This is a genomic window from Mycobacterium sp. FW102-FHT13B02 (assembly GCF_058790275.1).
Genome location: NZ_JBYTCM010000022.1, coordinates 1 through 54,749 on the forward strand (window position 1 = coordinate 1; position 54,749 = coordinate 54,749).

58 protein-coding genes (1 of these 58 running past the window's edge) are annotated in these 54,749 nt (G+C 67.2%); 31 read left to right on the forward strand and 27 right to left on the reverse strand.

Translation table 11 applies throughout. From position 1 onward, the window contains the following. Positions 1-99 precede the first annotated feature (99 nt). Positions 100-1,068 carry an NAD-dependent epimerase/dehydratase family protein gene (locus AC3WTE_RS26640; RefSeq protein WP_492442412.1) on the reverse strand — a complete coding sequence of 323 codons (969 nt, stop codon included), beginning with the start codon at positions 1,066-1,068 and terminating at the stop codon, positions 100-102. Next, on the reverse strand, positions 1,068-1,868 hold the full coding sequence (locus AC3WTE_RS26645; protein WP_492442414.1) for a crotonase/enoyl-CoA hydratase family protein: 801 nt from the start codon (positions 1,866-1,868) through the stop codon (positions 1,068-1,070). Before AC3WTE_RS26645 ends, AC3WTE_RS26640 begins: the two co-directional genes overlap by 1 nt. A 69-nt stretch (positions 1,869-1,937) precedes the next feature. Between AC3WTE_RS26645 and AC3WTE_RS26650 the strand changes: the two genes are divergently transcribed. Together AC3WTE_RS26650 and AC3WTE_RS26655 are read left to right on the forward strand one after the other, a co-directional pair. Next, on the forward strand, positions 1,938-3,599 hold the full coding sequence (locus tag AC3WTE_RS26650; RefSeq protein ID WP_492442415.1) for an acyl-CoA synthetase: 1,662 nt from the start codon (positions 1,938-1,940) through the stop codon (positions 3,597-3,599). 14 nt (positions 3,600-3,613) lie between these two features. Beyond that, positions 3,614-4,735: an NAD(P)H-dependent flavin oxidoreductase gene (locus AC3WTE_RS26655; RefSeq protein ID WP_492442416.1), complete on the forward strand. Its 1,122-nt coding sequence runs from the start codon at positions 3,614-3,616 to the stop codon at positions 4,733-4,735. Positions 4,736-4,796: 61 nt separating this feature from the next. Here AC3WTE_RS26655 and AC3WTE_RS26660 read toward each other — a convergent pair whose 3' ends face one another. Beyond that, entirely contained in the window at positions 4,797-5,495 is a 699-nt protein-coding gene (locus AC3WTE_RS26660; protein WP_492442418.1) for an LpqN/LpqT family lipoprotein, read from the reverse strand. Between the two features lie 106 nt (positions 5,496-5,601). On the opposite strand from AC3WTE_RS26660, the gene AC3WTE_RS26665 reads away from it, so the two are divergent. Continuing rightward, positions 5,602-6,702: a methyltransferase gene (locus tag AC3WTE_RS26665; protein WP_492442420.1), complete on the forward strand. Its 1,101-nt coding sequence runs from the start codon at positions 5,602-5,604 to the stop codon at positions 6,700-6,702. Here the strand turns inward: AC3WTE_RS26665 and fadD17 are convergent. Genes fadD17 through AC3WTE_RS26680 form a run of 3 tightly spaced genes read right to left on the reverse strand, consistent with a single transcriptional unit; the run spans position 6,699 to position 10,563 of the window. Next, entirely contained in the window at positions 6,699-8,261 is a 1,563-nt protein-coding gene (gene fadD17, locus AC3WTE_RS26670) for a long-chain-fatty-acid--CoA ligase FadD17 (RefSeq protein WP_492442421.1), read from the reverse strand. The genes AC3WTE_RS26665 and fadD17 overlap by 4 nt on opposite strands. A gap of 3 nt (positions 8,262-8,264) precedes the next feature. Next, positions 8,265-9,365 (reverse strand): acyl-CoA dehydrogenase family protein, encoded by a 1,101-nt coding sequence (locus AC3WTE_RS26675; protein WP_492442423.1) that lies wholly within the window; start codon positions 9,363-9,365, stop codon positions 8,265-8,267. A 16-nt stretch (positions 9,366-9,381) separates the two neighbouring features. Beyond that, positions 9,382-10,563, reverse strand: a complete 1,182-nt coding sequence (locus tag AC3WTE_RS26680; protein ID WP_459367026.1) for an acyl-CoA dehydrogenase family protein — start codon at positions 10,561-10,563, stop codon at positions 9,382-9,384. A 189-nt stretch (positions 10,564-10,752) separates the two neighbouring features. Here AC3WTE_RS26680 and AC3WTE_RS26685 point away from each other — a divergent pair, with 189 nt between their 5' ends. From AC3WTE_RS26685 to AC3WTE_RS26740, 12 genes are all read left to right on the forward strand, one after another. Beyond that, positions 10,753-10,944, forward strand: a complete 192-nt coding sequence (locus AC3WTE_RS26685; protein ID WP_459367025.1) for a ferredoxin — start codon at positions 10,753-10,755, stop codon at positions 10,942-10,944. A 13-nt stretch (positions 10,945-10,957) separates the two neighbouring features. Next, the gene (locus AC3WTE_RS26690; RefSeq protein WP_492442425.1) at positions 10,958-11,875 is read left to right on the forward strand and encodes a 3-oxoacyl-ACP reductase; all 918 of its coding nucleotides are present in this window, start codon (positions 10,958-10,960) and stop codon (positions 11,873-11,875) included. 275 nt (positions 11,876-12,150) lie between these two features. After that, the gene (locus AC3WTE_RS26695; protein WP_029105067.1) at positions 12,151-12,915 is read left to right on the forward strand and encodes an MlaE family ABC transporter permease; all 765 of its coding nucleotides are present in this window, start codon (positions 12,151-12,153) and stop codon (positions 12,913-12,915) included. A 7-nt stretch (positions 12,916-12,922) separates the two neighbouring features. Further along, a complete protein-coding gene (locus AC3WTE_RS26700; RefSeq protein WP_459367023.1) occupies positions 12,923-13,765 on the forward strand; it encodes an MlaE family ABC transporter permease in 843 nt (280 codons plus the stop codon). Between the two features lie 13 nt (positions 13,766-13,778). Then, positions 13,779-14,981: an MCE family protein gene (locus AC3WTE_RS26705; protein ID WP_492442428.1), complete on the forward strand. Its 1,203-nt coding sequence runs from the start codon at positions 13,779-13,781 to the stop codon at positions 14,979-14,981. A gap of 25 nt (positions 14,982-15,006) precedes the next feature. After that, positions 15,007-16,041, forward strand: a complete 1,035-nt coding sequence (locus AC3WTE_RS26710) for an MCE family protein (RefSeq protein ID WP_492442430.1) — start codon at positions 15,007-15,009, stop codon at positions 16,039-16,041. Next, entirely contained in the window at positions 16,034-17,089 is a 1,056-nt protein-coding gene (locus AC3WTE_RS26715) for an MCE family protein (protein ID WP_492442432.1), read from the forward strand. The genes AC3WTE_RS26710 and AC3WTE_RS26715 overlap by 8 nt, the downstream gene beginning before the upstream one ends. Further along, a complete protein-coding gene (locus tag AC3WTE_RS26720; RefSeq protein ID WP_492442579.1) occupies positions 17,089-18,510 on the forward strand; it encodes an MCE family protein in 1,422 nt (473 codons plus the stop codon). The genes AC3WTE_RS26715 and AC3WTE_RS26720 overlap by 1 nt, the downstream gene beginning before the upstream one ends. Further along, on the forward strand, positions 18,510-19,679 hold the full coding sequence (locus AC3WTE_RS26725; protein ID WP_492442434.1) for an MCE family protein: 1,170 nt from the start codon (positions 18,510-18,512) through the stop codon (positions 19,677-19,679). Before AC3WTE_RS26720 ends, AC3WTE_RS26725 begins: the two co-directional genes overlap by 1 nt. A 2-nt stretch (positions 19,680-19,681) precedes the next feature. Continuing rightward, positions 19,682-21,337 (forward strand): MCE family protein, encoded by a 1,656-nt coding sequence (locus tag AC3WTE_RS26730; RefSeq protein WP_492442581.1) that lies wholly within the window; start codon positions 19,682-19,684, stop codon positions 21,335-21,337. Then, the gene (locus AC3WTE_RS26735) at positions 21,337-22,065 is read left to right on the forward strand and encodes an Rv1363c family protein (protein WP_492442436.1); all 729 of its coding nucleotides are present in this window, start codon (positions 21,337-21,339) and stop codon (positions 22,063-22,065) included. Before AC3WTE_RS26730 ends, AC3WTE_RS26735 begins: the two co-directional genes overlap by 1 nt. Then, the gene (locus tag AC3WTE_RS26740; RefSeq protein ID WP_138250770.1) at positions 22,065-22,553 is read left to right on the forward strand and encodes a mammalian cell entry protein; all 489 of its coding nucleotides are present in this window, start codon (positions 22,065-22,067) and stop codon (positions 22,551-22,553) included. Before AC3WTE_RS26735 ends, AC3WTE_RS26740 begins: the two co-directional genes overlap by 1 nt. Positions 22,554-22,636: 83 nt before the next feature. Here the strand turns inward: AC3WTE_RS26740 and AC3WTE_RS26745 are convergent, their stop codons facing one another. From AC3WTE_RS26745 to AC3WTE_RS26755, 3 genes are read right to left on the reverse strand one after another with little or no spacing between them, the layout of a single operon-like run. Beyond that, positions 22,637-24,142 (reverse strand): alpha,alpha-trehalose-phosphate synthase (UDP-forming), encoded by a 1,506-nt coding sequence (locus AC3WTE_RS26745; protein ID WP_492442438.1) that lies wholly within the window; start codon positions 24,140-24,142, stop codon positions 22,637-22,639. Beyond that, complete coding sequence (locus tag AC3WTE_RS26750) at positions 24,139-24,303, reverse strand: hypothetical protein (protein WP_492442440.1); 165 nt, start codon at positions 24,301-24,303, stop codon at positions 24,139-24,141. Before AC3WTE_RS26750 ends, AC3WTE_RS26745 begins: the two co-directional genes overlap by 4 nt. 23 nt (positions 24,304-24,326) lie before the next feature. After that, positions 24,327-24,665, reverse strand: coding sequence for an intersectin-EH binding protein Ibp1 (locus tag AC3WTE_RS26755; protein ID WP_492442442.1), 339 nt, complete (start codon positions 24,663-24,665; stop codon positions 24,327-24,329). Positions 24,666-24,826: 161 nt separating this feature from the next. On the opposite strand from AC3WTE_RS26755, the gene AC3WTE_RS26760 reads away from it, so the two are divergent. Then, positions 24,827-25,678, forward strand: coding sequence for an SDR family oxidoreductase (locus tag AC3WTE_RS26760; protein WP_492442444.1), 852 nt, complete (start codon positions 24,827-24,829; stop codon positions 25,676-25,678). 2 nt (positions 25,679-25,680) lie between these two features. Here the strand turns inward: AC3WTE_RS26760 and AC3WTE_RS26765 are convergent, their stop codons facing one another. Then, complete coding sequence (locus AC3WTE_RS26765) at positions 25,681-26,358, reverse strand: response regulator (RefSeq protein ID WP_492442446.1); 678 nt, start codon at positions 26,356-26,358, stop codon at positions 25,681-25,683. Further along, a complete protein-coding gene (locus tag AC3WTE_RS26770) occupies positions 26,351-27,568 on the reverse strand; it encodes a sensor histidine kinase (protein WP_492442448.1) in 1,218 nt (405 codons plus the stop codon). The genes AC3WTE_RS26765 and AC3WTE_RS26770 overlap by 8 nt, the downstream gene beginning before the upstream one ends. Before the next feature lie 134 nt (positions 27,569-27,702). Here AC3WTE_RS26770 and AC3WTE_RS26775 point away from each other — a divergent pair, with 134 nt between their 5' ends. After that, complete coding sequence (locus AC3WTE_RS26775) at positions 27,703-30,618, forward strand: MMPL/RND family transporter (RefSeq protein WP_492442450.1); 2,916 nt, start codon at positions 27,703-27,705, stop codon at positions 30,616-30,618. Positions 30,619-30,631: 13 nt separating this feature from the next. Here AC3WTE_RS26775 and AC3WTE_RS26780 read toward each other — a convergent pair whose 3' ends face one another. From AC3WTE_RS26780 to AC3WTE_RS26790, 3 genes are all read right to left on the reverse strand, one after another. Then, positions 30,632-31,180 carry an NADPH-dependent FMN reductase gene (locus tag AC3WTE_RS26780; RefSeq protein WP_492442452.1) on the reverse strand — a complete coding sequence of 183 codons (549 nt, stop codon included), beginning with the start codon at positions 31,178-31,180 and terminating at the stop codon, positions 30,632-30,634. A 135-nt stretch (positions 31,181-31,315) separates the two neighbouring features. Further along, positions 31,316-31,960, reverse strand: coding sequence for a 3-oxoacid CoA-transferase subunit B (locus AC3WTE_RS26785; protein WP_492442454.1), 645 nt, complete (start codon positions 31,958-31,960; stop codon positions 31,316-31,318). Beyond that, complete coding sequence (locus AC3WTE_RS26790; RefSeq protein WP_492442456.1) at positions 31,961-32,752, reverse strand: CoA transferase subunit A; 792 nt, start codon at positions 32,750-32,752, stop codon at positions 31,961-31,963. Positions 32,753-32,900: 148 nt separating this feature from the next. Here AC3WTE_RS26790 and AC3WTE_RS26795 point away from each other — a divergent pair, with 148 nt between their 5' ends. Both AC3WTE_RS26795 and AC3WTE_RS26800 read left to right on the forward strand, forming a co-directional pair. After that, complete coding sequence (locus AC3WTE_RS26795) at positions 32,901-33,656, forward strand: IclR family transcriptional regulator (protein WP_492442458.1); 756 nt, start codon at positions 32,901-32,903, stop codon at positions 33,654-33,656. A gap of 42 nt (positions 33,657-33,698) precedes the next feature. Continuing rightward, entirely contained in the window at positions 33,699-34,598 is a 900-nt protein-coding gene (locus tag AC3WTE_RS26800; RefSeq protein ID WP_492442460.1) for an LLM class F420-dependent oxidoreductase, read from the forward strand. Positions 34,599-34,620: 22 nt separating this feature from the next. On the opposite strand, the gene AC3WTE_RS26805 is transcribed toward AC3WTE_RS26800, so the two are convergent. Then, entirely contained in the window at positions 34,621-35,280 is a 660-nt protein-coding gene (locus AC3WTE_RS26805) for a VTT domain-containing protein (RefSeq protein WP_492442462.1), read from the reverse strand. Between the two features lie 64 nt (positions 35,281-35,344). Between AC3WTE_RS26805 and AC3WTE_RS26810 the strand changes: the two genes are divergently transcribed. Further along, positions 35,345-36,358: an alcohol dehydrogenase catalytic domain-containing protein gene (locus AC3WTE_RS26810; RefSeq protein WP_492442464.1), complete on the forward strand. Its 1,014-nt coding sequence runs from the start codon at positions 35,345-35,347 to the stop codon at positions 36,356-36,358. Between the two features lie 81 nt (positions 36,359-36,439). Next, a complete protein-coding gene (gene fbaA / locus AC3WTE_RS26815; RefSeq protein ID WP_492442465.1) occupies positions 36,440-37,486 on the forward strand; it encodes a class II fructose-bisphosphate aldolase in 1,047 nt (348 codons plus the stop codon). A gap of 21 nt (positions 37,487-37,507) precedes the next feature. Here the strand turns inward: fbaA and AC3WTE_RS26820 are convergent, their stop codons facing one another. Next, positions 37,508-37,969, reverse strand: coding sequence for a hypothetical protein (locus AC3WTE_RS26820; RefSeq protein WP_492442467.1), 462 nt, complete (start codon positions 37,967-37,969; stop codon positions 37,508-37,510). Positions 37,970-38,102: 133 nt separating this feature from the next. Here AC3WTE_RS26820 and AC3WTE_RS26825 point away from each other — a divergent pair, with 133 nt between their 5' ends. After that, entirely contained in the window at positions 38,103-38,516 is a 414-nt protein-coding gene (locus tag AC3WTE_RS26825) for a DUF3151 domain-containing protein (protein ID WP_492442469.1), read from the forward strand. 3 nt (positions 38,517-38,519) lie between these two features. Here the strand turns inward: AC3WTE_RS26825 and AC3WTE_RS26830 are convergent, their stop codons facing one another. From AC3WTE_RS26830 to AC3WTE_RS26840, 3 genes are read right to left on the reverse strand one after another with little or no spacing between them, the layout of a single operon-like run. Further along, complete coding sequence (locus AC3WTE_RS26830) at positions 38,520-39,410, reverse strand: cation diffusion facilitator family transporter (protein WP_492442471.1); 891 nt, start codon at positions 39,408-39,410, stop codon at positions 38,520-38,522. 56 nt (positions 39,411-39,466) lie between these two features. Further along, positions 39,467-40,240 carry a site-2 protease family protein gene (locus AC3WTE_RS26835; protein ID WP_492442473.1) on the reverse strand — a complete coding sequence of 258 codons (774 nt, stop codon included), beginning with the start codon at positions 40,238-40,240 and terminating at the stop codon, positions 39,467-39,469. 9 nt (positions 40,241-40,249) lie between these two features. Beyond that, positions 40,250-40,894: a peptidase M50 gene (locus AC3WTE_RS26840; protein ID WP_492442475.1), complete on the reverse strand. Its 645-nt coding sequence runs from the start codon at positions 40,892-40,894 to the stop codon at positions 40,250-40,252. Positions 40,895-40,975: 81 nt separating this feature from the next. Here AC3WTE_RS26840 and AC3WTE_RS26845 point away from each other — a divergent pair, with 81 nt between their 5' ends. Both AC3WTE_RS26845 and AC3WTE_RS26850 read left to right on the forward strand, forming a co-directional pair. Continuing rightward, positions 40,976-42,265: an adenylosuccinate synthase gene (locus tag AC3WTE_RS26845; protein WP_492442477.1), complete on the forward strand. Its 1,290-nt coding sequence runs from the start codon at positions 40,976-40,978 to the stop codon at positions 42,263-42,265. Continuing rightward, positions 42,262-42,939 (forward strand): PaaI family thioesterase, encoded by a 678-nt coding sequence (locus AC3WTE_RS26850; RefSeq protein WP_492442479.1) that lies wholly within the window; start codon positions 42,262-42,264, stop codon positions 42,937-42,939. The genes AC3WTE_RS26845 and AC3WTE_RS26850 overlap by 4 nt, the downstream gene beginning before the upstream one ends. Here the strand turns inward: AC3WTE_RS26850 and AC3WTE_RS26855 are convergent. Then, positions 42,936-44,849, reverse strand: a complete 1,914-nt coding sequence (locus AC3WTE_RS26855) for an MMPL family transporter (protein WP_492442583.1) — start codon at positions 44,847-44,849, stop codon at positions 42,936-42,938. The genes AC3WTE_RS26850 and AC3WTE_RS26855 overlap by 4 nt on opposite strands. A gap of 124 nt (positions 44,850-44,973) precedes the next feature. Between AC3WTE_RS26855 and AC3WTE_RS26860 the strand changes: the two genes are divergently transcribed. Next, positions 44,974-45,459, forward strand: coding sequence for a MarR family winged helix-turn-helix transcriptional regulator (locus tag AC3WTE_RS26860; protein WP_492442481.1), 486 nt, complete (start codon positions 44,974-44,976; stop codon positions 45,457-45,459). Here AC3WTE_RS26860 and AC3WTE_RS26865 read toward each other — a convergent pair whose 3' ends face one another. The 5 genes from AC3WTE_RS26865 to AC3WTE_RS26885 form a co-directional block, all read right to left on the reverse strand. Next, positions 45,460-46,296, reverse strand: coding sequence for a GH25 family lysozyme (locus AC3WTE_RS26865; RefSeq protein WP_492442483.1), 837 nt, complete (start codon positions 46,294-46,296; stop codon positions 45,460-45,462). 313 nt (positions 46,297-46,609) lie between these two features. Then, positions 46,610-47,071 (reverse strand): VOC family protein, encoded by a 462-nt coding sequence (locus tag AC3WTE_RS26870; RefSeq protein WP_492442484.1) that lies wholly within the window; start codon positions 47,069-47,071, stop codon positions 46,610-46,612. A gap of 34 nt (positions 47,072-47,105) precedes the next feature. Then, on the reverse strand, positions 47,106-47,588 hold the full coding sequence (locus tag AC3WTE_RS26875) for an SRPBCC family protein (protein WP_492442486.1): 483 nt from the start codon (positions 47,586-47,588) through the stop codon (positions 47,106-47,108). Continuing rightward, complete coding sequence (locus tag AC3WTE_RS26880) at positions 47,585-47,980, reverse strand: ArsR/SmtB family transcription factor (protein WP_492442487.1); 396 nt, start codon at positions 47,978-47,980, stop codon at positions 47,585-47,587. The genes AC3WTE_RS26875 and AC3WTE_RS26880 overlap by 4 nt, the downstream gene beginning before the upstream one ends. A gap of 309 nt (positions 47,981-48,289) precedes the next feature. Further along, positions 48,290-49,882 carry a Na+/H+ antiporter gene (locus AC3WTE_RS26885; protein WP_492442489.1) on the reverse strand — a complete coding sequence of 531 codons (1,593 nt, stop codon included), beginning with the start codon at positions 49,880-49,882 and terminating at the stop codon, positions 48,290-48,292. 58 nt (positions 49,883-49,940) lie between these two features. Here AC3WTE_RS26885 and AC3WTE_RS26890 point away from each other — a divergent pair, with 58 nt between their 5' ends. The 6 genes from AC3WTE_RS26890 to AC3WTE_RS26915 all read left to right on the forward strand — a co-directional run bounded on the left by AC3WTE_RS26890 (position 49,941) and on the right by AC3WTE_RS26915 (position 53,957). Beyond that, positions 49,941-50,249: a UBP-type zinc finger domain-containing protein gene (locus AC3WTE_RS26890; RefSeq protein ID WP_459370500.1), complete on the forward strand. Its 309-nt coding sequence runs from the start codon at positions 49,941-49,943 to the stop codon at positions 50,247-50,249. A 75-nt stretch (positions 50,250-50,324) separates the two neighbouring features. After that, positions 50,325-51,449 (forward strand): ATP-grasp domain-containing protein, encoded by a 1,125-nt coding sequence (locus AC3WTE_RS26895; protein ID WP_492442491.1) that lies wholly within the window; start codon positions 50,325-50,327, stop codon positions 51,447-51,449. 2 nt (positions 51,450-51,451) lie between these two features. Next, entirely contained in the window at positions 51,452-51,901 is a 450-nt protein-coding gene (locus AC3WTE_RS26900; protein WP_492442493.1) for an Rv0361 family membrane protein, read from the forward strand. 20 nt (positions 51,902-51,921) lie between these two features. Beyond that, positions 51,922-52,335, forward strand: coding sequence for a rhodanese-like domain-containing protein (locus AC3WTE_RS26905; protein ID WP_492442495.1), 414 nt, complete (start codon positions 51,922-51,924; stop codon positions 52,333-52,335). After that, positions 52,332-53,555 (forward strand): O-succinylhomoserine sulfhydrylase, encoded by a 1,224-nt coding sequence (locus tag AC3WTE_RS26910; RefSeq protein ID WP_492442497.1) that lies wholly within the window; start codon positions 52,332-52,334, stop codon positions 53,553-53,555. Before AC3WTE_RS26905 ends, AC3WTE_RS26910 begins: the two co-directional genes overlap by 4 nt. A 9-nt stretch (positions 53,556-53,564) precedes the next feature. Further along, positions 53,565-53,957: a hypothetical protein gene (locus AC3WTE_RS26915; protein ID WP_492442498.1), complete on the forward strand. Its 393-nt coding sequence runs from the start codon at positions 53,565-53,567 to the stop codon at positions 53,955-53,957. A gap of 9 nt (positions 53,958-53,966) precedes the next feature. Here the strand turns inward: AC3WTE_RS26915 and AC3WTE_RS26920 are convergent, their stop codons facing one another. Continuing rightward, positions 53,967-54,335 carry a YybH family protein gene (locus tag AC3WTE_RS26920; RefSeq protein WP_492442500.1) on the reverse strand — a complete coding sequence of 123 codons (369 nt, stop codon included), beginning with the start codon at positions 54,333-54,335 and terminating at the stop codon, positions 53,967-53,969. After that, positions 54,322-54,749, reverse strand: the 3' portion of a protein-coding gene (locus AC3WTE_RS26925; protein WP_492442502.1) for an SDR family NAD(P)-dependent oxidoreductase. It continues 286 nt past the right edge of the window; only the last 428 of its 714 coding nucleotides appear in the window; the start codon falls outside the window, past its right edge — the gene reads right to left on this strand; it ends in the stop codon at positions 54,322-54,324. The genes AC3WTE_RS26920 and AC3WTE_RS26925 overlap by 14 nt, the downstream gene beginning before the upstream one ends.

Genomic DNA, 54,749 nt, shown 5'->3' on the forward strand with positions numbered 1-54,749 from the left:
CTTGGCCACCAACACATTCTGCCGAAACGCCAGGTCAAAACACCCAGACACGCTCAATCAAAACGCAACAACCACTGGCCGTGGAAAATCGTGCACAAATCACGCAAAAGATTCGACGATCGACTCTCTGGGGTCGCGCCAGCTCAGGTTCAGGTCGGACAAGGTCGCGCAGTCATCGGTGGGTACCGCGGCCGTCAGGAGCAGGGCCGCTTCATAGCTCAGGCCCTCTGCCAGCGGCAGCCAGCGTCCGGCGAAATCCGAAACCCGGCCGATACCGCGAAACAGGCCGGGTGACAGTGGAATCCGGCGGATCGGCCGCCCCAGCGCGGACTGTAGTGCGTCGACCATCTGGTCGAACGTCAGCATCACACCGCCGCAGACATAGCGCTTCGGTCCGCGACCGGGCTGCATGAGTGCCGTGTGCACCCGCGCCACATCGCCGACATCGACCATCTGCATGCCGCCACGCAGGCGCGGGGCGACGCGGTACCGCACGATGGGGTCCCAACCCCGTTGCGTCACACCGACTGCCGTGTGGAAGGCCGGCCCGACCACCGATGACGGATACGTGACGACGACGGGCGCGCCCCGGGACTGCAGCCGCCGCGCCGCGTGGTCGGCGTAGGCCTTGGTGCGGGCGTAGTCGCTGCGGCCGGGCGCCGGGGGAGTGTCGGGTCCGATGACGCCGTCGGTCGGCGGGAACAGAGAACTGTAGGACGACACCGACACGATCGGGTCGAGGCCCAACTCGGCGGCCTCGGTCAGCAGGGCCTCCGTGGCATACGCGTTGATGTCCCACATCAGCTGGGTCCGGCGGCTGTCGGTGCCGACGACGCCGGCCGCGTGCAGCGTGGCGTCACAGCCGGCCAGCAGTTCGGAAAGAGTTGCGGCATCACGGATGTCGCCGGTCAGGACCTCGAGCGGCCCCAGCCGGCCCAGCGCCTCGAGCGCGGCGTCGTCGCTGCCACCGGGGACCACCAGCAGCCGGACGGTGTGCCCGGCCGCCAGTAAGGCGCGGACGGTGTGGGCGCCGACGTAGCCGGTGCCACCCGTCACTGCGATGTGCATCAGCGCATCTTGAACTGCGGCGCGCGCTTCTCCTTGAACGCCAGCGGGCCCTCCTTGGCGTCCTCGGACAGGAACACCGGGATGCCGTTGGCCGTGTCGGGCTTGAAGGCGTCGAGCTCGTGCATGCCTTCGGTCTCGCGGATGGTCTTGAGGATGGCCTGCACCGCCAGCGGACCGTTGTTGTTGATCACCTCGGCGATCTCCAGGGCCTTGTCCAGCGCCGTGCCGTCGGGCACCACATAGCCGATCAGCCCATAGTCCAGCGCCTGCTGGGCGGTGATGTGCCGCCCGGTCAGCAGCATGTCGCACGCGATGGTGTACGGAATCTGGCGCACCAGGCGCACCGCCGAGCCGCCCATCGGGTAGAGGCTCCACTTGGCCTCGGAGATGCCGAACTTGGCGCTCTCCCCGGCGACGCGGATGTCGGTGCCCTGCAGGATCTCGGTGCCGCCGGCGATGGCCGGGCCCTCGACCGCCGCGATCAGCGGCTTGGTCAGGCGGCGGCCCTTGAGTAGACCGTCGATGCGCGACGGGTCGTAGCTGCCGTCCTTGAACGAGTCGCCCGGCGGCTTCTTGGTGGCGCCCTTGAGGTCCATACCGGCGCAGAAGTAGCCGCCGGCGCCGGTGAGGATGCAGGTGCGGATCTCGGGATCGCTGTCGACGCGGTCCCACGCTTCGACCATTATCGAGAGCATCTCGCCCGAAAGGGCATTGCGGGCCTCGGGCCGGTTCAAAGTGACGATCAGCGTGTGTCCGCGCTGCTCAATGAGGGCGTCGGGGCCTTTTTCGGGTTCGCTCACGGGTACCAACTTCCGGTCTCGAGATCGTTAGACTTGTCACAAAATGTAACACGTTCTAGTTTATGTAACGTGGCTCTGAACATCGCAGATCTTGCCGAGCACGCCATCGATGCTGTGCCGGACCGTGTCGCACTCATCTGTGGCGACGAAAAGCTGACCTACGCCGAGTTGGAGGAGAAGGCCAACCGCCTGGCCCATTACCTCCAGTCCCAGGGCGTCAAGAAGGACGACAAGGTTGGGCTGTATTGCCGCAACCGTATCGAGATCGTGATCGGCATGCTCGGCATCATCAAAGCCGGCGCCATCCTGGTCAACGTCAACTTCAGGTACGTCGAGGGTGAGCTGAAGTACCTGTTCGACAACTCGGACATGGTCGCCCTGATCCATGAGCGCCAGTACTCGGACCGCGTTGCCAACGTGCTGCCAGAGCTGCCGCTGCTGAAGACCATCCTGGTCGTGGAGGACGGCACGGAAGGTCCAGCCGACGACTACCTCAGGTACGGCGGCGTCGAGTTCTACTCCGCCATCGCCGACAGCTCGCCCGAGCGCGACTTCGGCCCACGCAGCGAGGACGACATCTACCTGCTGTACACCGGCGGCACCACCGGATTCCCCAAGGGCGTCATGTGGCGGCACGAGGACATCTACCGAGTCCTGTTCGGCGGCACCGACTTCGCCACCGGCGAGCCGGTCGCCGATGAGTACGACCTGTCCAAGCAGGCCGCCGCCAACCCTCCGATGATCCGGCTTCCCATCCCGCCGATGATCCACGGCGCGACGCAGTCGGCCACCTGGATGGCTCTGTTCACCGGCCACACCGTGGTGCTGATGCCGGAGTTCGACGCCGACGCGGCATGGCGAATGATCCACGAGCACAAGGTGAATCTGCTGTTCTTCACCGGCGACGCGATGGCCCGGCCGCTGCTGGACGCGCTGCTGGCGCACCAGGAAGCCGGCAACGAGTACGACCTGTCGTCGCTGTTCCTGCTCGCCAGCACCGCCGCACTGTTCTCGACCAGCCTCAAGGAAAAGTTCCTCGAGCTGCTGCCGAACCGCGTGATCACCGACTCCATCGGTTCTTCGGAGACCGGCTTCGGTGGTACCAGCATCGTGGCGAAGGGCCAGTCGCACACCGGTGGCCCGCGCGTGACCATCGACAAGAACACCAAGGTCCTCGACGAGGACGGCAACGAGGTGGTTCCGGGTTCGGGCGTGCGCGGCATCATCGCCAAGTGCGGCCACATCCCGGTCGGCTACTTCAAGGACGAGAAGAAGACCGCCGAGACCTTCCGCACCTACAACGGGGTCCGGTACGCGATCCCCGGTGACTACGCCGAGGTCGAGGCCGACGGCAGCGTGACCATGCTGGGCCGCGGCTCGGTGTCGATCAACTCCGGTGGCGAGAAGATCTACCCCGAAGAGGTCGAGGCCGCGCTGAAGGGGCACCCGGACGTGTTTGACGCGTTGGTCGTCGGCGTCCCGGACCCGCGCTTCGGTCAGCATGTCGCCGCCGTCGTGCACCCGCGTGAGGGCAGCAAACCGTCGCTGGCCGACCTGGATGCGTTCGTGCGCAGCGAGATCGCCGGCTACAAGGTGCCGCGCAGCCTCTGGTTGGTCGACGAGGTCAAGCGCTCCCCGGCCGGCAAGCCCGACTACCGCTGGGCCAAGGAGCAGACCGAGGCGCGTCCTGCCGATGAGGTGCACGCGAAACACGCAGGCGCACAAGCCTAGTTAGGGATATGAGAATGAAAACCGAACTCTGCGAACGCTTCGGGATCGAATACCCGATCTTCGTGTTCACGCCGTCGGAGAAGGTGGCTGCGGCGGTGACCCGCGCCGGCGGCATGGGGGTGCTGGGTTGCGTCCGGTTCAACGACGCCGACGACCTCGAGAACGTCCTGCAGTGGATGGATGCCAACACTCTCGGCAAGCCCTACGGCGTCGATATCGTGATGCCGGCCAAGGTCCCCACCGAGGGCACCAGCGTCGACATCAACAAGCTGATCCCGCAGGGGCACAAGGACTTCGTCGAGAAGACCCTCGCCGATCTCGGGGTGGCGCCGCTGCCGGCGGACGAAGAGAAGAACGAGGGCGTGCTGGGCTGGCTGCACTCGGTGGCCCGCAGCCACGTCGAGGTGGCACTCAAGCACCCGATCAAGCTGATCGCCAACGCGCTCGGTTCACCGCCGAAGGACGTCATCGATCAGGCGCACGCCGCCGGTGTCCCGGTCGCGGCCCTGGCCGGCTCGGCCAAGCACGCGGTGCGGCACGTGGAGAACGGCGTCGACATCGTCGTCGCGCAGGGGCACGAGGCCGGTGGCCACACCGGGGAGATCGGTTCCATCGTGCTGTGGCCGGAAATCGTTGACGCGCTTGGTGGTTCGGCCCCGGTACTGGCCGCCGGGGGTATCGGCACCGGGCGGCAGCTCGCCGCCGCGCTGGCGCTCGGCGCGCAGGGTGTCTGGATGGGGTCGGCGTTCCTGACCTCGGCCGAATACGACCTGGGTGTACGCCTGGAGTCGGGCGTTTCCGTTGTGCAGCAGGCGATGCTGAACGCGACCTCGGCCGACACCGTCCGCCGCAAGATCTACACCGGCAAGCCGGCCCGGCTGCTCAAGAGCCGCTGGACCGACGCCTGGGACGCCGAAGGCGCGCCCGATCCGCTGCCGATGCCGTTGCAGAACATCCTGGTCAGCGAGGCCCACCAGCGGATGAACGAGTCCGGTGACCCGACCGCCGTCGCGATGCCGGTCGGTCAGATCGTCGGCCGGATGAACGAAATCCGCCCGGTCGAGGTGATCATCGCCGAGCTGGTCGCCGAGTTCGAGGCCGCCACCAAGCGTCTGGACGCCATCCGCGACAACTGACGTCCTGTCGATGATCCCGTGTTCCCCGCGCCCGAAAGCGCAGGGGACACGGGATCATTCGTCACGGGGTGATGGTGACCTGCTTGGCGACCGCGTCGGTGGCCGCCTGGATGATCGGCGTCTGGTCCGCCGAGCCATCCGAATTCAGTTGCAGCACATAGGTGGCGCCGTTCGACGGGAAGATCACCGTCTGCTGGGCCACGAACTTGGTCTTGCCGTCGGACACCCAGGTACCGGCGATCCGGTAGGCGGGGTAGTCGCGGATCGTGGTTTCCGTACCGGGACCGGACGGCGTGAAGCCCGGCAGGTTCTGAATCTCTCCGGGCGCGGTGGCCATCAGCGCTTTGGCGTCGACGTCACCGGTCAGCTTCGACAGCAGCGCGACCACGCTGGGCGCGTAGTCCTTCGGATCGACAGTGCCGTTGTAGATGATCGAGTCGTACGCCCATGCCGGGTTGTCGTCACCGGTGGACTTCCAGCCGTCCGGCTTCGGCAGTTCGACCTTCGGTTCGCCGGTGTCGGTGCGGTGCACCTGCAGCTCGGTGATCTTGTGGTCCTTGATGTAGCTGGCGATGGTCGGGTTGGGGCCGTCAGTTGCCTTGTCGCCGGCCGCATCCGGACCGGTGGCCGCCGCTGTCGCCGCGGCGCTGGTCGCGTTGACGGTCGACGCGCTCGCGTCTTTGCCGGAGTCGCACCCGGCCAGCACCACAGACAGTGCGGTCGCTGCCGCGACGAGGCCGGTGATCGCGGACGTTCTCATACGGCCGAGACTAATCGACAGGGCTCGCGGTGTTCCTGTGAGCCGGACTCGGGCGGCGCCGATCAGGTCTGGCGTAGGGATTAGCTGTGGCGTTACTGTGTGCACCGTGGCAATCGCGCAAAAACCACCGCCCGGCTGGCTTGTCGACGGCATCAGCCGGGTTCGCGGCGGCTTGAGCCAGCTGCGCCAAGCCGTGGTGCCGGCCAATCTGACCGTGCTCGAGATGGTGCAGGGCAGCTGGCTCACCCAGGCCATGTACGTGGCGTCCAAACTCGGCATCTTCGATGCCCTCGCCGGCGGTCCGGCAACGGCCGACGACGTCGCTCGCCGCGTGGGCTCCGATCCTGGAGCCACTTTCCGGTTGATGCGGGCGTTGGCCAGTAACGCGCTGCTCAAGCAGGACCGCGACGGCCGGTTCGCGCTGACCCGGCTCGGGGAGGCGCTGCGGTCCGATGCGCCCGGTTCCATGGCGCCCATGCTGCAGTTCGTCGGCCACCCGAAGCACTGGGAGCACTGGGGCCAGCTGCTCTACTCGGTGCAGACCGGCAAGACCTCCGCGGAGATGCTCCGCGGCATGCCCATCTTCGAATACCTGGAGACCGATCGCGACCTGGCGGAGGTGTTCAACAACGCCATGACTGCGGTATCCGCCATGGCGATCGAAACCCTGGTGCCCGCCTACGATTTCGGTCGTTTCCGCACGATCGTCGACGTCGGTGGCGGCCACGGGGCGCTGCTGGCCGCGGTGCTGCAGCAGGCCACTGAAGCCCGTGGCGTGCTGTTCGACCTGCCGTCCGTCGTCGCCGGAGCCGGTCCGGTGCTGGATGCGGCCGGGGTGGCCGACCGGATCACCGTCACCGGTGGCTCGTTCTTCGACGCGGTCCCCGAGGGTGGGGATGCCTACCTGCTCAAGACGATCATCCACGACTGGGATGAGGACAGCGCGCTCGTGATCCTGCGGAACATCCGCAAAGCGATCGACCCGGCCGGGACCGTGGCCCTCATCGAAATGGTGCTGCCGGACGGCGCGCCGCACCACCCCGGCATGCTCCTCGATCTGGAGATGCTGGTGGCTGCCGGCGGCCGGGAACGTACCGGTTCGGAGTACGCGGACCTGCTGGCGCACGCCGGTTTTCGGCAGACCCGGGTGGTCTCGACGGCCGGGCCGGTGTCGCTCGTCGAGGCCATCCCGGTCCACGACGGCTAGCGGGCGATCGCGAAAACCGGGTCGGCACAGTCGGTACCCTCGGCCGACAGCTGCCGCTTGATGACCTTGAAGGTCTCGGTGCGCGGCAGCGTCGTGGCGACGCGGACGAACCGGGGCCACTGTTTGGGGCCCAGATCCTCCTGGGCGGCCAGGAAGGCGCTGAAGTCGTCCGCGGAGAACTCGGCGTGGTCGAGCAGGACAAGCGCCGACATCACCTGGTCGCCGACCGCGGGATCGGGTATCGGGTACACCGCCGCCTCGACCACGTCGGGATGCCGCAGCAGCACCTGCTCGATGGGTGCGGTGCCGAGGTTCTCGCCGTCGACTCGCATCCAATCACCAAGGCGCCCAGCGAAATAGATGAACCCCGCGTCGTCCCGGTAGGCCAGGTCGCCGGTGTGATAGATGCCGCCGGCCATGCGCTCGGCCTCGGCGGCCTCGTTGTTGTAGTAGCCGCGGAACCAGCCGCGGCCGGTCGGGTTCACCAGTTCGCCGACAACACCGGGCGGGCACGGCAGTCCCGTCTCCACGTCGACGATGGCCACCTCGTCCGTCAGCGGGCCCAGTGCGCCGGGCGGGGTGTCCGGGGTGCGGGCGACAGCGACACCGCCTTCGGTGGAACCGAAACCGTCGACGACGATGACGCCGAAACGCTGTGCGAACCGGTCCAGGTCCCGCGGGGCGCCCTCGTTGCCGTACATGAATTTCAGTGGATTGTCGGTGTCGTCAGGTTTCGCCGGAGTGGCCAGGATGTACGACAGCGGTTTGCCGACGTAGTTGGCATAGGTAGCGCCGTAGCGACGGACGTCCCGGAGGAACCCCGAGGCGGAGAACTTGCGGCGTAACGCGATCGATCCCTGGGCCGCCAGCGCCACCGCCCAGCCAGCCATCACCGCGTTGGAGTGGAACAGCGGCATGGACAGATAGAACGTGTCGTCGCGGCCGAGGCCGAACCGGCCGGCCAGCATCCGGCCCGGGAATGCCACCTTGTCGTGGGTGACCCGGACGGCCTTCGGGTCACCGCTGGTGCCCGAGGTGAAGATCAGCATGAACAGGTCGTCGGGGCCGACGTCGGCGAACTGCACCGGCGCGCCGGCGAATCCTGCGAGTTCGGTTGCCCATGAAGCAGATTCGACATCGATGACATCGATACCCGCGGCGTCGAGACCGGCCGGGACCAGCTCTGGGTTGTCGGCCAGTACCAGCTGGCAGTCGGACCGCTCGGCATCGCCGACCAGCGCGGCACCGCGGCGCGTGGGGTTCAGGCCCACGGGTACCAGGCCCGCCAACGCGGCGGCCACCAGCAGCGACGAGAAGAACGTCGTATTACTCAGCAGCACACCGATATGCGGCGGTTTGGCCGGATCCAGTCGAGCCTTCAACGCCGCGGCCAGCTGGGCCCCGGCGGCGATGTGGTCGGCCCAGCTGATCAGATCAGCCGGGCCGCCATCATCCTCTTGCGAGGCACCGTCTGGCGCCGTAGCGCAGTCGTACAACCCGCGGTCGGTGACGTCGACGAGTGGGCGCAGCAGGTCGCTGACGGTGGGACGAGCGGACATCAATCAGACAGGCGTTTCGGCCAGTTCGCGCCCGATGCGCAGCAGCTGCCCGGTGGCACTGCCGATCGCGAACTCGGTCTGCTTGGCCGCCAGGAAGTACCGGTGCACCGGGTGATCCATGTCGATGCCGACACCACCGTGCACGTGCACCGCGGTGTGCGCCACCCGGTGTCCGGCCTCGGCGGCCCAGAATGCCGCGGTGTTGACGTCCACCTCGGCGGGCAGCCCCTCGGACACCCGCCAGGAGGCCTGGGTCAGCGTCAGGCGCAGCGCCTTGACGTCGATGTAGCCGTCGGCCAAGCGGGACGACACGGCCTGGAAGCTGCCGATCGGGCGGTCGAACTGCTCGCGCTCACGGGCGTACAGCGCGGTGAGCTCCAGCGCGCGTTCCACCACACCGAGCTGGAATGCGCTGCGGCCCAAGACGTTGTGCAGCTGGAGCCACTCGCGCACCGTCGCGTCACCCACGACACGAGAACCGGGAATGGCCGTGCCCTGCAGGTCCAGGTGCGCGACGCTGCCGTGGCCGGTGGTGTCCAGCGACGTGACGGTGACGCCCGGATCGGCCGCGGTGACCAGGAAAACCTTGACACCGGAATCGGTTTCGGCCGGGACCAGGAAGGCGTCGGCGACGGGACCGTAGGCGACCTGGGTGCGGGTTCCGGTCAATGTGTACCCGGATTCGCCGGACCCGGTGGCCTGCACCGGGCCCTGGCCCATCTCGCCGTCCAGCGCGGGCACGACGATCTTGCTGCCGGCCACCGCCGGGGCGGCCCACTCGGATTGCAGTTCGGCGGAACCGAATTCGGCGATGGCGCCAGCGCCCAGGATGGTCGACTCGAGGTACGGCACCGCCGAGAGCTGACGGCCCAGGGCGACCAGCACGGCCGACTGCTCCAGGGCGCCGAAACCGCCGCCGCCCACCGACTCGGGTGCGGTGGTGGACAGGATGTCGGAGTCGATCAGCTTGGCCCACAGCTCACGGTCGAACCGCTCATCGAGCTTGTCCAGCTCCTTCTGGCGCTCCGGGGTCACCACCGCTTCGGTGATGGACCGGACCAGGCCGCCGAGGTCGTCAGATGCTTCGGTTGTCTTGAAGTCCATTTCTCGCCGCTCTCTCTTAGCGATTCACTCGGGGCAGGCCGAGCGCGACCATGCCGATGATGTCGCGCTGAATCTCGTTGGTGCCGCCGCCGAAGGTCAGGATCAGGCACGACCGGTGCCAGCGTTCGATGCGGCCGCGCAGCAGTGCACCCGGGGTGTCCCGGCGCAGGGTGGCCGAGGTGCCGAGCACCTCCATGAGCAGCCGGTAGGCCTCGGTGGCCAGTTCGGTTCCGTACACCTTGGCCGCCGACGCGTCGGCGGGGGAGGGGGCGGAATCGGTGGCCGAGGCCAGCTCCCAGTTGATCAGCTTCAGCACTTCGGCCTTCGCATGCACCCGGGCCAGGTTCAGCTGCACCCACTCGGAGTCGATCAGCCGCTTGCCGTGGTGGTCCTTGGTGTTCTGGGCCCATTCCCGGACCCCGTCCAGCGCAACGTAGATCGGCTGCGCCGAGACCAGTGCGACACGCTCGTGGTTGAGCTGGTTGGTGACCAGCTTCCAGCCGCCGTGCTCCTCGCCGACCAGGCTGGAGGTCGGGACGCGGACGTCCTGGTAGTAGGTGGCGCTGGTGTCGACGCCGGACATGGTGTGCACCGGGGTCCAGGAGAAGCCCTCCGCGGTGGTGGGCACGATCAGCATCGAGATGCCGCGGTGCTTCTTGGCCTCGGGGTTGGTGCGGGCCGCCAGCCAGACGTAGTCGGCGTAGGCGATCAGCGACGTCCACATCTTCTGGCCGTTGATGACGTAGTCGTCGCCGTCGCGGACCGCGGTGGTGCGCAGCGAGGCCAGGTCGGTGCCGGCGCCGGGCTCGGAGTAGCCGATGGAGAAGTGCAGCTGGCCCGCGGCGATCTTGGGCAGGAAGAACTTCTTCTGCTCCTCGGTGCCGAAGTGCATGATCGTCGGCGCCACCGAGTTGATGGTCAGGAACGGCACGGGGACGTTGGCGATGGCGGCTTCGTCGTTGAAGATCAGGCCGTCCATGGGGGGCCGGGCCTGGCCGCCGTACTCCTTCGGCCAGCTCAGCGTCAGCCAGCCGTCCTTGCCCATCTGTTCGACGGTCTCGCGGTAGACGTTGCCGCGACCCATCTCGCCGTCATTGGATGCCAATGCCTCCGCGCGCTCGGGGGTCATGAGTTTGGTGAAGTACGAGCGCAGTTCGCGCCGCAACTCCTCCTGCTCGGGGGTGTAGCCGATCCGCATCGAAGTCATCCTTACCAGTGGCTATTGGGATATTTCGGTCATGTGCACGGGCGGCTTTCGGCAACCCATGCCTACTCAAACTTGTAACACGTTCTAGTCTTGGGGTCCAGAGCGTGCCACACTGGCATCGCCATGGCGGGGTCGTTATGTTGGCCTCACCGTCGAAATCCGGGCTGTCAGGAGGGTGTCATGCGGGTTGAAGTCGATCACGACCGCTGTGAAGGAAACGCGGTTTGCGTGGGAATTGCGCCGGACCTTTTCGATCTGGACGACAACGACTATGCGGTAGTCAAGGCCGATCCGGTGCCCGCCGACCAGGAAGCGCTCGCTGAGCAGGCCATCGCCGAATGCCCCCGCGCCGCCCTGATCCGTAAAGACTAGAGGTATTCGTAAATTGACTAGCCAAATCGACTCCACCGACCTCTCGGGCAAGGTGGCCGTGGTCACCGGCGCCGCCGCGGGCCTCGGCCGTGCCGAGGCCATCGGCCTGGCGCAGGCAGGCGCCACCGTCGTGGTCAACGACATGGCCGGCGCGCTCGACAAGTCGGACGTGCTCGCCGAGATCGAGGCCGCCGGCTCGAAGGGCATCGCGGTGGCGGGGGATATCAGCGCCCGCAGCACCGCCGACGAACTCGTCGAGACCGCCGACAAGCTCGGCGGGCTGAGCATCGTGGTCAACAACGCGGGTATCACCCGCGACAAGATGCTGTTCAATATGACCGACGAGGACTGGGACGCGGTCATCGCGGTCCACCTGCGCGGCCACTTCCTGCTGACCCGCAACGCCGCGACCTACTGGCGCGCCAAGGCGAAGGAGTCGGCCGACGGCACGGTGTACGGCCGGATCGTCAACACCTCGTCCGAGGCCGGACTGGCCGGTCCGGTGGGACAGGCGAACTACGGTGCCGCCAAGGCCGGCATCACCGCGTTGACCCTGACCGCGGCCCGCGGTCTGGAGCGCTACGGCGTGCGCGCGAACGCCATCGCCCCGCGGGCCCGCACCGCGATGACGGCCGATGTGTTCGGTGCGGCTCCCGGTGAGGGTGAGGTCGACCCGCTCTCTCCCGAACACGTGGTGAAATTGGTGCGCTTCCTTTCCTCACCGGCGTCGGAAAACGTCAATGGGCAGCTTTTCATCGTTTATGGTCCGACTGTGACCCTGGTAGCAGCGCCCACCGTGGAGAGTCACTTCACAGCGCCGTCCGCTGAGTGGGATATGACCCAACTGAGTTCCACGCTGCGCGGATATTTTGCTGACCGCGATCCGGAGCGGAATTTCTCTGCGACTGCCTTGATGGAGTCGAGGGACTGAACGTCCCGGATCTCGTGCCGACGCGGCGTAGAAAGCGCCGTGTCGGAACTAGAACCTGTTGCAATGACGGTAACGTCAAAATTTACTCTGAGCTGCGATTATATGTCGTTTCCCAGTGATTTTGCTGTTCTTTTGCCACTGCGAACATGTTCTAGCTACTATGAGCCGGCTCACAAGAGCCATGCGTTACTACGTGGTGAGCAGGCCGCTGCGGAAGAGGGAAACCCCACTCTTCGCCGTGACTGCTCGACCCGGACCGAGAATGGAGTCGAAGGTTGATCGAACAGCTTGCGGCTCCGGCCCGGGCCGTCGGCGGGTTCTTCGAGATGGCCCTCGACACCTTCACAAAGATGTGGCGTCGGCCTTTTCAGTTCCGGGAGTTCTTCGAACAAACCTGGATGATCGCCCGCGTATCGCTCGTGCCGACCCTGCTCGTCGCCATTCCGTTCACCGTCCTGGTGGCCTTCACGCTGAACATCCTGCTGCGTGAGATCGGTGCCGCCGACCTCTCCGGCGCAGGCACCGCGTTCGGAACGGTCACCCAGCTGGGCCCCGTCGTCACCGTGCTGGTGGTCGCCGGCGCCGGTGCCACCGCAATCTGCGCCGACCTCGGCGCCCGCACCATCCGCGAAGAGATCGACGCCATGCGCGTGCTCGGCATCGATCCGATCCAGCGGCTGGTGGTGCCCCGCGTCCTCGCGTCGACCTTCGTCGCGGTGCTGCTGAACAACCTGGTGTGTGCCATCGGCATCTCGGGCGGCTACGTCTTCTCGGTCTTCCTGCAGGGCGTCAACCCGGGTTCGTTCATCAACGGCCTGACGGTGCTGACCGGCCTGGGTGAGCTGATGCTCGCCGAGATCAAGGCCGTGCTGTTCGGTCTGCTCGCCGGCATGGTGGGCTGCTACCGCGGACTCACCGTCAAGGGCGGCCCCAAGGGCGTCGGCATCGCGGTGAACGAGACCGTGGTCTACGCCTTCATCTGCTTGTTCGTCATCAACGTGATCATGACCGCCATCGGCGTCCGAGTACTGGTGAGGTGATTCGGCCATGAGTTACGACGCAACGCTCCGCTTCAAACGAATGTTCAGGGCAGTGCCAGCCGTCTTCGACGGCATCGGTGAGCAGGCGCTGTTCTACGGGGAGTCCTTCCGATACATCCCCAACGCGCTGACCCGCTACCGCCGCGAGACCATCCGGCTCATCGCCGAGATGACCATGGGTACCGGCGCGCTGGTGATGATCGGCGGCACCGTCGGTGTCGCGGCGTTCATGACGCTGGCCTCCGGCGGCGTGATCGCGGTCCAGGGCTACTCCTCGCTGGGCAACATCGGTATCGAGGCCCTCACCGGCTTCCTGTCGGCCTTCCTCAACGTGCGCATCGTTGCGCCGATCATCGCGGGTATCGCACTGGCCGCCACCATCGGCGCCGGTTGTACCGCCCAGTTGGGTGCCATGCGCGTGGCCGAGGAGATCGACGCCGTCGAATCGATGGCGGTGCACTCGGTGTCGTATCTGGTATCCACCCGCATCATCGCGGGCCTGATCGCCGTCATCCCGCTGTACGCTCTGGCCGTCCTGGCATCGTTCTTCGCGGCGCGGGCCACCACCGTCTACATCAACGGCCAGTCGGCCGGTCTGTACGACCACTACTTCAGCACTTTCATGGTGCCCACCGACCTCTTGTGGTCATTCCTGCAGGCCATCGTCATGTCCGTCGCGGTCATGCTGGTGCACACCTATTACGGCTACAACGCCAGTGGCGGACCCGTCGGCGTGGGTATCGCCGTCGGTCAGGCCGTGCGGACCTCGCTGATCGTGGTCGTCACCATCGTCCTGCTCATCTCCCTGGCCGTGTACGGCGCGTCCGGCAACTTCAACCTCTCCGGATAGGGGGTGCGCGTCGATGTCTTCCGGTGGTCCTAAACGCAGCCACGTCAGAATCGCGGCAGCGGTGCTGATCAGCGTCATTCTGGCCGCCGTGGTGTTCACCTATTTGTCGTACACCGCGGCATTCACGCCCACCGACACCGTCTCGGTCCTGGCGCCCCGCGCCGGTCTGGTCATGGATCCCGATGCCAAGGTCAAGTATCGCGGCATCCAGGTCGGCAAGGTCGAGCAGATCGACTACGCCGGTGACCAGGCGAAGCTGAAGCTGGCCGTCCTGAGCGACCAGATGCGCTACATCCCGTCCAACGCCCGGGTCCGGCTCGGCAGCACGACGGTGTTCGGCGCCAAGTCGGTCGAATTCCTGCCGCCGGAGCACCCGTCGAAGGAATCACTGCGTCCCGGGGCCCAGGTGCAGGCCAAGGACGTCCAGCTGGAGATGAACACCGTCTTCCAGACGCTGACCGACCTGCTCGACAAGATCGACCCGGTCAGCCTGAACGCCACGGTGACCGCGCTCGGTGAGGGCCTGCGGGGCCACGGCGACGACGCCGGTGCCGCGGTGGCTGGGTTGAGCAAGTACCTGGAGTACTTCAACCCCAAGCTGCCGACGCTGCAGCAGGACCTCAAGGACACTTCGACGGTCGCCGGCATCTACGGCGACGCCGGGCCCGACCTGGCGAAGGTCCTGGACAACGCGCCGGCTGTCAGCAAGACGCTGATCGACGAGAAGGACGACCTGAACGCCGCGCTGCTCGCGTCCACCGGGTTCGCCAACAACGCGTATGCGACCATCTCCCCGGCCGCCGACGACTACATCGCCGCCATCCAGCGGCTGCGGGCCCCGCTGAAGGTCCTGGGTGACTACTCACCGGAATTCCCATGCCTCATCCAGGGCTTGTCGAAGGCCGTGGACCGCTTCGGCCCGGTGTTCGGTGGCGTCAAGCCGGGCTTGTTCGTCTCCTCGAACTTCTTCCCGGGGGCGCCCAACTACACCTACCCCGAGAGCCTCCCGATGGTGAACGCCTCGGGTGGCCCGAACTGCCGTGGCCTTCCGGACGTCCCGTCCAAGCAGTTCGGTGGTTCCTGGTACCACACGCCATTCCTGGTGACGGACAACGCCTACATCCCGTTCCAGCCGAACACCGAGTTGCAGTTCGACGCGCCCTCGACGCTGCAGTTCCTGTTCTCCGGTGCCTACGCAGAGAGGGACCGCTACTGATGTCCGCGAGTGAGTGGGGCCGCCCATGAGACACAGGCGCGAAATGATCAACGTCACGGTGTTCACCGTCGTGATGTTGCTGGTCGCCGCGGGCCTGGTGGTGGTGTTCGGCCAGTTCCGCTTCGCCTCGTCGAACACCTATCACGCCAACTTCACCGACGCGTCCCGGCTCAAGGCCGGCGAGGACGTCCGCATCGCGGGTGTCGCGGTGGGCTCGGTGAAGAGCGTGAAGCTCAAGAGCGACAACACCGTCGACGTCAAGTTCACGCTGAACGAGCGCTACCAGCTGTACAGCTCGAGCCGCGCCGTCATCCGCTACCAGAACCTGGTCGGCGACCGGTACATGGAGATCACCTCCGGCCCCGGCGAGCTGCGCAAGCTGCCCGCCGGCGGCACCGTTGCCCTCGCCAACACTCAGCCCGCGCTCGACCTCGACGCGCTGCTCGGCGGTCTGCGCCCGGTCGTGAAGGGCCTGGACGGCAAGAAGGTCAACGAGATCACCGCCGCCATGATCGAGGCCCTGCAGGGGCAGGGCGGCGCGTTGAACGACCTGCTGTCCAACACCGGTTCGTTCAGCCAGACGCTGGCCGACCGCGACCAGCTGATCGGCGACACGATCACCAACCTCAATACGGTGCTCGGCACGGTCGACGCCAAGGGCGCCCAGTTCAACACCAGCATCGACCAGCTGCAGCAGCTCATCACCGGCCTGGCCGAGGGGCGCGACCCGATCGCCGGTGCCATCGGCCCGCTGGCCTCGGCCGAGAACGACCTGACCGAGATGCTGCAGAAGTCGCGGCGCCCGGTGCAGGGCGTCATCGAGAACGCCCGTCCGTTCGCACAGCGCATGTACGAGCGCCGGGGCGACGTGAACCCGGTCATCGAGAACCTCGCGGAGGACTATCTGCGACTCAACGCCCTCGGTGCCTATGGTGCGTTCTTCAACATCTACTACTGCTCGGTGAAGATCAAGATGAGTGGCCCCGCGGGTAGCGATCTGATCGTGCCGTTCGGTGGTCCCGCGGATCCGTCGAAGGGCAGGTGCTCCGAAAGTGGCTAAGCCGGAAAAAGATCCACTCCGCACCGGCATTCTCGGTGTGTTCATCGTGGTGTGCCTGGTGCTGATCTCGTTCGGCTACACCGGGCTGCCGTTCTGGCCGCAGGGCAAGAACTACTCCGCGTACTTCGGCGACGCCGGTGGTATCACGCCGGGCAGTGACGTCCGCGTCGCGGGCATCAAGGTCGGCAAGGTCGGGGACGTGGAGCTCTCCGGGACCTCGGCGAAGGTGAACTTCACCGTCGACCGTCAGATCGTGGTGGGCGACCAGTCGCTGGCATCGATCAAGACCGACACCGTGCTGGGGCAGAAGTCTCTCTGGGTCACCCCGAAGGGCACGAAGGAAGCCACGGTTATCCCGTTGGGCCGCACCACGACTCCGTACACCATCAACACCGCGCTGCAGGATTTGGGCCAGAACACCAGTGAGCTGGACAAGCCGCAGATGGAGCAGGCCCTCAAGGTGCTGACCGACACGCTGCATGACGCGACGCCGCAGCTGCGTGGCGCGCTCGACGGTGTGGCGGCCCTGTCGCGCAGCCTGAACACCCGCGACCAGGCGCTCGAACAGCTACTCGGGCACGCCAAGAAGGTGTCCGACACCCTGGCGCAGCGCGCCGACCAGGTGAACAAATTGGTCATCGACGGCAATCAGCTGTTCGCCGCGCTGGACGAGCGGCGTCAGTCGCTGGGCACGCTGATTTCCGGTATTCGCGGTGTCTCACAACAGCTTTCAGGGTTTGTGGCGGACAACAAGCGGGAGTTCGGTCCGGCCCTCAAGCAGCTGAACCTGGTGCTGGACGAATTGCTGAAGCGCAAGGAGCACATCAGCGAGGCGCTCAAGCGGCTGCCGGGTTACGCCACCGCGCTCGGTGAGGTGGTCGGTAACGGCCCGGGCTTCAACATCAACCTGTACGGCCTACCGCCGGCCACGATGTCGGAAGTCTTGCTCGACACCTACTTCCAGCCGGGCAAGCTGCCGGCCAGCCTCGGCGACATGCTGAAGGGCTACATCTCTGAACGGATCGTCGTGAGGCCGAAGTCGCCATGATGAAGAACCTGAAGTCGCGCGGCGTGATCATCGCGCTCGTGGTTGCGCTGGTGGCGCTCGTCGCCGGCGGCGCCTACCTGCTGTGGCCGTCGCGTGGTGGCCACAATGTGGTCGCCTACTTCACCAACGCTGTCGGCCTGTACGCCGGTGACGATGTGCGGGTGCTCGGGGTGCCGGTCGGCACCATCGATGCGGTTGAGCCGCAGCCCAATTCGGTCAAGGTCTCCATGACCGTGAAGGACGGCGTGAAGATCCCGGGCGATGCGCGGGCGATCATCATCTCGCCGAACCTGGTGGCAGCCCGGTTCGTGCAGTTCACCCCGGCCTACAGCGGTGGTGCCGCGCTGGCGGACGGCGCCGAGGTGCCGCTGAGCCGGACCGGTGTCCCGGTCGAGTGGGACGACGTGAAGAAGCAGCTGACTCAGCTCAGCGCGCAGCTCGGTCCGCAGGACGGCGCGCCGCAGGGCCCGCTCGGTGCGTTCATCAACCAAGCGGCCGACACCCTGGACGGTAAGGGCGACTCGTTCCGTAATGCCTTGCGTGAACTATCGCAAACCGCTGGGCGCCTTGGTGATTCGCGTGGTGACCTGTTCGGCACCATCAAGAACCTGCAAATCCTGGTCAATGCGCTGTCGAACAGCAACGAACAGATCGTGCAGTTCACCGACCACGTGGCGTCGGTCTCGCAGGTGCTGGCCGAGAGCTCGGCCGGATTGGACCAGACCCTCGGCGCCCTGAACCAGGCCCTGGTCGACGTCAAGGGCCTGCTGAAAGACAACAACACGGCCCTGATCGATCAGGTCGGCAAGCTGGCCGAATTCACCCAGGTGCTGGCGGACAACAGCGACAACATCGAGCAGGTCCTGCACGTGACGCCGAACGGCCTGGCCAACTTCTACAACATCTACAACCCGGCGCAGGGCTCGCTGGACGGTCTGTTGTCGCTGCCGAACTTCTCCAACCCGGTGCAGTTCCTGTGCGGCGGTAACTTCGACGTCGGCGCCACCCCGGACAACTACAAGCGCGCGGAGATCTGCCGTCAGCGCATGGGCCCGGTGCTGCGCCGGATCGCGATGAACTATCCGCCGGTGCTGTTCCACCCGATCAACAGCATCACCGCGTACAAGGGTCAGCTCATCTACGACACCCCGCAGACCGAGGCCAAGGCGCAGACTCCGGTGCCGTACCTGCAGTGGAATGCCGCACCTGGCGTCATCCCGCCGAAGGTCCAGCCGGACGGATCGCTCAGCGACCTGATCCTGCCGCCGCCCGCCATCCCGGGCCAGATTTCGCCGGCCACGCCGCCGGTGGGACCCGGCCCGACGCCGCTGAACGGTTCGGGCCCGCTACCCGGACCTGCCCCGGCGCCCGCCGCGCCCGTGGGTGCACCGCTGCCCGCCGAAGCTGGAGGTGGCAACTGATGAAGGCGGTTGTGAAGGCCCTGGCCCTCGGATCGAGTGCCGCGGTGCTCGCCGGTTGTCAGTTCGGTGGCTTGAACTCGCTGGACATGCCCGGTACCAAGGGCCACGGCGCCGGCTCCTACACCATCACGGTGCAGCTGCCCGACGTCGCGACGTTGCCGCAGAACTCACCGGTGATGGTCAACGACGTCACCGTCGGCAGCGTGTCGGGCCTGGACGCGGTCCAGCGCCCCGACGGCACGTTCTATGCCGCGGTGAAGCTGTCGATCAACGGCGATGTGAAGCTGCCGGCGAACGCCAGAGCGAAGGTCGCCCAGACGTCGCTGTTGGGTTCGCAGCACGTGCAGCTGTCGGAACCGGTCGGGGAGGCTCCGCAGGGCCGGCTCAAGCAGGGCTCGGAGATTCCACTGGCGCACACCGGCCGGTACCCGACCACCGAAGAGGTGCTGTCGTCGCTGGGCCTCGTCGTGAACAAGGGCAATCTCGGTGCGCTGCAGGACATCACCGATGAGGCCTATGCCGCCGTCGCGGGCCGGGCCGGGCAGTTCGTCGACTTCATTCCGCGACTGGCCGAACTCACCCAGTCCCTGGACAAGCAGACCACCGACATCATCGGGGCCATGGACGGGCTGAACCGCTTCGCCTCGATCCTGGCCAAGAGCAAGGACGGCCTGGGCCGCACGCTCGAGACCCTGCCGGGGGCGATCAAAGTCCTCAATGACAACCGCAAGAACATCGTGGATGCGTTCACCGCGCTGCGGAAGCTCGCGGTCGTCGGTGCCAAGGTCATGGCCGCAACCAAGGATGACTTCGCGGCCGACTTCAAGGACCTCTTCCCGATCATCAAAGCGCTCAACGACAACGCCGACGACTTCATCCACGACCAGGATCTGATGGCGACGTTCCCGTTCTCCAACAAGTACTTCAAGAACGCGGTGCGCGGTGACTACCTGAACGTGTACGTGACGTTCGATCTGACGCTGCGCCGCCTGGGTGAGACCGTCTTCCCCACCTCCGGCGCTTTCGACCCGAACATGAGGCACCTGGACGAAGTGATCAACCCGCCGGACTTCCTGTTGGGCGCACTGGCGAACCTGTCCGGACAGGCTGCCGATCCGTTCAAGATTCCAGCAGGCACAGCGACGCAACATGGAGGGGTGAAGCCGTAATGTTGTTGACCCGTCTTGCGCGGTTCCAGCTGGCGATCTTCGGTGTCGTCACCATCATCTGCCTTGCCCTGATCACGACGTCCTACCTGCACCTGCCGGCGGCGGTCGGCCTGGGGGTCTACAAGGTGGACGCCAAGTTCGTCGTCGGCGGCGGTATCTACCAGAACGCCAACGTCACCTACCGCGGCGTGACGATCGGTCGGGTGATGAACGTCGGTCTGAACGACAATGGCGTGACGGCCCAGATGCGGCTGAACTCCGATACCCCGGTGCCGGACAACGTCACGGCCACGGTCAAGAGCGTGTCCGCGATCGGTGAGCAGTACATCGACCTGGTGCCGCCGGCCAGCCCCTCGAAGAACGTGCTGAAGAACGGCGCCACCATCGGTGTCGACCGGACTGCGGTCGGCCAGGACATCGTGGACCTGCTCAACCAGGCCCAGTCCCTGGTCAGCAGCATCAGCAACACGCGCTTGCAGGACCTGCTCCGCGAGTCGTTCAAGGCGTTCAACGGATCCGGTCCGGAACTGGCGCGCATGATCCAGTCGTCGCGGCTGCTGGTGGACGAGGCCAACGCCAACACGAACGAGATCGACAAGCTGATCGACCAGGCCGGCCCGCTGTTGAAGGCACAGATTCGTGCCGGTGCCGACATCAAGACCATGGCGAGCAGTCTCGCGACGCTGACCGGTGAGGCCGCCCATGCCGACCCGCAGCTCCGGTCGGTGCTCAAGACCGTCCCGGGCGCTGTCCAGACCGTCAACGAGACCTTCGACGGCATCCGCCCGACGTTCCCGATGCTGGCAGCCAACTTGGCCAGCTTCGGCCGGATCGGCGTCATCTACCACAAGTCGATCGAGCAGGCGCTGGTGATCTTCCCGGCGCTGATCGCGGCACTGCTGACCGACGCCGGTGGGTTGCCCATCGACGAAGGCGCGAAGCTGGACTTCAAGATCAGCCTCGGCCAGCCGCCATGCGTGACGGGCTTCATCCCGGCTCCGGAGATCCGCACGCCGGCTGACACCACCGTGCGCGATCTGCCGAAGGACCTGTACTGCAAGACCGCGCAAAGCGACCCGAGCACCGTCCGCGGTGCCCGCAACTACCCCTGCATGGAGTACCCGGGCAAGCGCGCCCCTACGGTTCAGCTGTGCCGTGACCCCCGCGGTTACGTGCCGATCGGCAGCAACCCGTGGCGCGGTCCGCCAGTGCCGTACGACACCCCGGTCAACGACCCGCGGAACATCACCCCGCCGAACATGTTCCCCATGATTCCGCCGGGTGCCGACTACGACCCGGGCCCGCCGTCGGTGCAGTTGCCGCCGGGGGTGCCCGCCGGGCCGGGACCCGCACCCAACGCGCCGTTCCCGCTGCCGTACCCGCCGAGCGACCGGGGCCCGCAGCCGCTGCCCTGGCCGTTCTTCGCGCCGCCGGATCAGGTGACTCCGCCGTACGCGATCAACAACCCGCCGGCGCCGGGCCCCGACGGGCAGCCGCAGGCGAGCGGACCCAAGGGACCGCAGAGCACGACGTACGATGCGAACAGCGGGGTCTTCGCCGACCCTGCCGGCGGTACAGGAGTGTTCAACGCCGGCTCGAACAATGGTGACTCAGGCGAGTCCTGGGTCGACCTCATGAAGGATCCAAGGCAGGTTTGATGAGTGACCAACCGGCTGCGACGGACGAGACGTCGCAGCCGCCGGTGAGCCGCGTGCGTCGGCGGGCTTCACGGCCCGCCGGCAGCGCCGGTTCCGCAGAGGCTTCGACGGTGCTCGACGTGGCGATTCCGTCGACCACGAGCAAGGCGGCACCACCGTCGGGAACCACCACGTCGGCACGGCCGGCGATCCAGGCCCCGCGGCGACAGCCGCACCGGTCCCTGGTCGCGGCCATCGGTCTGGCGGTCGTCGCCGTGCTGGTGGCGGCGCTGGCCGGCGGTACGTGGTTCCTCTGGCATGGCAATGGGCAGGTCGAGGCGACGCAGGACCGCGATCAGCGGTTCGTGGACACCGCGAAGCAGACCGTGGTCAACATGTTCAGTTACACCCAGAACACGGTCGACGAGAGCGTGAACCGCTTCCTGGGCGGCATCGGCCCCGGCCCGCTGCGCGACATGATGAACCAGAGCAACAATGCCGAGAACCTGAAGTACCTGTTCAAGCAGACGCAGGCCAACTCGGAAGCGGTTATCACCGCGGCGGCGCTGGAGAGCGTCGACAACACCTCGAACATCGCGAAGGTGCTGGTGACGGTCCGCGTGACCCTGGCCGACATGAACGGGGTGAACCAGCCGTCGACGCCGTACCGGCAACGGGTGTTCATCCGGGAGGACGACAGCGGTCATATGAGCGCGTACGACATCAAGTACCCGGACGGGGGCAACTGATGAACCGATTGCTGGCAGCGCTCGGCGCACTGTTGGCGGTCGCCGTGGTGGCGCTCGGAGCGCTCGGCGGCTCGGAGTACTGGAAGCACGTGCAGCTCGCGGGCGAGCAGGCGACGGCGGAGGAACTGCCGGACCTGGCCAAGTCCCAGATCCCACAGATTCTCGGCTACGAGTACAGCAGCGTGCAGCGCAGCACCACGCAGGCGCTGACGTTGATGACGCCGGCATTCCGCAAGCGGTACGAAGAACTGACGGCGAAGAACAACATCTTCAACGACGCGGTGAAGCGCAAGCTGATCAGCCAGGTGAATGTGGTTGGTGCGGGCATGATCTCGTCGCACCGGGACTCCGGCTCGGTGCTGGCGTTCGTCAACCGGGTCATCACCGATGAGCGCAAGCAACCCAACTATGAGGGCAGCAGGCTGAAGGTCGACTACCGCAAGATCGACGGCAAGTGGTTGATCGACGAGATGACGCCGATCTTCTGACGCACCGATTTTCAAGCACCCCAACATGATTCAGGCCCCACAGCGAACGCTGCGGGGCCTGAATCGGTTGTCGGGTCGCGTCGTCAGTCGCGGGTATGCGCCAGGGCGTCGAGGAACGCCCGGGCCCAGCGGTCGACGTCGTGAGCCAGCACCTGGCGGCGCAGCGCGCGCATGCGGCGTCGCCCCTCTTCGGGCGACTGGGTCAGGGCGTCGGCGATCGCATCCTTGACCCCGTCCAGATGGTGCGGGTTGGTGAGGTACGCCTGCCGCAATTCCTCTGCGGCGCCGGTGAATTCGCTGAGCACAAGCGCGCCGCCGAGATCGCTGCGGCAGGCCACGTACTCCTTGGCGACCAGGTTCATGCCGTCGCGCAACGGCGTCACCAACATGACGTCGGCGGCGACGAAGAAGGCGATGAGCTCTTCCCGGCCGATCGCCCGGTGCATGTAGTGCACCACCGCGTGGCCGACTTCGCTGTACTCGCCGTTGATGTGCCCGACCTGGCGCTCGATGTCCTCGCGCATGATCTTGTAGCTGTTCACCCGCTCACGGCTCGGCGTGGCGAGCTGAACCAGCACGGTGTCGTGCCGGTTCGCGCGGCCCTCGGCGAGCAGCTCGGAGAACGCGCGCAGCCGCACGTCGATGCCCTTGGTGTAGTCCAGCCGGTCCACGCCGAGCATGATCTTGCGCGGGTTGCCCAGCTCATCGCGGATCTGGCGGGCCCGCTGCCGGATGGTGCGGCTACGGGCCTGGGCGTCCAATGCGGCCGAGTCGATCGAAATGGGGAAGGCGCCGACCTTGACGGTGCGGTTGCCGTAGGTCACCTCGCCGAGGCGGGACCGGACGCCGATGGTGTGCCGGGACGTGTTGGCGTTGAGCAGCCGGCGGGCGAGCACCAGGAAGTTCTGTGCGCCGCCGGGCAGGTGGAAGCCGACCAGGTCGGCGCCCAGCAGTCCCTCGATGATCTCGGTGCGCCACGGCATCTGCATGAACAGCTCGACGGGCGGGAACGGGATGTGCAGGAAGAATCCGATGGTGAGGTCGGGCCGCAGCTCACGGAGCATCTTCGGCACCAGCTGCAGCTGGTAGTCCTGCACCCAGACGGTCGCGCCCTTGGCCGCGGTACGGGCTGTGGCCTCGGCGAAGCGCTGATTCACCGCGACGTAGCTGTCCCACCAGTGGCGGTGGTAGGTGGGTTTGACGATGACGTCGTGGTACAGCGGCCAGAGGGTTGCGTTGGAGAAGCCCTCGTAGTAGTCGGCGATCTCGTCGGCCGACATCTTGACCGGGCACAGCGTCAGGTCGTCCTGGGCGACTGGCTCTTCGTCGCTGTCGGCGACGCCGGCCCAGCCGATCCACGCGCCGCGCTGCTTACGCAGCAGCGGTTCCAGTGCGGTGACGAGGCCGCCCGGGCTGCGTTTCCAGGTGATGGAACCGTCGGGAAGGCGCTCCATGTCGACGGGCAGCCGGTTGGCGACCACGACGAAGTCGGAGTTGCCGACGGGGTTCGTGGCGGACTTGCCGCCCGTGGCGGTCTCGGGGCTCGCGGTGGACGCCGCAGAAGCGTCGTTGCCTCCGCGGGCCGTCACGCGTCGAGCTTCGTGGGCCCGATACCCAGCATGGACAGGAACATGCGACATTCGTCAGCATCGCTGGCGTACGCGGCGACGACCCGGCGGGCCTGACGGGCAGTGCTGTCGGCCAGGGGCTCCACGTCGCCGATATCGGCGGCATCAGTTTTTGCAGGCATTACACAACCTTAGGCGACTGTTGTTACGGGCTGGAACTCACCGACGAGTGTGGGTGCATTCCGGGTACTTGCTCCTCCGAGAGACCGATGCATTGGCCGGTATTGCGGCCGGTGCAGGGAATGCCGTCGATTTGGCCGAGCTGGTTCGGAGCGGCGTTGACCGGTGCGGGGCCCTGGTCGGTACTGCTCCCGGAACACGAACCGCTGACCGGATTTTCGGTCATTCCCGGCGGGCAGCTGGTGTCCCCGAGTAGTGCGGTGGATGCCGGGCTGCCGAGGGCGAGAACGGCGGGTGAGGCGAGCGTCGCGATGGTGAAGCCGCCGGCGACGAAGAGCCGTCGGCAGATCGGGTGGATCGTCATGGCGTCACGCTTTCGTCAAGGAAAATTTCAGCGTACGCCCAGCTGCTGTGTGGCGGAACGGCGAATCCGACCGTATTCGGGGGTCCGACCAGCATTGTTTACAACTTTCGAAAAGTGTATACAAGACGTGTTCCCGTCGATCTGTCCAAAGGAGTACATCGGTGCAGTTTTCAGTCCAGGGTTGGCTGACGGATCGAACCGTGTTGATCACCGGCGGTGGCAGCGGCATCGGAAAGGCCATCGCGCAGGGAGTTGTGGCGGCCGGCGGCAACGCGCTCATCGTGGGCCGCACCGAAGCTACGCTGCAGTCCGCTGTCGACGAGATTTCAGCCGCCGGGGGACCGGGCGTCATCCGCTTCCAGACCGCCGACGTCACCGACGAGGACGACGTCGCCCGCGCCGTCGCGACCGCCGCCGCATGGAACGGGAAGCTCTCCGGCGCCGTGCACTGTGCCGGTGGCTCGCTGACCGTCGGGCCCGTGACCCACATCGATTCGGAGATGTGGCGGCAGACCGTCGATCTGAACGTCAACGGCAGCATGTACGTCGTCAAGCACACCGGGCGGGAAATGGTCCGTGGCGGCGGCGGATCGTTCGTCGGTATCTCGTCGATCGCCGCGAGCAACACCCACCGCTGGTTCGGGCCGTACGGCGTCACCAAGTCCGCGCTGGATCACCTGGTGCAGCTGGCGGCCGACGAACTCGGGGCCTCCTGGGTGCGTGCGAACAGCATCCGCCCCGGCTTGATCCGCACCGACCTGGTGGCGGCCAGCATCTTCGAATTCGAGCCGCTGCGTGAGGATTACCGGAAGTGCACCCCGCTGCCCCGGGCCGGCGAGGTCGAGGACGTCGCCAACCTGGCGCTGTTCCTGCTCAGTGACGCGTCGCAATGGATCACCGGCCAGCTGATCAACGTCGACGGCGGTCAGAAACTGCGTCGCGGCCCGGACTTCTCGGCCATGATGGAGCCCATGTTCGGCGCCGACGCCATGCGCGGGGTGTTCGCCGACTGAGGCTATTTCGGGGCGACCACGCCGTGGTCGTAGGCGTAGACGATCGCGGCCGCGCGGTCCCGTAGGTCGAGCTTGGTGAAGATGCGCCCGATGTGGCTCTTGACCGTCACCTCCGAGATGACCAGCCGGCCGGCGATCTCGGCGTTGGTCGCGCCCGATCCGATCAGCTGCAGGACGTCGAGTTCGCGGGCGGTCAGTCGGTCGGCGACGTCGTCGGACGGGGCGCCGGGCGCGCGCCGGTAGCCGCTCAGCACACGGGCGGTGACGGCCGGGTCCAGATACGCCTCACCGCGTGCGACGGCGTGCACGGCCCGGATCAGTTCCTCGGCCGGTGAATCCTTGAGGACGAAGCCCGACGCTCCGGCGCGCAGGGCCGCGGATAACAGATCATCGTCGTCGAAAGTGGTGAGCGCCAAGGCCGGTGGGCCGCCGCCGGTGCGAAGGGCGCGGATCGCGTCGACGCCACTGACGCGCTTCATCCGCAGGTCCATCACCACCACATCGGGGCGGCACCGGAGCACTTCGCGCGGTACCTCGTCGCCGTCGGCGCATTCGCCGACGATGCTGAAGCCGTCCTTGCGCCGCAGGATCCGGCGCAGGCCCGAGCGGACGAGTTCCTGATCGTCGACCAGCAGGACGTCGACGGTTGAACCGTCTTTTGGGATGGCGCCCTCAGTCATTGTGGGTCCCGTTGCGTGACAGCCGGATTCGCTGCATCGCACAATGCGCGGATGCCGTCGGGGTGACCGGCACCCGAGCCTGCACCGTCCACCCGTCCGGTCCGGGGCCGGCCTGGAATTCGCCGCCGAGGGTTTCGATGCGCTGGCGCATCCCGGGCAGCCCGGCGCCTGGCTTGATGTCAGACGCCGGGGTGGACAGCTCGTTGCAGACCGAGAGGGTGGCGATGCCGTTGTCCTGACGGAGTCGCAGCTGCACGGGCGACGTAGGGGCGTGTTTGGCGATGTTGGCCAACGATTCCTGCGTCACCCGGAACAGCGCCAGCCCGATTCCCGCGCTGAGGTCCGCGGGATCCGCCTCGATGCGGGAGTCCACCTGCAGCCCGGCCGAGGCGAAACTCGCGACGAGGTCGGGGATATCGGACATGCCGGGTTCGGGGGTCGCGCGCAACGGCTTGACTTCGCCTGCGCTGAGCAGCCCGACGGTGTGCCGGATGTCGGACATGGCCTGCCGGCCCAGCCGCTCTGCGTCGAGCAGGGCGTCGACCGCGTCGTCGACATCGTTGTCCTCCTGGAGCGCCCGCCGAGCACCGGTCAGGTGCAGCATGGTCACTGACAGCGAGTGCGCGATCACGTCGTGCACCTCGCGGGCGATGCGGCGTCGTTCGTCGGCGGCGGCTTGTTCAGCGAGGGCGGCCTGCCGCGCGCGCTCCTCGATGACTAGACGTTGCTGCAACTGCAGGATGCGGCCGATCATCGCGGCCAGTGGGAGGAAAGCCAAGTACAGCAGTGGCGTGACGAGGTGCCCGGTCCGCGCGGCGACCAGCAGCAGTACCGCTGACGCTGCGGCGGCGATGAGCCCGTCGCGCCATCTACCAAGGGCGAAGACCTCTCCGAGCACGAACAGGATCAAGCACGGCGCAGTGTCGTTGCTGACTGCTGGCCACGACAACAACACGGCTGCCGCGGCCAATCCGAAGGTTGCGGCGACCAATGGGACGGGTTTCACGCCGGCGACGACGAACGTCATGATCGGCGTTAGGGCCAGCACAGTGGCGGCGATCAGCAACCACGGTCTGGTGAAGTCGCGCTGTACCGCGGCGGCTCCGATCGTCAGTACGGTGCCGCCGTACATCACGGCCGGCACGGTGAACGGGAAGTCGTAGGCCATCAAACCGCGACGACGCAGTGCGAAGTCGCGGAGCCAGTCCATACCGCCAGCGTAGAGCCGGTGCCGGGATTTACACATCATTCGCGGGACGGCTCGGGCCTCCTACCACGGTAGGAGGCCCGGTCTCGTCCGCAGCACGACGCTTCCGGACCCCGGTCGCTCGTAGTTTCGGATTCATGTGGGACGTCATCGCCAGATTCTGCAGCCGCTTCGCGGTCCTGATCATCGGACTGTGGGTGCTGGCCGCGGCGGCGGGCAATCTCCTTGTGCCGCAGGTGGAAAGCACCGCCCACAACCACGCGCGGGGTTTCCTGCCCGCGGACGCCCCGGTGAACCTGGCCGGGGTACAGATGGACCAGCAGTTCCACGACGGAGCGGGTGGCAACCTCAACTACCTGGTGCTGGAGGGCGATCGTCCGCTCGGCGCGCCCGAGCGGGCCTACTACGACCGCCTGCTGAGCACATTGCGCGCGGACACCGAGGACGTGGATTCGGTGATGGACCTGTGGTCCGACCCGGTCACGGCAGCCGGCGCGCAGAGCACCGACGGCAGGGCCGTCTACACGATGCTGCGGATTCGCGGCGAGCTCGGCGCGGCCAAGGCGAACGCCGCCCTGGATGCGGTCCGGCGGATCGTGGCCGCCGCGCCGGCACCAGCGGGCCTGCACGCCTACGTGACCGGGCCCGGCGCCACCATCGCCGACGAGCTGAGCGCCATCGACAAGCAGATGCTGATGATCACCGGCGTGACCGTGGTCCTGATCGCGGTGTTGCTCTTCGTCGTGTACCGGTCGGTGATCACGGCGGCCATCCCGCTGCTGACCGTCGGCCTGGGGCTCGGGGTGGCGCGGGGAATCGTGGCGTTCCTGGGGGAGCGGGATTTGATCGAGGTGTCGATCTTCTCGGTCTCGCTGTTGGCGGCGATGGTGCTCGGCGCGGCAACGGATTACGGCATCTTCCTGCTGGGCCGCTACCACGAACAGCGGCGCACTGATGTCGACCACGAGGACGCGCTGGTGATCGCAAACCGCAGCGTGGCTCCGGTGATCGCCGCGTCCGGCCTGACCATCGCGGCGGCGCTGTCGTGTCTGCTGTTCGCGCAGGTCGGCATGCTCCGAAGTGCCGGATTGCCCTGCGCCATCGGCATTCTCACCGGGATGTTCGCCTCACTCACGCTGCTGCCGGCGTTCGTCGGGCTGGCCGGCCGGCATGGGCTGGCGCAACCGCGCCGTCGGGTTGCCGCCAAGGCGCTCGGCCGGAGCTGGCGCCGGGTGGGCACCGTCGTCGCCCGGTGGCCGGGGCCGGTGCTGGTGGCCTCGGCGCTGGTGCTGGTGATCTGCGCGTTCCCGGTCGCCGGTGTGCGCTTGGACTTCGATGAGCTTGCCGCACAACCGGACACCACGCACGCCAACCGCGGATATCAGGCCATGGACCGGCATTTCCCGCCCAACCGGCTGCTGCCCGAGATCGTCTCCATCCAGACCGATCACGACCTGCGCAACCCGGCAGGCGTCATCGCGGTCGAACGGGTGACGCGCAAGATCATGGAGATTCCGGGCATCCGCATGGTGCAGTCGGCGTCGCGGCCGGCTGGTTCGCTGCCCGAGCAGGCGGCGCTGACCGATCAGGCCGGCGCCATCGCCGACCAGCTCGATGACGGGGTGGCGCAGCTGAGCAAGCGGCTGGGCGCGGTCAACCAGCTATCCGCGACGTTGGACCAGTTCTCCTCGGCGATAACGCAATTGCAGAACGGCCTCGGTGGCAGCGTCCGGGGACTCGGGCAGCTCGGGTCCGGCATCGATGCCATGCACGGTGGCATGCAGCAGTTGCGCGACAACGTCACCCAGGTATCGCAGTACCTGGACCCGTTGCGCGGCTTCACAGGCGCCAACCCGAATTGCGCGAACGACGCCATCTGCTCGCTGGCGCTCAAGGTCGTCGAGCCCATGGACTCGGTGGTGGCGGCCGCCGGCACTTTGACCGACAGCACCCGGCAGTTCGGTGCCGGCACCACGGACATGGCCCGGTCGCTCACCGGTGCGCAGGCGTCGGTGCGTTCGATGCGGGCGGCCGTCGACCAACTCGGCTCGGTGACAACACAGTTGACCAAGACCGTCGGTGAGACCCGGGGCATGTTCTCCGGACTGACGGATTATCTGCGCGGCGTCCGGGCGGATTTCCAGGACAGCGGTGCCGGTGGCTTCTATCTGCCGCAACGCGCGTGGCAGGACCCGCGCTTCCAGCGTGCGGCCGGGTTGTACTTCGCGCCCGACGGCCGGTCGACGCGGCTGCTCGTCTACGGCGACGGCAAGGTATTCGGCACCGACGGTGCGCTGCGCTCGCCCGAAATCCTCGCCGCCGTGCGTGAATCGACGAAAGAGGGCACGCTGGTCCGGAACACCGTGAACGTCACCGGCTTTGGCACCGGCACCGCAGAACTTCGTGGCTATGTCTCTGACGACTTCCTGCTGCTGGCCGCCGTCGCGCTCGCGCTGGTTTTCCTGATCATCCTCATCATGCTGCGCAGTCCGGTGGCGGCCGCGGTGGTGATCGGCACCGTCGTGGTGTCGTATGCGTCGGCGCTCGGCGTCAGCTCCTTCATCTGGCAGGACCTGTTGGGCAGGGACCTGCACTGGGCGGTGCCATCGATCGCGTTGATCGCCTTGGTGGCCGTCGGCGCGGACTACAACCTGCTGCTGACCATGCGGCTGCGCGAGGAGGTGACGCGACCGGATGCGGGTGTGAAGACCGGCATGATCCGGACGTTCGGCGGCACCGGCGGGGTGGTGACCACCGCCGGAATCGTCTTCGGCATCACCATGTTCGCGATGCTGTCCAGCGACGTACTGAGCATCGAACAGGTCGGCACCACCATCGGCGTCGGACTGCTGATCGACACCCTCATCGTGCGGACGTTCGTGGTGCCGGGCATCGCCGGGCTGCTCGGCCGGTGGTTCTGGTGGTCACCGGTGCCGCTGGTGCGCGGCGTGCTGGCCCGGGTGGTGCGGCGTCGCCCGTCGCGGCGGCCGGACCTGCCGCTGATCGCCGGCGCGACGCCGGGTCGGGAAGCGCTGCAGGGTGCCGCTGGTTGAGCTCAGTGGCCGGTCAGGCAATCACCTTCGCGGTCAACGTGATCAGCTGATCGAACAGTGTCGTCAGTTCGCCCGTGCGCCGTTCCAGCGGGGTGAGTCCGTCAGCGCCGAACTCGGTGAACAGGGACAATGACACCTGGGCGCGGACGTCGAGCATCTGGAAGTTGGCGACGATCTGGCGCCACTGCTCCACTGCGCGTACGCCACCGTCAGCGCCGTACGATACGAAACCGACTGTCTTGCCGAACCATTCAGAACCGAGACTGTCCACGGCGTTCTTGAACGCTCCGGGCACGCCATGGTTGTACTCGGGTGTGACGAAAATGAATCCGTCGCAAGCGTCGATGGCCGCGCTCCAGCGCTGCACGTTCTCGGACTCGTACTGTTTGTTGGCCGCGGCGGGGACCGTCGCAGAGGTGAGCAGAGGCACGTCGAAGGTCACCAGGTCGATGAGCTCGAACTGTGCATCGCCACGTTGCGCTGCTTGCTCGGCCACCCAGGCCCCGACGCCGGCGCCGGCACGCCCGTCTCTGATCGATCCAACGATGATGCCGATCTTCATGAAACGCTCCTCTTCTGCGTGATCCCGATAGCGGCTGCTGACAGCCTGCCCAACTCGGTGATACCCGCGCGGAAGAATCGCCACCATCGAACCGAGTTGGACACCACGCATCAGCCGAACGGCGTGATCGACTCCCTAATCGAGCTGGACCGTCAGCTCGGCGCCGGTGGCCGCGATGACGTCGTCGACGCTCACCCCGGGGGCGGTTTCACGCAGGATCAGCGTGCCGTCGCCGGGCACGTCGATGACGGCGAGGTTGGTGATGATCCGGTCGACGACACCCTGACCGGTCAACGGCAGTGTGCAGACCGGCACAATCTTCGGATTGCCGGCCTTGTCGGTGTGCTCCATGAGCACGATGACCCGCGACGCGCCATGCACCAGGTCCATGGCGCCGCCCATGCCCTTGACCATCTTGCCGGGCACCATCCAGTTGGCCAGGTCGCCGGTGCGGGACACCTCCATGCCGCCGAGCACCGCGGTGTCGATGTGGCCGCCCCGGATCATCCCGAACGACAGCGACGAATCGAAGTACGCCGCACCGGGATTGACCGTCACGGTCTCCTTGCCGGCATTGATCAAATCAGCGTCCACCTCATCCTCACGGGGATAGGGACCCGTGCCCAGGATGCCGTTCTCCGAGTGCAGCGTGACGTGCACGTCGCCCGTCAGGAAGCCGGGGATCAGGGTTGGCAGGCCGATGCCGAGGTTGACGTACTCGCCGTCGATCATGTCGGCGGCGGCACGGGCGGCCATCTGGTCACGGTTCCAACCGGTCATCTAGCGGGCTCCTTCGCTCGTGCTCATGCGCGATCCGCTGCGCTCCTCGCTGACAGTGCGCTTCTCGATCTGCTTGTCCTGCGGTCCGGTGTGCACGATGCGCTGCACGAACACGCCGGCGAGGTGGACGTCGTCGGGGTCGATCTCGCCCGCCTGCACCAGCTCCTCGACCTGGACGATGGTGATCCGTCCCGCCATCGCGGCCAGTGGGTTGAAGTTGCGTGCGGTCTTGTTGAAGACCAGGTTGCCCGCGGTGTCGGCGCGCAGCGCGTGCACCAGTGCGAAGTCGGCGTTGATCGACTCCTCCAGCACATAGCGCTTGCCGTCGAATTCGCGAATCTCCTTGGGCGGCGAGGCAACCGCGACCGAACCGTCGGCCGCGTAGCGCCACGGCAGACCGCCGTCGGAGACGGGCGTGCCGACACCCGCCGGCGTGTAGAACGCCGGGATGCCGGCGCCGCCGGCGCGCATGCGCTCGGCCAGGGTGCCCTGCGGGGTGAGTTCCACTTCTAGCTCGCCGGACAGGTACTGGCGGGCGAACTCCTTGTTCTCCCCGACGTACGACGCGGTGACCCGACGGACCTTGCCGAGGCCGAGCAGCACGCCGAGGCCGACACCGTCGACACCGCAGTTGTTCGAGAACACCTCGAGGTCGGTGGCACTCGATGCCGCGATGGCAGCGATGAGTTGGTCGGGGATGCCGCACAAACCGAATCCACCGACGGCCAGCGTGGCGCCGTCACCGACATCGGCAACCGCTTCGGCGGCCGAGGCATACACCTTCGAGGTCATGACACTCCGTTCATCCAGTAAACGCGGGACCCACTTTTCACGGCAGGGCGCTGACATGGCAAGTCTCTGCTCAAAGCGGGTGAAAAGTGTTCGCAGAATGAGCATTGGTGGGAGCAGCGTTCAGTCAATGAACGTCTAATATGAGCCGATGACCGGTCCGAACGTCGTCGCCCGAGTCGGGGCGATGCTGCGGGCCGTTGCGACAACCGAACCCGCCGGCGCCTCCACCACCGAGCTCGGCAAGTTGGCGGGGCTGGCCCGTCCCACCGCGCACCGGCTGCTGACGGCGCTGGCCGACGAACATCTCGTCAGCCGGGACCAGAAAACCGGGCGCTGGTCACTCGGGCCCGAGCTGTACCTACTGGGCGTCGGCGCGGCACAGCACCACGACGTCACCGACCGGGCGCGGGCGGTGGTGACCCGACTGGCCCGCGAGACCGGCGAGAGTGCGTTCTTCTCCGCGCGGCGCGGCGATCAGACGGTATGCGTGCTCAGCGAGGAGGGCAGCTTCCCGTTGCGGTCACACGTCTTGCAGGTCGGCATCCGGTTCCCGCTCGGCGTGGCCAGTGCCGGCTTGGCGATCCTGAGCCATCTGCCGGCCGCCGATGTGGACGACTACTTCTCCCGGGAACGGCCCGAAACATCCTGGGGGACAGCGCATTCCGAGGCGGCCATCCGCAAGCGCATCGAGCAGACCCGGCGTGCCGGTTACGCGACCAATCCCGCGCTGCTGGTCGAGGGCAGCTGGGGCATGGCGGCAGCGGTGTTCGACCGGCGCGGCCTGCCGGGCTGGGCGTTGAGCCTGACGGGCGTCGAGACCCGGTTCCGCGCCGGCCGCCGACGGGAACTCGGGCGGCTGCTGCTGGAACAGGCGCATGAGTTGTCGGGTCGGCTGCAGGCCTGACCCCGCGTCGCGGCGGGGGTGGCGGTAGGCGATTGTGGACGGATGACCAGTCAGCGCGCTCGTATCGACTTTCCGTCCCGCATCGGCGTCTGGTGGGCCAGCGACAGCTGGGCCATGCCTGATGCTCAGGCGGTCGCCCGCGACATCGAAGCCATGGGCTATGGGTCGCTGTTCCTGCCCGAGACCGTCGGCAAGGAGTGCCTGACGGAGTCGGCAGCGTTCCTGGCGGCGACCGAGCGAATGGTGGTCGGTACCGGGATCGCCAACATTCATGTGCGGATTCCATCGGCTGCCGAGGCCGGTGCTCGCACGTTGACCGCGCTGTACCCGGGACGGTTCGTCCTGGGCCTGGGTGTCAGCCACGGCCCGCTGGTGGAGCGCGGCATGGGCGGCACGTATCAGAAGCCGCTCGCCACCATGCGCGGCTACCTGGAGAAGATGGCCGCGGTGCCGGACGCCATCGAACCCGGCATCGGCCGCCCGCCCCGGCTGCTCGCGGCCCTGGGGCCCAAGATGATCGAGTTGTCGGGCAGCCACGCCGACGGCGCACACCCGTACCTGGTGCTGCCGTCCGCTACCGCCACAACGCGCGAAATTCTCGGGCCGGACAAGTGGATCGTCTCTGAGCAGGCGGTGGCGATCGGTGGCGATGACGCCGATCAACTGCGCCGTGCGCACGACCACCTCAACGTCTACAGCGGCCTGCCCAACTACCGGAATTCGTGGCTGCGGCAGGGCTTCAACGAGTCGGACCTGGTGCGCGGCGGTTCCGAGCGGCTGGCGCGTGCACTTGTCGGGATGGGCAGCGTCGACGATGCGGCAGCCGCCGTGCGGGCGCACCTGGACGCCGGTGCCGACCACGTGGTCGTGCAGGTGCTCGCAGAACATCCGACTGCCGACCCACGTCCGGCCCTGCGAGAGTTGGCAGTCCTGGGGCTGTAGCTCCAGCCGCCGAGCGGGCCGCCTAGCTCTCGGAAGCAGCCTTACGCCGCTTGTACCACTCCCAGATCATCGGCGTGATGGACGCGACCAGGATCAGGACGAAGATCGGCTCGAGCAGCTTCTGGACGATGGGGAATTGCCCCAGCCAATAGCCCAGCAGAGTGATGCCGCAGCCCCACACGACCGCACCGATCACGTTGTACAACGTGAAAGCGGCGTAGCCCATTCGGGCCGCGCCGGCCGTGATCGGCGCCAGGGTGCGCACGATCGGCACGAAGCGGGCCAGCAGGATCGCGAACGGCCCGCGTTCCTCGAAGAACGTGTGTGCTTCGTCCAGGTACTTCTGCTTCAAGACGCGGGCGTCGGGCTTGAACATCTCGACACCGATGAACCGTCCGATGAAGTAGCCGGCCTGCCCACCGAGGATGGCCGCGACCGGGATGGTCAGCAGCAGCAGCCAGATGTTGAAGTTGGCCTGCGCGGCGACCTCGGCCTGGGCGGCGGTGCCGGCCGCCAGCATGCCCGCGACGAACAGCAGGGTGTCGCCGGGCAGGATCGGGAACAGGACGCCCGACTCGACGAAGATGACGACCAGCAATCCGACCAGGGCCCAGGTACCGAAGTATCCGATGAGCTTCACCGGATCCATGAAGTCCGGCATGAGCGACAGGGTGCTGATCATGGGGTCAACATACCGGTGTCAGTTGGCTGTTCCCTTAACTGCACATCGCTCATAGGGTCGGACCATGGCTACTCACAGGGCAGTTCACGTCGCACAAGCCAACGCTCCGCTCCAACTTGCGGATGTCGACACCGTTTCGCCGCCGCGTGACCACGTCCGCATCGCCGTCGCCGCATGCGGCGTGTGCGGCACCGACCGTGAGTTCTACGCCGGGCACTTCCCCGGACTGTCGTGGCCGATCACCCTCGGCCACGAGATCGCGGGCACCATCGCCGAACTGGGCGATGGCGTCGAGGGCTTCGTCGTCGGTGATCGCGTCGCGGTCGGCTGGTTCGGCGGCAACTGCAACCGCTGTGAGCCCTGCCGCCGGGGCTACTTCATGCAGTGCGTACGCATGCAAGTACCGAGTTGGCACTATCCCGGCGGATACGCCGAATCGGTCACCGTGCCCGTGACTGCGCTGGCCCGGATACCGGAGGAGTTCTCGTTCGCCGAGGCCGCGCCGATGGGTTGTGCGGGCGTGACGACGTTCAACGGGTTGCGTAAGACGCGCGCCAAGGCCGGTGATCTGGTCGCGGTGATCGGCATCGGCGGCCTGGGCCATCTCGGGGTGCAGTTCTCCAGGGCAATGGGCTTCGAAACCGTCGCGATCGCCCGGGGCCCGCAGCGCGAAGCCGCGGCCAAGGAACTCGGCGCGCATCACTACATCGATTCGAACGCCGCGGATGTCGCCGCCGAACTGCAGCGCCTCGGCGGGGCGGCCGTCGTGCTCGCGACCGCCGCGAGCTCGACGGCAATGGCCGCCACCGTCGGCGGGCTGGGGCCGGAGGGCCAGCTCGTGACGGTTGGCGTCACCCCTGAGCCGTTGCCGATCAGCCCGCTCGACCTCATCAACGGCGGCTTCTCGGTCACCGGGCATCCGTCGGGCACCTCGCGCGACATCGAGGAGACGTTGCGTTTTGCCGCGCTGACAGGCGTGCGGGCCGTCATCGAGGAACGACCTCTCGCGCAGGCCGCGGAGGCCTTCGAACGGATGAACAGCGGCCACGCGCACTACCGGGTGGTCTTGACCATCTGACCGGGTGTCCCCCGGTGCCGCACTTCAGCTTCACGTGACTGACATACTGGCCCAGACTGCAGGTTCGCCGAGAGGAAAAACATGCCCATCGCCACGCCCGAGGTCTACGCGGAGATGCTGGCCCGCGCCAAGGAACACTCTTTCGCGTTCCCGGCCATCAACTGCACGTCGTCGGAAACCGTCAACGCGGCGATCAAGGGCTTCGCCGACGCGGGTAGCGACGGCATCATCCAATTCTCCACCGGCGGTGCCGAATTCGCTTCGGGCCTCGGCGTCAAGGACATGGTCACCGGGTCGGTCGCACTGGCCGAGTTCGCCCACGTCGTCGCCGCCAAGTACGACATCACCGTCGCGCTGCACACCGACCACTGCCCCAAGGACAAGCTCGACGGCTTCGTCCGCCCGCTGCTGGCCATCTCGGCCGAGCGCGTCGCCCGTGGCGAGAACCCGCTGTTCCAGTCGCACATGTGGGACGGCTCCGCGGTGCCCATCGACGAGAACCTGCAGATCGCGCAGGAGTTGCTGAAGCTGACGTCGGCCGCGAACATCATCCTCGAGGTCGAGATCGGCGTCGTCGGCGGTGAAGAGGACGGTGTCGAGGCCGAGATCAACGAGAAGCTGTACACCAGCTCCGCGGACTTCGAGAAGACCATCGACGCGCTCGGCTCCGGCGAGCACGGCAAGTACCTGCTGGCCGCCACCTTCGGCAACGTGCACGGCGTGTACAAGCCGGGCAACGTCAAGCTCAAGCCCGAGGTGCTCGCCGAAGGCCAGAAGGTGGCTACCGCCAAGCTGGGTCTGCCGGCTGGTTCCAAGCCGTTCGACTTCGTCTTCCACGGTGGTTCGGGCTCGCTGAAGTCCGAGATCGAGGACTCACTGCGCTACGGCGTCGTGAAGATGAACGTCGACACCGACACCCAGTACGCGTTCACCCGGCCGATCGCCGCGCACATGTTCACCAACTACGACGGTGTGCTCAAGATCGACGGCGAGGTCGGCAACAAGAAGGTCTACGACCCGCGCAGCTACCTGAAGAAGGCTGAGGCTTCGATGACCCAGCGCGTCATCGAAGCGTGCAACGACCTGCACAGCACGGGCCGCAGCGTTTCCGCGGGTATGTCCAGCTAGACAGCGCCGCCGAGTGGCCGGTCACGGCGCAGGGATTGCGAAATCCTGTGTCGTAGTCCCCCACAAGTGGGAGGTGCGCCCCGGCCATTCGGCGTTCATGGCCGAATGGCCGCGGGTCAGGAGCACCGTGCCCAGGACGGCGAGGGCGGCGATGGCGGCGATCACCAGCACCAGTGCGATGACCCACCCCCAGCTGCGCCGGTCTTTCGGGGATTTGACGGTGCCGGGAATCTGCTGCGGTGCGGCCGGCGGCATCAGCTCGGTTTCCGGGTCCGGCAGCGGCGCGATGATCTGGGTCTTGCCGTCGAAGCTCGACGGCGCGGTGAAGCGCCGCACCGGGATGGTCGGGTCGGTCGCTGGATCCGCCGGCTCGAAGATCTCGGTTGCCGCTGCGGCGTCGTCGCCTGTCGTGGCAGCGCGCTGATTCGCGTCGCGACGGTCGTCCGGGCCCGTCGGATTCGACATGGCGGCTGGGTTCGACATGGGGGTGTCTGTCCTCCCGATCAAAGTCGCGCACTGGGGCCGATGCGTCCGTTGCCGGCCGCGACGTCCTGCCTGGAGCTTAATCGCCCGCCTGCGGTATTCCCGCGAGCGCCCGCACGGCACAATGGCGGCCATGACGCGAATGGGTGATCTGCTGGGTCCGGAGCCGGTGCTGCTGCCTGCCAACTTCGAGGCTGAGGACGCTCTGGCCGCGGGCAAATCCGCGACCGACGTTGCTGCGGCGCACCCGACGGCCTCGGTGGCGTGGGCCGCCCTGGCCGAGGCTGCGCTGGCCGACGGTCAGACGATCACCGCCTACGCCTACGCCCGTACCGGTTACCACCGCGGGCTGGACCAGCTGCGCCGCAACGGCTGGAAGGGCTTCGGCCCGGTGCCGTTCGCGCACGAACCGAACCAGGGCTTCCTGCGCTGCGTGGCCGTGCTGGCCAAGGCTGCGGAATCCATCGGCGAGCGGGACGAGTACCTGCGCTGCCTGGACCTACTGGAGGACTGCGATCCGGCGGCCCGCGGCGAGTTGGGTCTGTAGCGCTCAGTCCGCTTCGCAGTGGCAGTCGCCGGCGGCGGGCGGTTCCACCTGCACGGTGGCGTGGTCCAGGCCGCGGGCGGCCAGCACGGCGCGGGCGGACTCGAGGACGCGCGCCGAATCCGCGGCGGACGTCAGATGCGCGGTGGCCATGTCCTTGCCGGGCACCAGCGTCCACACGTGCAGGTCGTGCACATCGGTGACGCCGTCGACGGCGGCCAGTGCCGTGCGCAGTTCCTCGACGTCGATATGACTGGGGGAGGATTCCGAGAGGATGCGCAGCGCGGCGCGGGCCAGCGCGATGGCGCGCGGCAGCACCCACAGCGCGACCAGGACGGCGACGACGACGTCGGCGTACGGCCAGCCGGTGGTGACGTTCACGATGCCCGCGATCAGGACGCCGACGCTGCCGACGGTGTCGGCGATGACCTCCATATAGGCGCCTTTGACCGCGAGGCTGCTGTCGGCGTCGGAGCGCAGCAGCAGCACGACGACCAGGTTGGCCAGCAGGCCCGCGAGGGCGACGACGATCATCGGCACACCGGGAATCTCGGGCGCGTTGCCGAGTCGTTCAAAGGCCTCGTAGAGGATGAACACCGCGACACCCATCAGCAGCACGGCATTGGCCACCGCGGTGAAGACTTCGGCGCGGTGCCAGCCGTAGGTGCGGGCCGCAGACGACGATCCGCGGCGGGCGAGCAGGACGGCGCCCAGGCCCATGAACATCGCGACCAGGTCGGTCAGCATGTGACCCGCGTCGGCCAGCAGCGCGATCGAGTTGATCAGCAGCGCGGTGGTCAGCTCGATGACGAAGAAGACGCTGAGTACGGCTGCGGCCATGATCATGCGGCTGGCGCGCGCGTTCGAGCCATGGTTGTGGTCGTGTCCGGCACCCATGCCAGAAATATATGCAGAACTACGCATATGTTGCAAGGCCTACGCCTTGCGACGTGCTACCAGGCGGACCAGAACCGGGTCAGTGCGCTGCCGATCATCGCCAGGCGCGGCGGCACGCCGGCCAGACTGACGGCCGAATAGACGACGTTGAAGAACAGCCGGTTCAGCTCGGGGACGATCAGCAGCAGCATCAGCACCAGGAAGCCCCATTGCCGGACGGGCAGCAGCGCGCGCTGCGTGTCGGGGCTCAGGTGTGGTTCGAGCGCGCCGTAGCCGTCGAGGCCCGGGATGGGCAGCAGGTTCAGGAACAGTGCGGTGACCTGCAGGAATCCCAGGAACGCCAGGCCTGCCCAGAACACCGGATGGTCGGCGTCGAACAGCATCGCGGTGGCGAGCAGAAGGACGATGGCCAACACCAGATTCGCGAACGGGCCGGCCAGGCTGACCACAGTGCGCTGCCGCGGCGTCATGTATTCGGTGCGCACGTACACGGCACCGCCGGGCAGACCGATGCCGCCGAGGGCGATGAACAGCGCCGGCAGGCCCAGCGACAGCAGCGGGCTGGCGTACTTCGCGGGGTTCAGCGTGAGGTAGCCGCGCAGCTCGACGTCGCGGTCCCCGAAGCGCCAGGCGGTGTAGGCGTGGCCGAACTCGTGCAGGCAGAGCGACACCGTCCACCCCGCGATGACGAACACGAAGACGCCGGCGTAGGCCAGGGGCCGGACCTCGGCGCCGCAGAACCAGGCCACCGCGCCACCGGCGGCGGTCAGGGCCACGATCGCCCAGAAGATGGGACTGGGACGGACTCCGCGCCGCAGGGGCAAGCTCATGCCAAGAAACTAGCCGACCCGCAGCCAACCCTGGATGTGACGGTAGAACGCCGACCGCCGCGCCGGACGCGCGGCCGGCACGCCGTCGCGTTCCACCAAAACTCCGGTGCTGCCGAGTTGCGCGGCGCGGCCCGTGACCCAGCCCCGGCCCAGCCCTGGCGCGGCCCCGAGAGCCCGCGCGCGCAGCCCCGGCATGCCGGGCAGCGGTTCGATGACGACGCCGGTGGACTCGCCGTCGAACAGCACCGTGTCGTCGACGACGGCCTCTCCGGTGATGGCGTCGCCGGCCGACGGCAGCCAGCGCGCGGACCGGACGATCACCGCTCCGGTCTCGTCGCGGATCAGCGGAACCCGTTGGGCAACACCGTCTCTGGCGCGGCGTGCGGCACCCGGCCCGCCGCGGGGCAGGGGCGGGACGAAGCCGACCTCGACGTCGAGCCGGTCGTCGCGCAGCAGCCGGGCCAGGGTGGCGGACAGGTCGGCGTGGCCGCCGACGACGATGACCCGGACGGCGTCGTCGGGGATCGTCGGAACACTGGCCGAGGGCACCGTGACGGCCGTCAGATCCGTCAGCGCACGGGGGATCCGGCGGTCGCCGAAGACCAGCACCACGACTGCCCCGGGAACGCTGCCGGAGACTTGTCTGGCGGTCAAGGCCTCTCCTCTCCTCGTGCTGGGATAAGGTTGCTCACCGGCTGCCACTGTATTCAGGCAGGTAATGCGGGAGGCAAAACGATGCCGGCAATCGTGCTCATCGGGGCCCAATGGGGTGACGAGGGCAAAGGTAAGGCCACTGATCTACTCGGTGGACGTGTGCAATGGGTGGTTCGCTACCAGGGCGGCAACAACGCCGGGCACACGGTGGTACTGCCCACGGGGGAGAACTTCGCGCTCCACCTCATCCCGTCGGGCATCCTGACACCCGGGGTCACCAACGTCATCGGCAATGGTGTCGTGGTCGATCCGGGAGTCCTGCTCAGCGAGCTCTCGGGGCTCGAGGACCGCGGTGTGGACACCAGCAAGCTCATGATCTCGGCTGACGCGCACCTGCTGATGCCGTATCACGTGGCCATCGACAAGGTCACCGAGCGATACGCGGGCAGCAAGAAGATCGGTACCACCGGTCGCGGCATCGGGCCCTGCTACCAGGACAAGATCGCGCGCATCGGCATCCGGGTGGCCGACGTCCTCGACGAGGACCAGCTCGCGGCCAAGGTCGAGGCCGCACTGGAGTTCAAGAACCAGGTGCTGGTCAAGATCTACAACCGCAAGGCGCTCGAACCGGCTGAGGTCGTCGAGAGCCTGCTGGAACAGGCCGAAGGCTTCAAGCACCGCATCGCCGACGCCCGGCTGCTGCTCAACCAGGCGCTGGAGCGCGGCGAGACGGTCCTGCTGGAGGGCTCTCAGGGCACCCTGCTGGACGTCGACCACGGCACCTACCCGTTCGTGACGTCGTCCAACCCGACTGCGGGCGGCGCGGCGGTCGGCTCGGGCATCGGCCCGACCCGGATCACCACGGTGCTGGGCATCCTGAAGGCCTACACGACTCGGGTGGGCTCGGGCCCGTTCCCGACGGAGCTGTTCGACGAACACGGCGCCTACCTGTCCAAGACCGGCGGCGAGGTCGGCGTGACCACCGGTCGGGCCCGCCGTTGCGGCTGGTTCGACGCCGTCATCGCCCGGTACGCGACCCGGGTCAACGGCATCACCGACTACTTCCTGACCAAGCTCGACGTGCTGTCCAGCCTGGAGACGGTGCCGATCTGCGTCGGTTACACCGTCGACGGCAAGCGCACTGACGAGATGCCGATGACGCAGGCCGACATCGCCCGTGCCGAGCCGATCTATGAGGAACTGCCGGGCTGGTGGGAGGACATCTCCACCGCGCGCGAGTTCTCTGATCTGCCCGCCAAGGCGCAGGACTACGTGCTGCGGCTGGAGGAGCTCGCCGGCGCCCCCATGTCATGCATCGGCGTCGGTCCCGGCCGGGATCAGACGATCGTGCGCCGGGACATCCTCGGGTGACGGAAGGGGCGAGCGAAGCGACGGGGCAATCCCAAGGGGCGAGCGAAGCGACGGGGAAACCCGGGGGTTTCATCGACCAGCACGGCGGCTTCCCGAGATTTGAGCCGGCCGACCCGGGCCCGGGGTTCGGCCGCTTCATCGAGGGGATGCGGCGGCTGCAGGACCTGGCGGTGTCGGCCAATCCGGACAGCGACACCTGGGACGAGGCCGCCGACCGCGTCGAAGAACTGGTCAAGCTGTTGGGGCCCTTTCAGGCCGCGGAAGGCGTCGGCCCCGCCAACCGGATGCCGTCGCTGCCCGGTGTCGGCAGTCTGCTGATGCCACCGTGGACAGTCACGAAGTTCTCGCCGAAGGGCGTCGAACTCCAGGTCGAGTTCAGCCGCTACCACGTGGGCGGCAACTACGCCGTCCACGGCGGGGTGCTGCCGCTGCTGTTCGACCAGGCCTTCGGCATCCTGATCCACGCGGTCAATCGGCCGATGAGTCGCACCGCGTATCTGCACGTCGACTACCGCAAGGTCACCCCGATCGACACGCCGCTGACGGCCAAGGCACACGTCACCGAGATCGAGGGCCGCAAGACGTTCGTGGCGGCCGAACTGTTCGACCCCGAGGGCAATCTGCTGGCCGAGGCCAACGGCCTGATGGTCAGCCTGCTGCCCGGCCAGCCCTAGCGTTCGGCACGTAGCGCCGGCCACCAGATGCGGGGGCCGATGAGGGTGAACAGCGCCGGGATGATCACGGTGCGCACCACGAAGGTGTCCAGCAGGATGCCGAGGCCGACGATGATGCCCAGCTGGGTGAGCACGATCAGCGGCAGCACGCCGAGCACGCAGAACACCGCCGCCAGGACGATGCCGGCGCTGGTGATCACCGCGCCCGTCGCCGAGACCGCGCGCACGATGCCCTGCCGGTTACCGAATTCGGGTGTCTCTTCGCGGGCGCGGGTCACCAGGAAGATGGTGTAGTCGACGCCGAGCGCGACGAGGAACAGGAACGCGAACAGCGGAGTCCCGTTGTCCAGCGCGGGAAACCCGAACAGGTGCACGCTGGCCCAGCCGCCCACTCCCAGCGCGGCCAGGGCGCTGAGCACCGTCACCGCCACCAGGATCACCGGTGCCAGCGCCGAACGCAGCAGGGCGTACAGCACGACCAGTACTACCAGCAGGATCGCGGGGATGACGATCTTCCGGTCGTGCTGCGCCGCTGCTGCGGCGTCGCGGGCCTGTGCGTCGGGGCCCCCGACGACCGCGCCGGCGTCGCGTTGGTGCACCGAATCACGAAGGGCATCAATGGTTGTGAATGCCTGCGGGGAGGCTGGCGCGGCTGCCAGGACCACCGACCACTGGGTCAGGCCCGACGCCGACCTTCCGGCCGGCGTCGCCGACACCACGCCGGGAGTGCGGGTGATGACCGGACCCAGGTCTGGTGCGGAGGCGATGACGGTGGTGGGGTTGGTCAGTCCGCTGGGGAAGTGCGCGGCGAGGGTGTCGTAGCCGGCGACGGACTCCGCCTGCACCCGGAACTGCTGGGTCTGCGACAGCCCGATGGGCAGGTTGACCAGGCCGACGCACAGCGCGGCCAAACCGGCCAATGCCACAGTGGCGACGCGGCCCGGCCTGCGAGCCACGCCGGCGGCGACGCGGTGCCAGACGCCGCTTTCGGTGAGCGACTTGGCGTGCGAGCCGGTTTCAGGGATGAAGGGCCAGAACAGGCGGCGGCCGAACAATCCCAGCAGCGGGGGCAGCACCAGCAACACGAACACCGCGGCGACGACGAGGCCGGCCGCGGCCTGCACGCCCAGGCTGCGGTTGCTGGGGGCGGAGGCGAGCAGCAGGGTCAGCAGAGCCAGCACCACGGTGGCGTTGCTGGCGACGATCGCCGGGGCGGCGGCGCGCCACGCCACCCGCAGGGCGTCCCGATGGTCACTGCGCCGGGACAGTTCCTCCCGGTAGCGGGAGATGAGCAGCAGTGCGTAATTGGTGCCGGCACCGAAGACCAGCACGCTGGTGATGCCCGCCGTGGAACCGTCGGGGTTCAGCCCCGTCGCCGCGGCCACCGCGGTGCCGACGACTGCGCCTACCTGATCGGCGAACCCGATCACCAGCAGCGGGATCAGCCAGAGGACGGGGGAGCGGTAGGTGACGATCAGCAGCAGCGCCACGACCGTTGCGGTCACCGCGAGCAGTGTGAAGTTCGCTCCGGCAAAGGAATTCGCGATGTCGGCGCCGAACGCGGGTCCACCGGTGACCTGTGCGCGTAATCCGTCGGGGAGCGCTGCCGAGACCTGTGCTCGCAGGTCGTGCACCGCGTCGCGGAGGTGGAAGCCGGACAGGTCCGCTGCCAGTGGTGCGATCCGCAGCGCGGCTTTGCCGTCGGCGGAGACCTGGGCGCCAGGGCCTGCGGCAGCGACGTCGGCCGGCGTCAACGGGGCATCGTCGGTACGGGTCACCACGATGATCGCCGGCGCGGTATCGCCGCCGGGGAACTGCGCGCGCAGCGCGTCGGCGCGGGCGGATTCGGCGCCGACGGGCACGGCTACCGGCGACTGCGATGCGGAATCTCCGGCACCCAGCAGCGCCATGGCCGCACCGGAGAGGAGCAGGACGATCAGGGCCGATGCCCAGGCGACTCGTGTGGACACCCAGAAAATATTTCAGATACTTAACTATTAATCAAATGAACTTTGTGAACGGTATGCTCTGCGCGTGCCGACGCCGCCAGACCGCGCTGCTCTGGAGGCGCAGATCTCTGCCGATGTGCGGGCGCTGACGGCCGAATCCGAGCAGATCGGCCGCACCTTCGCGGTGCAGAACGATCTGGGCGCCAATGATTTTCGGGCACTGCTGCACATCATGGTTGCGGAATCGGCGGGGGCACCGTTGACCGCGGGCGAGCTGCGCAAGCTCATGGGCACCTCCGGCGCGGCCATCACCTACCTCGTGGAGCGGATGATCAGCTCCGGACATCTGCGCCGCGACACCGACCCCGCCGACCGACGCAAGGTCATCCTGCGATACGACGACAAAGGGCTGGCCGTGGGCCGAGAGTTCTTCAGTCCGTTGGCTCGGCTCAACACAGAGGCGCTTGCCGAGCTGCCCGATGCGGACCTCAAGGCCGCGCACCGGGTGTTCGTGGCCCTCGCCGGTGCGATGCGGGCGTTCCGTGCGGAACCCGGTCCCGGCGAGCGGTGATCACGCGGACGAAGTGGCCTTGAGGGCGTAGACGTCCGCTCTGAGTGCGGCGACCGCGTCCACCATCGTCAGGTTCTGGCCGGTCGCATTCTGGCCGAGCTGAGGCCAACCGTTCAGGTTCGGCCCGCGCAACTGGGTCTGGATGTCCTGCACGATGGCCAGGATCTGGTTGAGGGTCGCGGTGGTCGGGTCGGGCTGAGTCACGTTGCCTCCGTTCAGCAGAGAGATCAGTTGATCCAGGGTGCCCTGGAATGCGTTGCAGTCCACCGATAAATTCCCGATCACCGCGGCATCGGTGAATTGCAGGATCTGCGGCGTGGCGCCGCCGTAGGGGAACCAGTACCGCTGATTGTCGTTGCCGGGATACAGGTTTGACGCGAAGCCGGTGCCGTTGACGTAATTCGACGCGATCAGCCCGGGTACCTGAGAGATGTCGGGTGAACCGATCTGTTGCCAGTACCAGTGCGGGAGGTATGACAGCGAGATGGTCACGCCGGCGGCGTTGAACGCATCGACCACGGCCCAGAAATTCTGGATGTCACCGGAATTCGCCTCGAAGTCCAGCATCGCAAATTTGCCACCGTTGTTGCTGAGCCACGTTTGGGCCTGCGCCGCGGGGCTGTCGGTGGTGACGTAGTGATAGCCGATATGCGGAAAGTGGTTGTCCTGGCACCACTGTGCGATCACGGGCCAATACGGGTCCCGGTAGTAGCTGCCTTCGGATACCTTCTGCTCGATCCAGGAGAAACCCTGGCCGGGTAGCAGAGAGACGAACGCAATGGCATCGCCGGCCGAGCGAAAATTGTTGTTCGACGTGTCCGGTCCGTACAAGGTCATGGCGCCGCCCCCTTGGGTACCGGCGTCCAGCTCGTTGTACTCGCCAATGCCTTTGTGTCGCCGCTGAATCCGTCACTCGACCGCACTGTCCATTGCAATTGGCCGGCGGCGTCGTGAGTTGCCGTGGCGATGGCGCCGGCTTGTTCATACATCTCGCCCAGGGCTTCGGGTCTGCCCGCGGTGTTCAAAGCAAATCCTCGCCTTCTGCCGTGGAGGCCTTGTCCCGCTTCGATTCTCGTTTGTCCGTTTCGTGTTGACTCTCGTTGTCGAAGGGCACTTTCCACGATAGCGCGATCTGCGTGGCCGGGTTTGTTCAGGCGTTCTCCAACTCGGCGATCACGATCTTCTTCTGCCGCATCATCGTCTGGACCTGTTCGGGCCGGCCCAGCAGTTGGTCCATGTTGTCCGGGATGATCTGCCAGCTGATCCCGAATCGATCCTTGCACCAACCGCATTGCTCGGATTCGGGCACGTGCGAGAGCTTGGACCAGTACCGGTCGATCTCGTCCTGGTCGGCGCACTGGATCACGAACGAGATGGATTCGTTGAAGGTGAACATCGGTCCGCCGTCGAGGCAGACGAAATCGACGCCGTTCAGGCTGAACCGGCCGTTCAGTACCTTGCCCGACATGCCCGCAAAATGTTCGTCGAGGGCTGCGTCGGGGTACTCCTCGACCGAGATGATCCGCGAATCCGGAAACACCTCGACGTAATACTCCATGGCTTCACGCGCCTGGTTGTTGAACCAGAGGCAGGGCTGGATGGCTTTCGGCATGTCGTCTCCTTGTCTTTCAGTGGTTTTCGTCTGGTCAGGCCACGAGTGCGTCGATCTGCCCGAGGGCGCCGGTCATGCCCTCGACCATGCCCATCGCGGTCACCTTCTCGAGCTGTTCCAGATCGGTGAACCGGGCGACGATCGTCATCCGGGTACCGCTGTCGATCGCGTCGAAGGACACCTCGAGGCGCATGGTGGGCATCTCGGGGTCGGGCTCGCCGTCGGGCTTCGAGAAGCCGTCTTCGATGAGAAGCCGCGACGGTGCGTCGACTTCGAGCGTGGTCCACCAGCCCGGTGCGATCTCGCCCTCGGGGCCCGTCATGTGGTACCGCGACTGACCGCTCGGCGCGATCTCGTGCCGAGTGAAGGTGGCCGGCCAGGTCGGCGGACCCCACCAGCGTTCCAGCTGCCGCGGGTCTTCCCACACCTGCCAGACCCGCGCAGGCGGAGCGGCGAACTCCGCCACGAACGTCATGGTGAGAGCCTGCGGGTCGGCGGCGCTGCTGATCACCGTCATCGGTGGTCCTTTCGTTTTGTGGCGCTTCGGGTTTCGTGTGGGGGATAGCCGTCTTCGGCGAGAATCGCCTCGATGGTCGCGGCGCGGTCGTGCCAGAGCGCCGCGTAGCGCTCCAAGAGCACGCCCGCCCGGTGCAGCGTCTCGGGCACCGCACGGACGAGTTGTTCCCGGCCGCGGCGCTCTTTATGCACCAATGCGGCTCCGGCAAGAACCGCGACGTGTTTCTGCACCGCGGCGAAGCTCATGTCGTAGCCGCGGGCGAGTGCGCTCACCGACTGGTCACTGCGCATCGTGCGGGCCACGATGTCGCGGCGCGTGGCGTCCGCCAATGCATGGAAGATTCGGTCGATCTCCGCATCGGTGAACGCCTCGGGAAAAGTATCTACAACCATTTGGTTGTAGATTAGGGCAACCTGGCGACGGCGTCAAGAGCCGACGGTTCGGAAGCGCGCGCAGAAGCGTTGACTCTGAAGCTATGGCGCACTTGTGCGAGTAGGTTGTGCCGTCGCTACAGGCTCGACGCCCGTTCGGCGCGCCTACTGCACTGACCCTGACTGGGTGGCGGGAAGACAGCGAGAAATTCGCCGTGTGGTCAGGTTCGCTGCGCGAACCTCGGGCCAGGCTCGCCCAGATTGACGAAATGGTCGCTGCCCGGCCGTTTTTGCAGCCATTTGGTCCTTCTCGGCGCGGGACCCGACCACCTATTCGCGGTTGAGCGCCGCTTCTTCCAGATCCAGCCCGTGCAACACCGACCGCAGCACTTCGTCATCGATGTTTCCGGCGTCGCGTTCGGCGATGAACGTCGCGCGCTCGGCCGCCAGCATTTCCAGCCGCAGCCGCCGCATGGCCGCCGCCGGGCTTTCGCCGATGTCGTCGTCACTGCGGCCCAGACGTTCCCACACGGCATTGCGGCGACGGTCGTTCCAGTTCTGCAGGATCTCTCCGACGTGCTGCTGGGCACTGGAATTGCTACTGCGGGCCAGTAATTCGTCGAGTCGGTCGGCGGCGGCTGCGGCCGCGCGGCTCGATGCCGCGGCCTGCTCCAGCGCATCCTGATGCGCTTCGGCTTCGCTGCGGACGTCCAGCATGCGGATCAGCCACGGCAGCGTGAGGCCGTGCAACAGCAGCGTCCCGACGACGACGACGAACGTCAGGAACACCAGCTGCGGCCGCCCCGGAAACGGAGTGTCGCTCAGTGTCGTCATGGGCACACCGAACGCGGCGGCCAGCGACACGACGCCGCGCATGCCCGCCCAGGCCACGATGAACACCTGCGACGGCGTCGGTCGGGGTTCACGTTCCCGGATGCCGCGGAACAGGACCCGCGGGGTGTAGGCCATGACGTATACCCAGACGATGCGGACGCCGATCACCGAGGCCAGCACCGCGGCCGACGCCACGGCCAGGGTGACCGCGCGGATGCCGGTCAGCTCATCGACGACCGTCGGCAGCTGCAGGCCGATCATCAGGAAGGCGAAGGACTCCAGCACCAGCTGGATCGACTTCCACACCGCGTCGTCCTGCAGGCGGGTGGCGTAGGACGCGCGGGTGGCGCGCTGGCCGAGCAGCAGTGCGGCGACCACCACCGCGATCACCCCGGAGCCGTGCACCTCTTCGGCCAGCCAGTAGATGAAATATGGTGCGACGAGCCCGATGGCGCTCTCCACCAGCGGATCGTCCAGCCAGGTCCGGATGAACTCGATAAACCAGCCGATCAGTCCACCGATCACGACCCCGCCCGCCGCGGCGAGCGCGAAGGTGCCCAGCGCGCCCTGCCACGTCGCCGCCGCGCCGACGGCCGCGGCCAGGGCGACCTTGTATGCGGTGAGCGCCGTAGCGTCGTTCAGCAGGCTCTCGCCGCCGAGCAAAGTCATGATCTGGCGGGGCAGTCCCAGCCGGCGGCCGATGGCCGCGGCGGACACCGCGTCGGGCGGCGCCACGATCGCGCCCAAAGTGAGGGCTGCGGCCACCGTGAGCTCCGGGACGGTGTGGAAGGCGACGAACCCGACGACCAGCGTGGTGGCCAACGGCAGCCCGACCGCGAGCATCCCGATGGGACGGACGTTCTTGCGCAAGGCCAGATAGCTGCTCTCCAGCCCGGCCGACCACAGCAACGGCGGCAGCACCACGAACATGACCAACTGCGGCTGCATCTCGATGGCGGGCACGCCGGGAATCAGCCCGACGGCGAGTCCCGCGACGACGAGTCCCAGCGGCGCGGAGACGTCGAATCGACGGGCCAGCGCGGCCAACAACACCGAGGCCACCAGCACTGCCAGCAGTGGGGCACCCACGTCCTCAAACCTCCTCGGTCAGCCGGCCCTATCCTTGTTCAACATGCTGGGGAAATGGATGCAGTCACGGGCAACGCGTCCGCGTGAAGAAAATTCCCCGACCACCTGCACGCACCTCGCCGACGCGGTCGGGCAAGCTGAACCGGAGCCGCAGACGCCCGGGCGCTGTGGTGACTGTGCGGCACTTGGGGAGGATACGTGGGCGCACCTTCGGATGTGCCTGACCTGCGGACAGGTCGGTTGTTGTGATTCCAGTCCGCATCAACACGCGAATGAGCATTACCGCCGCACCGGGCATCCGGTGATGCGGTCGGTCGAGCCGGGGGAGAGCTGGCGATGGTGCTACGTCGACATCAGATTGGGTTGACTAGGCGAGCGAAGCGACGGGGGACGTTGAAGGGGCGAGCGAAGCGACGGAAAGGCAGATGAGTTGGTGGACCGCATGACTGTTCTCGTCCTCGGCACCGGTGAGCTGAGCAGTGAACTGGTGCAGTCCTTCCAGCGGCTGGGGGTGCGGGCGACCGCGGTGGCCGTGCCCACCGCGGCGGCGGCGCTGCGGGACTTGATCGACCGGCACATGCCGCAGTTGGTGGTGGTCCAGTGCCCGGCCGCGGATCTCGGCGCCGATGTCGTGGAGGGGTTGGCCGCGCTCGACGAAGTCGCCGTGTTCCCGACGCCGGGCGCCCTGCGCCTGGCGTCCGACCGCGAGGCGCTGCGCACCTTGGCGGCCCACGAGCTGGGGCTGCCGACCGCGCCGTTCTGGTTCGCCGGATCGGTTGACGAACTCACCGCGGTCGCCGAGCACGCCGGACTGCCGCTCACGGTGACACCGGCCGCGAACACCGACGGTGCCGGCCGTTCGGTGCTGTCCCGTCTCGAGGACGTCGACGTCGCCTGGCACCGTGCGGTGGCCGCGGGCGGAGAGCGGGTGATGGCAGAGACAGCCGTCGACGTGGCCGCCGAGTTCACCATGCTGACCGTGCGGACTCAGGGCCCGGCGGGTCCGGTGGTGCAGTTCTGCGAACCGATCGGCCACCGCCGCGAGAACGGCGGCCCGCTGGAGTTGTGGCAGCCGCATCAGCTGTCGGACTCGGCGCTGGACGCGGCCCGCTCCATCGCCGCCCGCATCGCGGGCAAGCTTGGTGGCACGGGGCTGTTCACGGTCGACCTGCTGCTGGGCACCGATGCGGATCCGGCCGCGGGCGCTGCCGAGGAGGTGTACTTCGCGACGGTCCACTCGGTGCTGACCGGCGCCGGCTTCGTGACGACACGGTCGCAGCGCCTGTCGCAGTTCGATCTGCATGCCCGCGCGATCCTCGGCCTGCCGGTCGACACCATCATGATTTCACCGGCGGCCGGCGAGGTCAGCCGCCCGTCGTCGGACAGGGCCGCGGTCGCGCGCGCACTGCCCGACGCGCTGGCCGTCGCCGAGAGCGATGTCCGGCTCTCCGGCGAGGTGTGCGTGGCACTGGCGACGGCGCCGGACGTGGTGCGGGCCCGCGACCGCGCGCATCAGGTGGCCGCTGCGCTCAACCAAACAGCGGCGCTCCACCAAACAGGGAAGTGACCATGACCGAATCGGAATCGCACCCCCGCCAGACGCTGGGCCCGTTCCTGGCCGCGCTTGCGGTCATCGTGGTCCTTGTGGTGATCGTCGCAGTGCTAAATGCGATCGGGGTGTTCGGCCGCAATGATCCGACGCCGGAGCAGCTGGTGCGCACCGCTGTCGTCGGCCAGAACGACGGACTGCAGCGCAAGGACTACGCGCGCTTTTCGACGTACACCTGCAAGGCGCAGGCCGGTACCCAAGCGGATGTGCTTGCCAAACAAGAAGTTTCGGCGGCCAAGAATGGGCAGCGCTACGTCGACGAGGTACGGGACATCAAGTTCGACGGACAGAAGGCCACCGCTGTGCTGGTGTATCACTTCGACAAGACGCCGGACCAGAAGCCCACGGCGCCGGTGGTGCTGGTGAACGAGGACGGCGCATGGAAGGTGTGCTCGCCGGTCCCGAGCTAGTTTGTGACAGACTCGCACCCGTGAGCTACGCGGGAGATATCACGCCGCAGCAGGCCTGGGACCTGCTCAGCGAGAACCCCGAGGCGGTGCTCGTCGACTGCCGGACCGACGCCGAATGGCGCTGGGTGGGAGTGCCTGACATCTCCAGCCTCGGACGTGACGTTGTGTACATCGAATGGGTGTCGGGCGACGGTAAGCGCAACACCGGGTTCGTCGACGACCTGAAGGCGGCCGGCGTGACGCCGGGCGACCGGCCGGTGGTGTTCCTGTGCCGTTCGGGCAACCGGTCCATCGGCGCCGCCGAGGCGGCGACGGCGGCGGGCATCGGGCCGTCGTACAACATGCTCGACGGCTTCGAGGGGAACCTCGATGAGCAGGGCCATCGCGGTGGCAGCGGTTGGCGCGCCATCGGATTGCCGTGGGTGCAGTCATGAGGGGCCTGAACGCCGACGGCGTGCCGTCGGTCCGGGTCCCGGCACCGCTGCCCGACGGCGTCAGCCAGGCGACCATCGGCGTGCGTGGCGGTCTGCTGCGGTCCGAGTTCGAGGAAACCTCTGAGGCGATGTTCCTGACCTCGGGCTACGTCTACGAGTCGGCAGCTGCCGCGGAGCAGGCGTTCACCGGCGAGATCGACCGGTACGTGTACTCGCGCTACGGCAACCCGACCATCCAGATGTTCGAGGACCGGCTGCGGCTCATCGAAGGGGCGCCCGCCTGTTTCGCGACGGCGACCGGCATGGCCGCGGTGTTCACCGCGCTGGGCGCGCTGCTCGGCGCCGGTGACCGGCTGGTCGCGGCGCGCAGCCTGTTCGGGTCGTGCTTCGTGGTCTGCAACGAGATTCTCCCGCGCTGGGGTGTCGAGACCGTCTTCGTCGACGGCGACGATCTGTCCCAGTGGGAGGAGGCGCTGTCGGTGCCGACCACCGCGGTGTTCTTCGAGACGCCGTCCAACCCGATGCAGTCGCTGGTGGACATCGCCGCGGTAGCGGAGCTGGCCCATGCCGCCGGGGCAAAGGTGGTGCTGGACAACGTCTTCGCGACCCCACTGTTGCAGCAGGGCCTGCAGCTGGGTGCCGACGTCGTCGTGTACTCGGGCACCAAGCACATCGACGGCCAGGGCCGGGTGCTGGGCGGTGCGATCCTCGGCGACAAGGAGTACATCTCCGGGCCCGTGCAGCAATTGATGCGGCACACGGGTCCGGCGATGAGCGCGTTCAACGCCTGGACGATGCTGAAAGGGCTTGAGACGCTGGCTATTCGGGTTGACTACTCGAACCGCTCCGCGCAGCGGGTGGCCGAGTTCCTGGAAGGCGTACGCGGGGTGAACTGGGTGAAATACCCGTTCCTGCAGTCACATCCGCAGCATGACCTGGCCAAGCGGCAGATGCGTGGCGGTGGCACCGTCGTCACCTTCGAGCTCGATGGCGGCAAGGACCGGGCGTTCGAGGTGCTCGACAAGCTGCAGATCATCGACATCTCCAACAACCTGGGTGATTCCAAGACACTGATCACCCACCCGGCCACCACCACGCACCGCGCGATGGGGCCCGAGGGTCGGGCCGCGATCGGCCTGGGCGACGGTGTGGTGCGGATTTCCGTCGGGCTCGAGGGCACTGAAGATCTTGTGGCTGACCTCGACCAGGCGCTGAGCTAGGGAGCTGGGATGTCCAAGCAGACCGCGGCCAAGAAGGCCCGGCGCAAGAAGCGGCAGGCCACGCGCGATGCCAACTGGCTGCCTGACGAGGTGCATGCCGAAGTGGAGGCTGTCGGGCGGATCGCGGGCGAAATCCTGCCGCGCGGTTGGGTATTCGATTCGGACTACTCCAACGACGAGTATCTGATCTGGTACTACCCGCCGTCGGGTTTCGAGTCCACCGAGGACGACCCGCGGGAACTGGTCACCAGGATCTGGGTCGCCGATCCGGACCAGCCGCAACTGATCCTCGTCGGCACCGAAGAGGACGGCGCGATCTACAGCTTCACCCTCGAGCAGTTGATGGCGAATCTGGATGTGATCGAGGCATACCGCGTCGGGGACCCCACGCCGCAGTTCTGAGGTCATCCGTCAGCTGACGGGCGACACCTGGTAGTGCGCGATCTGCCAGCCGTCGCTGCCTTGTGTGACAAGGACACCGAGGTTCAGGCTGAGCACCGCCCCGTCGGGACGGGTGAAGTCGGCCCGGGTGTAGGCCAGCACCACGCCCGCGGCGGGTTCGCGGATCTCGTCGATGCGGTAGTCGACGGTCAGGCCGACGGGCTGGGCGTCGTAGTAGTCGAACACCCCTTGCCGTCCGACGCTGTAGGGCCGAAGGCCTTGGAATATCACGTCTTCTGTGAAGACCGCGGCCACCTGGTCCGGCCGGTGGGCGGCGATGCCGGCCTGCCACCGATCCAGAATCGTGCGGACCACGTCGGTCGCTTCAATGCCCTGCACTCTGACCACCGTCCACATGCAGGATTTCACCGGTGACGAACGTGGCGCTCTCCAGGTACAGCACCGCGTCGACGACGTCGGAGATGTCGCCCATGTGGCCGACCGGGTGCAGCGCCGACAGAAATTCGTGCGTCTCCGGTGCGTGCATCGGGGTGCCGATGATGCCGAGAGCGACTGCGTTGGCGCGGATTCCGCGGGAGGCGTACTCGACGGCGAGGGCCTTGGTTGCCGCGTTGAGGCCGCCCTTGGTCAGCGACGCCAGGGCCGACGGCACCTGTGAGTTGGCATGGTCGACGAGGCTGGTGGAGATGGTGACGACGTGGCCGCCGTCGCCCTGCGCCGCCATGGTCCTGATGCCGGCCCGGGTCAGCTCGAAGAACCCGCGGGAATTCACCCCGGTGACGGCGTCGTAGT

Excerpts from the sequence above, each read along its gene's own strand:
- AC3WTE_RS26640 (WP_492442412.1), bottom strand. The coding sequence starts at position 1,068 with ATGCACATCGCAGTGACGGGTGGCACCGGCTACGTCGGCGCCCACACC.
- AC3WTE_RS26655 (WP_492442416.1), top strand. The coding sequence starts at position 3,614 with ATGAAAACCGAACTCTGCGAACGCTTCGGGATCGAATACCCGATCTTC.
- AC3WTE_RS26660 (WP_492442418.1), bottom strand. The coding sequence starts at position 5,495 with ATGAGAACGTCCGCGATCACCGGCCTCGTCGCGGCAGCGACCGCACTG.
- fadD17 (WP_492442421.1), bottom strand. The coding sequence starts at position 8,261 with ATGTCCGCTCGTCCCACCGTCAGCGACCTGCTGCGCCCACTCGTCGAC.
- AC3WTE_RS26675 (WP_492442423.1), bottom strand. The coding sequence starts at position 9,365 with ATGGACTTCAAGACAACCGAAGCATCTGACGACCTCGGCGGCCTGGTC.
- AC3WTE_RS26680 (WP_459367026.1), bottom strand. The coding sequence starts at position 10,563 with ATGCGGATCGGCTACACCCCCGAGCAGGAGGAGTTGCGGCGCGAACTG.
- AC3WTE_RS26685 (WP_459367025.1), top strand. The coding sequence starts at position 10,753 with ATGCGGGTTGAAGTCGATCACGACCGCTGTGAAGGAAACGCGGTTTGC.
- AC3WTE_RS26700 (WP_459367023.1), top strand. The coding sequence starts at position 12,923 with ATGAGTTACGACGCAACGCTCCGCTTCAAACGAATGTTCAGGGCAGTG.
- AC3WTE_RS26705 (WP_492442428.1), top strand. The coding sequence starts at position 13,779 with ATGTCTTCCGGTGGTCCTAAACGCAGCCACGTCAGAATCGCGGCAGCG.
- AC3WTE_RS26710 (WP_492442430.1), top strand. The coding sequence starts at position 15,007 with ATGAGACACAGGCGCGAAATGATCAACGTCACGGTGTTCACCGTCGTG.
- AC3WTE_RS26720 (WP_492442579.1), top strand. The coding sequence starts at position 17,089 with ATGAAGAACCTGAAGTCGCGCGGCGTGATCATCGCGCTCGTGGTTGCG.
- AC3WTE_RS26725 (WP_492442434.1), top strand. The coding sequence starts at position 18,510 with ATGAAGGCGGTTGTGAAGGCCCTGGCCCTCGGATCGAGTGCCGCGGTG.
- AC3WTE_RS26735 (WP_492442436.1), top strand. The coding sequence starts at position 21,337 with ATGAGTGACCAACCGGCTGCGACGGACGAGACGTCGCAGCCGCCGGTG.
- AC3WTE_RS26740 (WP_138250770.1), top strand. The coding sequence starts at position 22,065 with ATGAACCGATTGCTGGCAGCGCTCGGCGCACTGTTGGCGGTCGCCGTG.
- AC3WTE_RS26750 (WP_492442440.1), bottom strand. The coding sequence starts at position 24,303 with ATGCCTGCAAAAACTGATGCCGCCGATATCGGCGACGTGGAGCCCCTG.
- AC3WTE_RS26755 (WP_492442442.1), bottom strand. The coding sequence starts at position 24,665 with ATGACGATCCACCCGATCTGCCGACGGCTCTTCGTCGCCGGCGGCTTC.
- AC3WTE_RS26765 (WP_492442446.1), bottom strand. The coding sequence starts at position 26,358 with ATGACTGAGGGCGCCATCCCAAAAGACGGTTCAACCGTCGACGTCCTG.
- AC3WTE_RS26770 (WP_492442448.1), bottom strand. The coding sequence starts at position 27,568 with ATGGACTGGCTCCGCGACTTCGCACTGCGTCGTCGCGGTTTGATGGCC.
- AC3WTE_RS26775 (WP_492442450.1), top strand. The coding sequence starts at position 27,703 with ATGTGGGACGTCATCGCCAGATTCTGCAGCCGCTTCGCGGTCCTGATC.
- AC3WTE_RS26780 (WP_492442452.1), bottom strand. The coding sequence starts at position 31,180 with ATGAAGATCGGCATCATCGTTGGATCGATCAGAGACGGGCGTGCCGGC.
- AC3WTE_RS26785 (WP_492442454.1), bottom strand. The coding sequence starts at position 31,960 with ATGACCGGTTGGAACCGTGACCAGATGGCCGCCCGTGCCGCCGCCGAC.
- AC3WTE_RS26790 (WP_492442456.1), bottom strand. The coding sequence starts at position 32,752 with ATGACCTCGAAGGTGTATGCCTCGGCCGCCGAAGCGGTTGCCGATGTC.
- AC3WTE_RS26795 (WP_492442458.1), top strand. The coding sequence starts at position 32,901 with ATGACCGGTCCGAACGTCGTCGCCCGAGTCGGGGCGATGCTGCGGGCC.
- AC3WTE_RS26800 (WP_492442460.1), top strand. The coding sequence starts at position 33,699 with ATGACCAGTCAGCGCGCTCGTATCGACTTTCCGTCCCGCATCGGCGTC.
- AC3WTE_RS26805 (WP_492442462.1), bottom strand. The coding sequence starts at position 35,280 with ATGATCAGCACCCTGTCGCTCATGCCGGACTTCATGGATCCGGTGAAG.
- AC3WTE_RS26810 (WP_492442464.1), top strand. The coding sequence starts at position 35,345 with ATGGCTACTCACAGGGCAGTTCACGTCGCACAAGCCAACGCTCCGCTC.
- fbaA (WP_492442465.1), top strand. The coding sequence starts at position 36,440 with ATGCCCATCGCCACGCCCGAGGTCTACGCGGAGATGCTGGCCCGCGCC.
- AC3WTE_RS26820 (WP_492442467.1), bottom strand. The coding sequence starts at position 37,969 with ATGTCGAACCCAGCCGCCATGTCGAATCCGACGGGCCCGGACGACCGT.
- AC3WTE_RS26825 (WP_492442469.1), top strand. The coding sequence starts at position 38,103 with ATGACGCGAATGGGTGATCTGCTGGGTCCGGAGCCGGTGCTGCTGCCT.
- AC3WTE_RS26830 (WP_492442471.1), bottom strand. The coding sequence starts at position 39,410 with ATGGGTGCCGGACACGACCACAACCATGGCTCGAACGCGCGCGCCAGC.
- AC3WTE_RS26835 (WP_492442473.1), bottom strand. The coding sequence starts at position 40,240 with ATGAGCTTGCCCCTGCGGCGCGGAGTCCGTCCCAGTCCCATCTTCTGG.
- AC3WTE_RS26845 (WP_492442477.1), top strand. The coding sequence starts at position 40,976 with ATGCCGGCAATCGTGCTCATCGGGGCCCAATGGGGTGACGAGGGCAAA.
- AC3WTE_RS26855 (WP_492442583.1), bottom strand. The coding sequence starts at position 44,849 with ATGGCGCTGCTGGGTGCCGGAGATTCCGCATCGCAGTCGCCGGTAGCC.
- AC3WTE_RS26865 (WP_492442483.1), bottom strand. The coding sequence starts at position 46,296 with ATGACCTTGTACGGACCGGACACGTCGAACAACAATTTTCGCTCGGCC.
- AC3WTE_RS26870 (WP_492442484.1), bottom strand. The coding sequence starts at position 47,071 with ATGCCGAAAGCCATCCAGCCCTGCCTCTGGTTCAACAACCAGGCGCGT.
- AC3WTE_RS26875 (WP_492442486.1), bottom strand. The coding sequence starts at position 47,588 with ATGACGGTGATCAGCAGCGCCGCCGACCCGCAGGCTCTCACCATGACG.
- AC3WTE_RS26880 (WP_492442487.1), bottom strand. The coding sequence starts at position 47,980 with ATGGTTGTAGATACTTTTCCCGAGGCGTTCACCGATGCGGAGATCGAC.
- AC3WTE_RS26890 (WP_459370500.1), top strand. The coding sequence starts at position 49,941 with ATGCAGTCACGGGCAACGCGTCCGCGTGAAGAAAATTCCCCGACCACC.
- AC3WTE_RS26895 (WP_492442491.1), top strand. The coding sequence starts at position 50,325 with ATGACTGTTCTCGTCCTCGGCACCGGTGAGCTGAGCAGTGAACTGGTG.
- AC3WTE_RS26900 (WP_492442493.1), top strand. The coding sequence starts at position 51,452 with ATGACCGAATCGGAATCGCACCCCCGCCAGACGCTGGGCCCGTTCCTG.
- AC3WTE_RS26910 (WP_492442497.1), top strand. The coding sequence starts at position 52,332 with ATGAGGGGCCTGAACGCCGACGGCGTGCCGTCGGTCCGGGTCCCGGCA.
- AC3WTE_RS26915 (WP_492442498.1), top strand. The coding sequence starts at position 53,565 with ATGTCCAAGCAGACCGCGGCCAAGAAGGCCCGGCGCAAGAAGCGGCAG.